Annotated in this window: 49 protein-coding genes and 1 pseudogene (1 of these 50 cut by a window edge); 35 read left to right on the forward strand and 15 right to left on the reverse strand. The window is 61.4% G+C overall.

Going from position 1 to position 57,671, the window contains the following annotated elements; genetic code table 11:
* The 19 genes from BPHYT_RS05765 to BPHYT_RS05855 form a co-directional block, all read left to right on the forward strand.
* A protein-coding gene (locus BPHYT_RS05765; RefSeq protein ID WP_012432212.1) for a phage portal protein crosses the window boundary here: on the forward strand, nucleotides 1-286 show its 3' portion. Its footprint begins 1,184 nt before the window's first position; the window shows 286 of its 1,470 coding nt (coding positions 1,185-1,470); the start codon falls outside the window, past its left edge; the stop codon is at nucleotides 284-286.
* A 94-nt stretch (nucleotides 287-380) separates the two neighbouring features.
* Nucleotides 381-2,444 (forward strand): prohead protease/major capsid protein fusion protein, encoded by a 2,064-nt coding sequence (locus tag BPHYT_RS05770; protein ID WP_012432213.1) that lies wholly within the window; start codon nucleotides 381-383, stop codon nucleotides 2,442-2,444.
* 81 nt (nucleotides 2,445-2,525) lie between these two features.
* On the forward strand, nucleotides 2,526-2,855 hold the full coding sequence (locus BPHYT_RS05775) for a DUF2190 family protein (RefSeq protein ID WP_012432214.1): 330 nt from the start codon (nucleotides 2,526-2,528) through the stop codon (nucleotides 2,853-2,855).
* Complete coding sequence (locus BPHYT_RS05780; protein ID WP_012432215.1) at nucleotides 2,852-3,163, forward strand: hypothetical protein; 312 nt, start codon at nucleotides 2,852-2,854, stop codon at nucleotides 3,161-3,163. Before BPHYT_RS05775 ends, BPHYT_RS05780 begins: the two co-directional genes overlap by 4 nt.
* The gene (locus BPHYT_RS05785; protein ID WP_012432216.1) at nucleotides 3,160-3,591 is read left to right on the forward strand and encodes a hypothetical protein; all 432 of its coding nucleotides are present in this window, start codon (nucleotides 3,160-3,162) and stop codon (nucleotides 3,589-3,591) included. Before BPHYT_RS05780 ends, BPHYT_RS05785 begins: the two co-directional genes overlap by 4 nt.
* Nucleotides 3,592-3,653: 62 nt before the next feature.
* A complete protein-coding gene (locus BPHYT_RS05790; RefSeq protein ID WP_012432217.1) occupies nucleotides 3,654-4,583 on the forward strand; it encodes a hypothetical protein in 930 nt (309 codons plus the stop codon).
* Between the two features lie 79 nt (nucleotides 4,584-4,662).
* Nucleotides 4,663-4,992: a hypothetical protein gene (locus tag BPHYT_RS05795; protein ID WP_012432218.1), complete on the forward strand. Its 330-nt coding sequence runs from the start codon at nucleotides 4,663-4,665 to the stop codon at nucleotides 4,990-4,992.
* Nucleotides 4,993-5,063: 71 nt separating this feature from the next.
* Nucleotides 5,064-5,381 carry a DUF1799 domain-containing protein gene (locus BPHYT_RS05800; protein WP_012432219.1) on the forward strand — a complete coding sequence of 106 codons (318 nt, stop codon included), beginning with the start codon at nucleotides 5,064-5,066 and terminating at the stop codon, nucleotides 5,379-5,381.
* A gap of 33 nt (nucleotides 5,382-5,414) precedes the next feature.
* Complete coding sequence (locus tag BPHYT_RS05805) at nucleotides 5,415-10,538, forward strand: phage tail length tape measure family protein (RefSeq protein WP_012432220.1); 5,124 nt, start codon at nucleotides 5,415-5,417, stop codon at nucleotides 10,536-10,538.
* Nucleotides 10,535-12,013, forward strand: a complete 1,479-nt coding sequence (locus BPHYT_RS05810; RefSeq protein ID WP_012432221.1) for a hypothetical protein — start codon at nucleotides 10,535-10,537, stop codon at nucleotides 12,011-12,013. Before BPHYT_RS05805 ends, BPHYT_RS05810 begins: the two co-directional genes overlap by 4 nt.
* Nucleotides 12,014-12,048: 35 nt before the next feature.
* Nucleotides 12,049-12,927: a hypothetical protein gene (locus BPHYT_RS05815; protein ID WP_041758800.1), complete on the forward strand. Its 879-nt coding sequence runs from the start codon at nucleotides 12,049-12,051 to the stop codon at nucleotides 12,925-12,927.
* Nucleotides 12,924-14,822 (forward strand): glycosyl hydrolase family 28-related protein, encoded by a 1,899-nt coding sequence (locus tag BPHYT_RS05820; protein WP_012432223.1) that lies wholly within the window; start codon nucleotides 12,924-12,926, stop codon nucleotides 14,820-14,822. The genes BPHYT_RS05815 and BPHYT_RS05820 overlap by 4 nt, the downstream gene beginning before the upstream one ends.
* A gap of 32 nt (nucleotides 14,823-14,854) precedes the next feature.
* Nucleotides 14,855-15,076 carry a hypothetical protein gene (locus tag BPHYT_RS05825; RefSeq protein ID WP_041758318.1) on the forward strand — a complete coding sequence of 74 codons (222 nt, stop codon included), beginning with the start codon at nucleotides 14,855-14,857 and terminating at the stop codon, nucleotides 15,074-15,076.
* A gap of 99 nt (nucleotides 15,077-15,175) precedes the next feature.
* Entirely contained in the window at nucleotides 15,176-15,736 is a 561-nt protein-coding gene (locus BPHYT_RS05830; protein ID WP_148225069.1) for a lysozyme, read from the forward strand.
* On the forward strand, nucleotides 15,733-16,137 hold the full coding sequence (locus BPHYT_RS05835; RefSeq protein ID WP_012432226.1) for a hypothetical protein: 405 nt from the start codon (nucleotides 15,733-15,735) through the stop codon (nucleotides 16,135-16,137). Before BPHYT_RS05830 ends, BPHYT_RS05835 begins: the two co-directional genes overlap by 4 nt.
* 53 nt (nucleotides 16,138-16,190) lie before the next feature.
* On the forward strand, nucleotides 16,191-16,532 hold the full coding sequence (locus BPHYT_RS05840) for a phage holin family protein (protein ID WP_012432227.1): 342 nt from the start codon (nucleotides 16,191-16,193) through the stop codon (nucleotides 16,530-16,532).
* A complete protein-coding gene (locus BPHYT_RS05845; protein WP_012432228.1) occupies nucleotides 16,529-16,951 on the forward strand; it encodes a hypothetical protein in 423 nt (140 codons plus the stop codon). Before BPHYT_RS05840 ends, BPHYT_RS05845 begins: the two co-directional genes overlap by 4 nt.
* A 55-nt stretch (nucleotides 16,952-17,006) precedes the next feature.
* The gene (locus tag BPHYT_RS05850; RefSeq protein WP_148225070.1) at nucleotides 17,007-17,222 is read left to right on the forward strand and encodes a hypothetical protein; all 216 of its coding nucleotides are present in this window, start codon (nucleotides 17,007-17,009) and stop codon (nucleotides 17,220-17,222) included.
* 511 nt (nucleotides 17,223-17,733) lie between these two features.
* Nucleotides 17,734-18,468, forward strand: coding sequence for a DNA adenine methylase (locus BPHYT_RS05855; protein WP_041758322.1), 735 nt, complete (start codon nucleotides 17,734-17,736; stop codon nucleotides 18,466-18,468).
* Here BPHYT_RS05855 and istB read toward each other — a convergent pair.
* Together istB and istA are read right to left on the reverse strand one after the other, a co-directional pair.
* Entirely contained in the window at nucleotides 18,393-19,181 is a 789-nt protein-coding gene (istB, locus tag BPHYT_RS05860; protein ID WP_012428257.1) for an IS21-like element helper ATPase IstB, read from the reverse strand. The two genes, BPHYT_RS05855 and istB, sit on opposite strands and share 76 nt — an antisense overlap.
* 2 nt (nucleotides 19,182-19,183) lie before the next feature.
* Nucleotides 19,184-20,710, reverse strand: coding sequence for an IS21 family transposase (gene istA / locus BPHYT_RS05865; RefSeq protein WP_012428256.1), 1,527 nt, complete (start codon nucleotides 20,708-20,710; stop codon nucleotides 19,184-19,186).
* A gap of 219 nt (nucleotides 20,711-20,929) precedes the next feature.
* Between istA and BPHYT_RS05870 the strand changes: the two are divergent.
* The 3 genes and pseudogenes from BPHYT_RS05870 to BPHYT_RS38100 form a co-directional block, all read left to right on the forward strand.
* Nucleotides 20,930-21,148 (forward strand): annotated as a pseudogene (locus BPHYT_RS05870) (DNA adenine methylase); the annotation flags it as partial.
* A gap of 263 nt (nucleotides 21,149-21,411) precedes the next feature.
* Nucleotides 21,412-22,458, forward strand: a complete 1,047-nt coding sequence (locus tag BPHYT_RS05875) for an acyltransferase family protein (protein ID WP_167315744.1) — start codon at nucleotides 21,412-21,414, stop codon at nucleotides 22,456-22,458.
* A gap of 1,111 nt (nucleotides 22,459-23,569) precedes the next feature.
* Nucleotides 23,570-23,857, forward strand: coding sequence for a hypothetical protein (locus BPHYT_RS38100; RefSeq protein ID WP_012432232.1), 288 nt, complete (start codon nucleotides 23,570-23,572; stop codon nucleotides 23,855-23,857).
* 262 nt (nucleotides 23,858-24,119) lie between these two features.
* On the opposite strand, the gene BPHYT_RS38105 is transcribed toward BPHYT_RS38100, so the two are convergent.
* Both BPHYT_RS38105 and BPHYT_RS05890 read right to left on the reverse strand, forming a co-directional pair.
* On the reverse strand, nucleotides 24,120-24,593 hold the full coding sequence (locus BPHYT_RS38105) for a hypothetical protein (protein ID WP_012432233.1): 474 nt from the start codon (nucleotides 24,591-24,593) through the stop codon (nucleotides 24,120-24,122).
* Nucleotides 24,594-24,760: 167 nt separating this feature from the next.
* Complete coding sequence (locus BPHYT_RS05890) at nucleotides 24,761-25,120, reverse strand: hypothetical protein (protein WP_012432234.1); 360 nt, start codon at nucleotides 25,118-25,120, stop codon at nucleotides 24,761-24,763.
* 953 nt (nucleotides 25,121-26,073) lie between these two features.
* Here BPHYT_RS05890 and BPHYT_RS05895 point away from each other — a divergent pair.
* Nucleotides 26,074-26,907, forward strand: a complete 834-nt coding sequence (locus tag BPHYT_RS05895; protein ID WP_041758327.1) for a hypothetical protein — start codon at nucleotides 26,074-26,076, stop codon at nucleotides 26,905-26,907.
* Between the two features lie 887 nt (nucleotides 26,908-27,794).
* On the opposite strand, the gene BPHYT_RS05900 is transcribed toward BPHYT_RS05895, so the two are convergent.
* The 3 genes from BPHYT_RS05900 to BPHYT_RS05915 all read right to left on the reverse strand — a co-directional run bounded on the left by BPHYT_RS05900 (nucleotide 27,795) and on the right by BPHYT_RS05915 (nucleotide 30,045).
* Nucleotides 27,795-28,181, reverse strand: a complete 387-nt coding sequence (locus tag BPHYT_RS05900; protein WP_012432236.1) for a hypothetical protein — start codon at nucleotides 28,179-28,181, stop codon at nucleotides 27,795-27,797.
* A gap of 803 nt (nucleotides 28,182-28,984) precedes the next feature.
* Complete coding sequence (locus BPHYT_RS05910) at nucleotides 28,985-29,407, reverse strand: hypothetical protein (RefSeq protein ID WP_012432238.1); 423 nt, start codon at nucleotides 29,405-29,407, stop codon at nucleotides 28,985-28,987.
* Nucleotides 29,408-29,853: 446 nt separating this feature from the next.
* Nucleotides 29,854-30,045 carry a rubredoxin gene (locus tag BPHYT_RS05915; protein ID WP_007175738.1) on the reverse strand — a complete coding sequence of 64 codons (192 nt, stop codon included), beginning with the start codon at nucleotides 30,043-30,045 and terminating at the stop codon, nucleotides 29,854-29,856.
* A gap of 325 nt (nucleotides 30,046-30,370) precedes the next feature.
* Between BPHYT_RS05915 and BPHYT_RS05920 the strand changes: the two genes are divergently transcribed.
* The 5 genes from BPHYT_RS05920 (at nucleotide 30,371) to BPHYT_RS05940 (ending at nucleotide 38,378) form a co-directional block, all read left to right on the forward strand.
* Nucleotides 30,371-30,772 (forward strand): DUF4399 domain-containing protein, encoded by a 402-nt coding sequence (locus BPHYT_RS05920; RefSeq protein WP_012432239.1) that lies wholly within the window; start codon nucleotides 30,371-30,373, stop codon nucleotides 30,770-30,772.
* A gap of 180 nt (nucleotides 30,773-30,952) precedes the next feature.
* Nucleotides 30,953-32,899, forward strand: a complete 1,947-nt coding sequence (locus BPHYT_RS05925) for an ATP-binding cassette domain-containing protein (protein WP_012432240.1) — start codon at nucleotides 30,953-30,955, stop codon at nucleotides 32,897-32,899.
* A 356-nt stretch (nucleotides 32,900-33,255) separates the two neighbouring features.
* A complete protein-coding gene (locus BPHYT_RS05930; RefSeq protein WP_012432241.1) occupies nucleotides 33,256-35,241 on the forward strand; it encodes a DNA topoisomerase IV subunit B in 1,986 nt (661 codons plus the stop codon).
* Between the two features lie 80 nt (nucleotides 35,242-35,321).
* Complete coding sequence (parC, locus tag BPHYT_RS05935) at nucleotides 35,322-37,646, forward strand: DNA topoisomerase IV subunit A (RefSeq protein ID WP_012432242.1); 2,325 nt, start codon at nucleotides 35,322-35,324, stop codon at nucleotides 37,644-37,646.
* Nucleotides 37,647-37,919: 273 nt separating this feature from the next.
* Complete coding sequence (locus BPHYT_RS05940; RefSeq protein ID WP_012432243.1) at nucleotides 37,920-38,378, forward strand: CopD family protein; 459 nt, start codon at nucleotides 37,920-37,922, stop codon at nucleotides 38,376-38,378.
* 103 nt (nucleotides 38,379-38,481) lie between these two features.
* On the opposite strand, the gene BPHYT_RS05945 is transcribed toward BPHYT_RS05940, so the two are convergent.
* The 6 genes from BPHYT_RS05945 to BPHYT_RS05970 form a co-directional block, all read right to left on the reverse strand.
* On the reverse strand, nucleotides 38,482-39,690 hold the full coding sequence (locus BPHYT_RS05945) for a chromate transporter (RefSeq protein WP_012432244.1): 1,209 nt from the start codon (nucleotides 39,688-39,690) through the stop codon (nucleotides 38,482-38,484).
* Between the two features lie 165 nt (nucleotides 39,691-39,855).
* Nucleotides 39,856-42,210: a bifunctional diguanylate cyclase/phosphodiesterase gene (locus tag BPHYT_RS05950; protein WP_012432245.1), complete on the reverse strand. Its 2,355-nt coding sequence runs from the start codon at nucleotides 42,208-42,210 to the stop codon at nucleotides 39,856-39,858.
* 493 nt (nucleotides 42,211-42,703) lie between these two features.
* The gene (locus tag BPHYT_RS05955) at nucleotides 42,704-43,594 is read right to left on the reverse strand and encodes a PhzF family phenazine biosynthesis protein (RefSeq protein ID WP_012432247.1); all 891 of its coding nucleotides are present in this window, start codon (nucleotides 43,592-43,594) and stop codon (nucleotides 42,704-42,706) included.
* A gap of 182 nt (nucleotides 43,595-43,776) precedes the next feature.
* Nucleotides 43,777-44,241, reverse strand: coding sequence for a RidA family protein (locus tag BPHYT_RS05960; RefSeq protein ID WP_012432248.1), 465 nt, complete (start codon nucleotides 44,239-44,241; stop codon nucleotides 43,777-43,779).
* A gap of 96 nt (nucleotides 44,242-44,337) precedes the next feature.
* Entirely contained in the window at nucleotides 44,338-45,534 is a 1,197-nt protein-coding gene (locus tag BPHYT_RS05965; RefSeq protein WP_012432249.1) for an aminotransferase-like domain-containing protein, read from the reverse strand.
* A 72-nt stretch (nucleotides 45,535-45,606) separates the two neighbouring features.
* A complete protein-coding gene (locus tag BPHYT_RS05970; RefSeq protein WP_012432250.1) occupies nucleotides 45,607-46,308 on the reverse strand; it encodes a VOC family protein in 702 nt (233 codons plus the stop codon).
* A 277-nt stretch (nucleotides 46,309-46,585) separates the two neighbouring features.
* Between BPHYT_RS05970 and BPHYT_RS05975 the strand changes: the two genes are divergently transcribed.
* Nucleotides 46,586-48,046, forward strand: coding sequence for an aminotransferase-like domain-containing protein (locus BPHYT_RS05975; protein ID WP_012432251.1), 1,461 nt, complete (start codon nucleotides 46,586-46,588; stop codon nucleotides 48,044-48,046).
* A gap of 171 nt (nucleotides 48,047-48,217) precedes the next feature.
* Complete coding sequence (gene htpG, locus BPHYT_RS05980; protein ID WP_012432252.1) at nucleotides 48,218-50,116, forward strand: molecular chaperone HtpG; 1,899 nt, start codon at nucleotides 48,218-48,220, stop codon at nucleotides 50,114-50,116.
* 150 nt (nucleotides 50,117-50,266) lie between these two features.
* Here the strand turns inward: htpG and BPHYT_RS05985 are convergent, their stop codons facing one another.
* Nucleotides 50,267-50,536 carry a hypothetical protein gene (locus BPHYT_RS05985; RefSeq protein WP_012432253.1) on the reverse strand — a complete coding sequence of 90 codons (270 nt, stop codon included), beginning with the start codon at nucleotides 50,534-50,536 and terminating at the stop codon, nucleotides 50,267-50,269.
* Nucleotides 50,537-50,809: 273 nt separating this feature from the next.
* Between BPHYT_RS05985 and BPHYT_RS05990 the strand changes: the two genes are divergently transcribed.
* Together BPHYT_RS05990 and BPHYT_RS05995 are read left to right on the forward strand one after the other, a co-directional pair.
* Nucleotides 50,810-52,618, forward strand: a complete 1,809-nt coding sequence (locus BPHYT_RS05990) for a tetratricopeptide repeat protein (RefSeq protein ID WP_012432254.1) — start codon at nucleotides 50,810-50,812, stop codon at nucleotides 52,616-52,618.
* A gap of 57 nt (nucleotides 52,619-52,675) precedes the next feature.
* Nucleotides 52,676-54,490, forward strand: coding sequence for a tetratricopeptide repeat protein (locus BPHYT_RS05995; protein WP_012432255.1), 1,815 nt, complete (start codon nucleotides 52,676-52,678; stop codon nucleotides 54,488-54,490).
* Nucleotides 54,491-54,551: 61 nt separating this feature from the next.
* Here BPHYT_RS05995 and BPHYT_RS06000 read toward each other — a convergent pair whose 3' ends face one another.
* The gene (locus BPHYT_RS06000; RefSeq protein WP_012432256.1) at nucleotides 54,552-55,058 is read right to left on the reverse strand and encodes an OmpA family protein; all 507 of its coding nucleotides are present in this window, start codon (nucleotides 55,056-55,058) and stop codon (nucleotides 54,552-54,554) included.
* Nucleotides 55,059-55,296: 238 nt separating this feature from the next.
* On the opposite strand from BPHYT_RS06000, the gene BPHYT_RS06005 reads away from it, so the two are divergent.
* The 3 genes from BPHYT_RS06005 to BPHYT_RS06015 are packed head-to-tail and all read left to right on the forward strand — an operon-like array spanning nucleotide 55,297 to nucleotide 57,382.
* On the forward strand, nucleotides 55,297-55,980 hold the full coding sequence (locus BPHYT_RS06005; protein WP_012432257.1) for a chorismate--pyruvate lyase family protein: 684 nt from the start codon (nucleotides 55,297-55,299) through the stop codon (nucleotides 55,978-55,980).
* Entirely contained in the window at nucleotides 55,980-56,453 is a 474-nt protein-coding gene (locus tag BPHYT_RS06010; protein WP_012432258.1) for a DNA-deoxyinosine glycosylase, read from the forward strand. The genes BPHYT_RS06005 and BPHYT_RS06010 overlap by 1 nt, the downstream gene beginning before the upstream one ends.
* Nucleotides 56,450-57,382 carry a class I SAM-dependent methyltransferase gene (locus BPHYT_RS06015; RefSeq protein WP_012432259.1) on the forward strand — a complete coding sequence of 311 codons (933 nt, stop codon included), beginning with the start codon at nucleotides 56,450-56,452 and terminating at the stop codon, nucleotides 57,380-57,382. The genes BPHYT_RS06010 and BPHYT_RS06015 overlap by 4 nt, the downstream gene beginning before the upstream one ends.
* The last annotated feature ends 289 nt before the right edge of the window (nucleotides 57,383-57,671 follow it).

Raw genomic sequence — 57,671 nt, forward strand, 5'->3', positions numbered from 1 at the left:
CAGGACGAAACAGCCGTTGGCCGACGTGTCCTGGTCGCCGCAGCGCATCGAATTTATCGATCCGTTGCGCGAAGCGAACGGCATCATCGCGCTGATCGACGCCCGTCTGAAGAGCCGGCATCAGAGCATTCGCGATCTCGGCGAAGACCCGGACGAAGTCGATGCCGAAATCAATGCGGATCCGCTGGCAATCGAGGTGCCCATTTCGGGCCGCTCGCTCGACGCGAAATCGGCGCACGACGTTCTCGACCGGCTGGAGCAGATCCTCTCGGCGGTGCCACAGTAGTTGCCGCATTAGTTGCCCCAGTAGTCGTCGCAAAGCAACTTTGAAAACTCTGAAACGCCCGCTCTCATGCGGGCGTTTCCCATTGGAGTGAACCATGCCCGAACCCGTTAATGGTCGTCGCGGCGGTGCCGGTGCACCGTCGGCGATGCCGCTTCAAACGCGCCTGCAGCCGGTTGGAACTGTCGATGCGCAAAACCGCACGGTGGATGTCACGTGGACAGCCGGCGCACAGGTGCAGCGTTACGACTGGATGCGCGATCGCACCTATATGGAAGAGCTGAGCACGGATCCGGGGGCTGTCCGGATGGATCGTCTGCAGTCCGGTAATGCGCCGGTCCTGAACGATCACGATCGCTGGGGCGGCCTCGATTCGGTGCTCGGCGTCGTATCCAGCGCGTCGCTCGATAGCGCGAGCAGTACCGGCCAGGCGCAGCTGCGCTTCTCATCGCGTGATGCCGTGCAGCCGTATTTTCAGGACGTGCAGGACGGCATTCTCCGCAACATTTCTTTCGGCTACCGGACGTACCGGTACGACATGATCGCGCCCGGCCAGGAAGGCAACGATCAGTGGATTTATCGCGCGACCGACTGGGAGCCGTACGAGATCTCGCTGGTGTCGATCCCGGCCGATCCGAACGCCACGGTGCGCAATGCAGGCGGCTCGCCTGACCAACGCTTTTTCCCCTGCGAATTCGTCGAGCGAAGCGCAGGGGCTTCTTCAGTCGGGGCGCGCGCCTCGCAACATAACCAAGGAGCTGTGATGCCCGGTGAAAACGAACCTCAAACCCCTGCCAATCCGTCCGGTCCGGATACCTCGGAGGCGGCACGAAACGCTGCAGCTGCGGCCCAAAGCGAAGCCGCCCGCAACGAAGGTGCAGCGGCGGAACGCCAGCGTATGATGGATCTGCGTACGGCGGTTCGCGCGAGCGTGCTCGACAATCAGGACGAACTGCTGAACGGTTTCATCGAACGCGGGGTGACGGTCGACGCTGCACGCGCGGAAATCCTGCGTCTGCAGGCCGAGCGCTCGAACGCGAATCCGCAGCGGGGCGCGTCGAACATCGTGACCGTGACCGACGAAACCGATGTTCGCCGTGCCGCGATGACGGATGCGGTCATGCATCGCGTGAATCCGCGTCAGGAACTCAATGACGCAGCCCGCCAGTATCGCGGCATGACGCTGCGCGAGATGTGCCGTGAAGGGCTCGAGGCGGTCGGCGTCGATACGCGCGGCATGGAACTGCGCCAGCTGGCGGGTATGGCGCTCGGTCTGACCCGTGCCGGCTACAACACGACCTCCGACCTGCCGATCGTGTTCGGCAACGTGATCAACCGCACGTTGCGCGATGCCTACAGCGCTGCGCCGCGTTCGTTCACGAGCTGGGCGCGTCAGGGCACGCTGACCGATTTCCGCCCGGCGACGCGCGTGATGGTCGACGGTGCGCTGAAGCTGGAAAAGGTCAACGAATCCGGCGAGTACAAGTACGGCAAGCTGGTCGACGGTGGCGAAGTGATCCAGCTCGGCTCGTACGGAAAAATCATCAACTTCACGCGCCAGATGATCATCAATGACGATCTCTCGGCGCTGCAGCGCGTCCCGACGTACTTCGGCCGCTCCGCTGCAAACCTGGAATCGGACGTGGTGTATGGCGCCCTGACGGGCAACGCCGCGATGTCGGACGGCAAGTCCCTGTTCCACGCGCAGCACGGCAACCTCGGCGCTGGCGGCGCAATCTCGATCGATACGCTTTCGGCAGGGCGTACCGCGATGCGCACGCAGAAATCGCCGGGTGACGGCACGCCGCTGAACGGTGCGCCCAAATTCCTGCTGGTGCCGGCCGCGCTGGAGACCACGGCTGGCCAGATGACCAGCAACCAGTATGTGCCGAATCAGGCGAACCAGCAGAACCCGTTCTACAGCACGCTCACGCCGGTCGTCGAGCCGCGCCTCGATGCCATCAGCACAACCTCCTGGTATCTCGCGGCGGACCCGGCAGCAATCGACACGATCGAGTACTGCTACCTCGAAGGTGAGCAGGGGCTCTATACCGAGCAGGATCTCGACTTCGACGTCGACGGCCTGAAGGTCAAGGCACGGCTCGACTTCGCGGCGAAGGCAATCGACTGGCGCGGTCTATTCAAGAATCCGGGCCAGTAAGGCGTCGTGTGTGCCGGCATGACGCCGGCACAGTCTGCATTCTTCCACTTTGCACCCGTTCACTTCAGAGGGAACTGATCCATGAACAACTTTATCCAGAAGGGCCGCACGATCACCGCGACGCTGGCCGCCGCGGTCACTTCGGGCCAGCTCGTGCTGCTGGGCAATGGCAAGCTGCCGGCAGTCGCTTCCGGTACATACGCTGCCAACGCCGAGGGCGAATACAACACCGGTGGTGTCTATGCGTTGCCCAGCGCGACGAACGGCACGGCGGTGGTGGGCGATAAGGCGTACTGGGACTCGACTAACAATGTCGTGACGATCACCGCACAAAACAACGATCCGATCGGCCACTTCGCTGCGCCGAAGGCGGCGGCCGACTCGACGGCCAATGTGCGGCTCTGGCTGTGAGCGACTTCGATCTGGGCGCGGTGTTCGATGCGGCCGTCGATGCCGGCATGCTGACCGAGGTAATGGTCATCAGCGGCGCTGACGTGTCGCAGCCGTTCTGGGCTGATTTCCTGCAGCCGGGCTCCGACATTCTGGAGAACATGGCCCAGGCAGTCGACTACGGGATCGAATACCGCACGACAGACGTTCCGTCCCTGCCCAAACTGGCGGTGATCGAGATCGCGGGCCGTCGTTACGAGGTGACGCGAGCTGGGCGCTCGAAGGATGAGGCAGGCATGTTCAGCTTTGCACCTCTCAAACGCCTATGACGACACTTCGCGAGCAGTACGTCGGCGCGTTACTCGATCTGATGGCGGCCGACCCCGGCATGCAGCAGCTCAACGTGCAGGTCGGTCGTTCCATCGTCGACGCTCTCGATGCGCAGCACACGCTCGCGCTGATCCTGCATCTGGGTGCCGATGCACCGCCTGACCGGTCTGCTGTCGGATTTGCGACACGACAGACCGAAATCCTCTGTACGGTCATCACGCGCGACACGACGCCGGATCAGGCGGCCGACAGCGTGCTCGAGCTGGCCCATCCGATCATCATGGATTTCGATGCACCGGCGCTGATCGGCAGCGACGAGGGGCAGACGGACCCGCCTATCTTCGCCAACGTCGACGGCGAGTCCTGTCTTCGGACAGTCCATTACCTCTACACGTATCGAACGCGGTCGAACAGCCTGACTGGATAGGTCGGGCGAGCCGGACAGCGTGTCGCCTTCTCACATTCCACATTCACACAGGAATCAGGCTCATGACCAAGCGTACCCGAAAGACAGTGGTTCTCGCCGTGCTGCAGGCGGCGATCGGCATTCCCGGTGTTCCGACCGGCGCCGACGATGCAATGCTCGTCAGCGACGTCAGCTCGACGCCGATTGCTGCGCAATACGCGCAGCGTAACAACGTGAAGGGCTATCTCGGCAACGACCAGCAGCTTGTGTCGGAAAAGCACGCCGAATTGTCGTTCAGCGTCGAAATCGCAGGCGGCGGCACGGCTGGCGAGGCACCTGCATGGGAGCCTCTGTTGCTTGCCTGCTCGTTTGCATCGACCGTGGTTGCCGACACCAGCGTCACCTATCACCCGGTCAGCGACGATCCCTTGCCGGCGACGATTTACTACTACCTCGACGGTCTGCTGCACAAGCTCACGAATGCATTCGGCACGGTGTCGCTCGACCTCACGTCGAACGCGGTGCCGAAGTTCAAGTTCAAATTCACCGGCGACTATGTGCCGGTGATCGATCAGGCGCTGCCGACGCCGGACTTCTCGAAGTTCAGGGATCCGCTGGTGGTCAACAACGAGAATACGCCCGCTTTCACGTTGGCCGGCTATTCCGCCGTTCTCAATGCCTTCACGGCCGATCTGGCCAACACGGTCACCTATCGCAGCCTGCCGGGTGCGGCCGGCGCGTTGATTACCGATCGCAAGCCGACCGGCAACGTCGTGTTCGAGCTCGCGCGAGTGAGCGACAAGGATTACTGGAGTTCGATCGCCGGCGCACAGAACCTTCCCCTGTCGCTGCAGCATGGCAGGACGGCAGGCAACATCGTGACCATCGCGGCGCCCGCTGTGCAACTGACGTCGCCGTCCTATACGGACAACAACGGCATCGCCAGTCTCTCGGCGACGCTCACATTCAACACGCTGCTCGGTAACGACGAAATCTCGATCGCACTCACCTGAGCAAAGTAACTTTTTCGATTCACATCGCAGTGACGCGGGTCGCCTTATGGCGGCCCATTTTTATTTCAAGGAGAGTTTCATGCCGATCGTTCTCGCCCGCAGCAATACCTTCAAGTGGAAATTCAAGCTGCGCGAAATCGCTGAAAACGGCGAGGTCGTCGAGTCCGCGATAACGCTGATTGTCCGTCGCGTCGATGAACCGGAGTTTCAGGAGTTGATCAAGGAGTCCCAGGCCGACCTGCTCAGGAAAGTCATCGTCGGATGGCCGAGCGGTGAAGTGCTGGGCAGCGACGGCCCGATCGAATATTCCCCGGAGAATTTCGATGCGTTGATTGCCGATCCACATCGTGTGCGGCAACTATCGCAGGAGTATGTGCGGGCCAACGTGGCGCTGCCGGAAAAAAACTGACGGACGCCGCCCGCTATTGGGCGGGAGCGCGGCGAAACGACTTTGCCGTCGACGCCGACGTCGCTGATGCGATGGCGGCATTCGGCGCACCTGCTGACGTGGTCGAGGTGGCACGGTCGCGTCCCGGTGAGGATGACTTCGAAGTCCTGCCGGAAAACTGGGACGCGGTAGAGGTCTTCACCTCGCTCGGCACGCAGTGGAAGAAATCGGTCGTCTCATCGTTGAGCGGTGGCGGCGTCTTCTATGAAGGGCTCGACTACTCCGCAGTCGAGTCGGTGTTTCGCATGTTTGGCTTCAAGAGAAAGCGACATCGCGAACTGTTCGACGCAGTGCGCGTGATGGAACGCGCGGCGCTCGATGTTCTTTCGGCCCGCGCGTCACGAACGTAATTGCGCCGGCGGGCGCTTCTGGGGAAATGCACTATGGGAGCTTCGGCCGGAGCTATTAATGTCACCCTGACGCTCGATTCGACGCAGTATCTGGCCGAGCTGACCGAAAGCCAGAACCGGACGGTCACGACCGCCGCGCAGATTGGCGCGGCACTGTCGGCGGGTTCGTTTGGCGCGAAGGATCTGGCCGCTGCGATGCAGGCGGCGAGTGCATCCGGCGCAGGACTCGCCAGCAGCACGACGCTGCTGGCTGATGCCGAGGCGCAGGCCGCTGCGCGCATCAGGGACATGGTTGCGCGCTCGCTCGAGGCGCAGCAGGCGATGGTCCAGTTGTCTGCCGCGTCGCAGAGTGCCGCGAGCAGCGCTAACACGATGGGCGCATCGGCAGACCAGGTGCGCGCCAACGTTACAGCGCAAACGCAGTCCATGATCGACGCGCAGCGCGCGACCGTCGCGATGAATGACGAAATGCAGGCGTTGAGGTCGACGCTTGCACAAGGTGGTTCGAGCTTCGCGACCATCGGCGACCAATATGCGCGTCTCGATCGCGCGATGGCGACGGGCAAGCTGTCGATGCAGGAATACGATGCCGCGCTTGCTGCCATCGGCAAGGATGAGGATGCGCGATCGAAGTCGCTCGCGGCGCTGACTGCGAAGTACGATCCGCTCGGCGCGGCCACACGAAGACTTGAGGCCGATCAGGCGCTGCTCGAAGATGCTTTCAAATCGGGCGCAGTTTCTGCGGCGGATTACGAGCGTGCGCTGAACGGCATCAAGGCGGATCAGGCGAGCATTGGTCTTCGCCAACTTGCCCAGCAGGAGGCGCAGCTCGAGGCGTCGTTCCGCTCGGGCGCACTGGCCTCGGCGGATTTCAGGCGGGCAATGGCGGACATTGCGACCAGTCGTCAGGCGCTGACGTCGGTCGCGACCGGTGCGCAGGCAGCCGGCGCCGCCGTCGAAGGCTTCGGTCTGAAGACAGCGGGCGCGCGCAGGGAAGTGATCGTGCTGGCTCATGAAGCTGCGACCGGTAGCTGGAGCAACTTCGGCGGATCGCTGATGGTGCTCGCCGAGCGGATGGACCTGATGGAGGTCGCAACCTCCGGCGCAGGGCTCGCGGTCGCCGCGATCGCGGCGCCGATCCTGCTGGCCGGTGCAGCGATGTACAAGGTGTCCGAACAGAACGCCGCGATGAACGAGGCGCTCGTCCTGACCGGTGATTATGCGGGCGTCACGACGGAGGAACTGCGCGGCATGGCACAGGCCGCGACGGCGGGTGGAGCGACCTTCGACACGGCTGCGGAGGCCGTGACGGCGCTGGCGGCAACCGGACGGCTCACCGGGCAGGAAATCGCCGACCTCGGGCGGACGACGGCCGATGCGGCGACGTACACGTCGATTTCGGTCAAGCAGATGGTGGACGACTTCACCAGGCTCGCGGAAGACCCGGTGAAAGCGTCAGTTGCGCTGAACGACCAGTATCACTATCTGACCGCGTCGACGTACGACCAGATCGCGGCGCTCGAAAAGCAGGGTGATGCGACCGGCGCTGCACAGATTGCCGTCGAGGCGTTCTCGAAGGCGATGGACGAGCGCACGGGCGAGATCGCGAGGAACGAGGGCATCATTCTCGCCGGCTGGCGGGATATCAAAAGCATGATCAACGGCGCGATCGAGGCCGTCGGTTCGTTCGGCGCGACCGCCGGGCCGGCTGAGGTCGTTGCACGCATGCTGGCCAACAAACAGGCGCGGAATCCGCTCGGCACGTGGGATGCCGACGACGAAGCCGATCTGCAGAAGGCGATTGCGGCGCGCGATGCAGCCGTGAAGACCGCCCGCGACAAGGCGTCGCAAAGTGAGCAACAGCAGCAGCTGATCGACGCGAAGCGGTGGTATGCAACGTGGAACGAGCAGTTTGCAACGCCGGCCGAAAAGCGCGTCAAGGCGGTCAATGAGTATCTGGACAAGACGGCTGCGCTGAATCTGAGCCCGGAGCAGCAGCTTGCCGACGAACAGAAGATCAACGACAAGGACAAGGATAAGACCGGCCGCAAAGGCGGCACGGGGCTCGTCGATCGCGCCGAGCTCACTGGCGAAGTGCAGGCCGTGAAAGATGCGCTTGCACAGGAACTGTCGGCGGTGGACGGTGCGCGCAAGGTGCTCGACTCGCAGTACAAGGGCGGTGCGCTGTCGATCACCGACTATTACACGCTGGATCGCAATCTGCTTGCCCAGGCCGCGACCGATCATATCGACGCCGCGACTAAGGAAGCCGCCCTGATCGTGCAGGGCATGAACAACCGGAACCTGAGTGCCGTACAGCGTGCGCAGCTCGCCAATCAGGAACGCAAGGCTCTTGCTGACGGCGGCAAGGCCGTCGAGGACTTCTTCCAGAAGGTCGCGCAGTCGGCCGCGCAGGAAGACGAGGTGTGGGACAAATACGGCAAGTCCCAGCTCGACGCAATGCAGAAGCAGATCGACTCGGCGAACCAGCAGCAGCAGTCGCTGCGGGACCAGATCGACACCTTCGGCATGACGAAGGCCGCGATTGATGACCTGAAGGCATCGCGTGCTGACGACACGGTCGCCGCGCTCGAGCAGGGACGCGCAATTGCGCTGCTGCAGGGCAATCTTGCTGATACGAAGTCGTGGGACGAAGCGATCGCGAAAGCAAAGTCACTTTCGAACGCGTTGCATGGCGTCGCCAGCGACCAGGCAACGCTGGACGATCTTGCGCAGGCAAAGAAACAGCAGGACGACCTGGTTAAGAGCTGGCAGAGCACGATTGATGGCATCGGGACCGACTTTCACAACGGCTTCCTGCAGATGCTCACGGACGGCAAAAACGGCTGGTCGAGCTTCACGAAGTCTCTGAAGAACACCTTTGAGACGACGGTTGTCGATGAGCTGTACAAGTCGTTTGCAAAACCTTTCGTCGTCAGCGTGATTGCGCAGATTGCCGGCATTGCCGGCGGCAGTGGAGTGCAGAACTCGATCCTGCAGAACAACGGAATGGGCGGCGGAAACGGTACGCTGAACAACCTGCTGTCGAATCCGTACGGCACGTACAACAACCTGTCCAACGGCTATAACACCGTGATGGGGTGGATTCAGGGATACGGTGGTGCATCTACCGCGCTCGGTGCGTCGGCGATCGCAGGCGCAAGCACGGGTGCATTGTCGGGCGGCGGTGTCCTGCTGGGCGGGCTGGGTGGGGGGATCGGTGGAGACGTGGCAGCAAGCGCCGGCGGCTATGCGTCTGCGCTCGGCTCCAATGCCTATGGATTCACGGCAGGCGAGGCGGGTAGCGGCCTTGGTAGCACGCTTGGATCGTCCGGAGGGCTGATGTACGGCGGCGCCGGCCTGCTCGGCGGCCTCGCTGGTGGCGCTCTGTTCGGGAACAAGGGGTATTCGAACCTTGGTGGATCCCTTGGCGCGATGGGCGGTCTGGCAATCGGTGCGTCGTCGGCCGTGGCGGGCACTGCAATCGGTGCGTCACTGGGCTCACTGGCCGGGCCGATCGGCGCCGTTGTCGGGATGGTATTGGGCTCGCTGGTCGGCTCTTTCATCGGTGGCGGGGAAACCCGCTATGGCGCCGACTATACGATCGACAGCAACGACAACATCACCAAGGTGCGCGGCCCGTCCGGAGGAGACCCGGCAGCAACGGATGTTCAGGCCTCGATCAAAAACACGTATGACTCGATAAAGTCACTGGCCTCGCAACTGGGCGGATCGATCGACGGGTTGGGGCAGTATTCCGCGACGTACGAAATCAGCCCGAAGAAAGGCAATTCGTTCGTGGCGGCCGGTTTCGGTGATCTGAACACCGACGTCAACCGTCAGGATCTGAATGGCGTCAAGGATTCGACGACAGTGCTGAACGACTTCAGCCTGCAGTTGCAGCGCTCCGTTATCGACTCCCTGCAGAAGGCGAATCTGGACACGCCATATGCCGCTGTACTGCAGGGCGTCGACGCGTCGAAGCTGTCGGCCGATGACATCACCTCGTTGCTGAGCGAGCTTAATTCGTTGAAGTCGCTGTTCGACTCCATCCAGAAAATGGGCGACGACTTCACCAATCTCAAGAACGCCTCGGTCGATGCGCAAACGGCGGTGCTGAGTCTGGCTGGTGGTGTGGACTCGTTTAACACGAGCGCGACGTACTTCTATCAGCATTTCACGTCGGCAGCCCAGCAGGCCAATGACGCGTCGAAGTCCGTGACGGATCAGCTGGCCGCGCTCGGCTATAGCGGTATTCACACGCGGGATCAGTTCCGGAATCTTGTCGAGTCTCTCGACCTGTCGACGGCGGCGGGACAGCAGGCCTATGTCTCGCTGCTTGCGCTGGCGCCCGCGTTCGACAATGTCGTCAGTTCATACGAGTCCGCGGTGGCCTCCGCGTACAGCACCCAGTCGCAGGCGTTGCAATCGTTCAGGGATCAGGTCGACCAGTTTCGCCAGTCACTCACAACGGGCGACCTTTCGACCGCGTCACCGGAGCAGCAATACGCAGAGACCCGCCAGCGCTTCGAGGATCTGTACGGCAAGGCGATCGGCGGGGACGCCACCGCACAAGCCGGCCTCACCTCGGCAGCGCAGGATTTCCTCAATGCGTCGAAGGCGTACAACGCGAGTTCGGGCCAGTATCAATCCGACCTTGCGGAAGTCATGCAGTCGATGGACTACGCCAGCTCGTCGGCCGACGCCCAGCTCGATCAGTTGAAGGAGATGGTGAAGGGCATCGTCGATGTGAACACGTCGGTGCAAACCGTGGCCGAAGCGATCGCAAGTCTGCAGGCATGGACGTCGGTCAACGGCTCGCATGCGTCGGGTCTGTACCGTGTGCCGTTCGACGGCTATATCGCTGAACTGCATGCGGGGGAACGGGTACTCACCGCCAATGAAGCACGGTCGCTCGATGCGCGATTGCCCACAATGCAAACGGTCGATTTCACGCGATACCGGTCGAGCGCCAACGATCCGCTGCTGCAGGAGTTGAAGGCATTGCGGGAGCAGAACGCGAAGCAGGCGGAGGCGATCGCAAAGTTACTTGCCGCGCAGCTCCAGCAGGCCGACGCGATTGCGCGTGACGGATCGGAAAAGATGGATCAGCAGACGGCGGTGCTGCAACAGCAAAGGAGGCCAGGCCAGCAATGATCATCGCAATGGAGGCGGATGCGTATCACCTGCCGACCGGTCAGGTGCATACGTGGTATTTCTCGGAGGCCGGCTTCATGACGCGGCCCGACGATGTGCCGCCGAACGTCTATTTCGAGCCTGTTATCAAGACGGCGCCCACGCTCGACCGGTTGCTGTTCGATGGGGCGGCAACGTTCGGTGCGACCAGAGTGACCGTCGGCAATGTGCTGCTGGTTAATCAGGATGGTCATCTTGATGATCTGGCTACCGACTACGCTTTCTCTGGACGGCGTTTTGTCGTCCGGATGGGCGAACTGGATGTGCCGTACGCGCAGTGGGCAGTGGTGATGACGGGCACGCTCTCGGACGTTTCGGTAGAGGACGCCGGGCTGTCGGTCGTGATCGAGGACAGGCTCGCGGATCTGACGATCGCCAATCGTCCCAAGTACCTTGGCAATAACGTGCTGCCAGCCGGGATCGAGGGCACGAAGGACGATCTGAAGGATCAGTTCAAGCCGCGTGTCTATGGCTTGGTGCTGAACGTCTCCCCAAAGTGTGTGAACACGTCGAAGCTGATCTATCAGGTCAGCGACGCAGCGTGCGCCGTGACGGCTGTGTATGACAACGGCGTTGCGCTCACGCGTGGCGCAGACTATGCGAGCACGGACGACATGCAGGCAACGGCGCCAGCGCCAGGGCAATTCCGTTGCACTGCTGGCTTATTCCGGCTCGGCAGTGCGTCCGCTGGCACGGTCACCTGCGACGCGCAGGGCGCGCGCACCAGTGCTGCAGATCTGCTCGTCGCCATTGCGCGTGACGCGGGTGTGCCCGACGCGGACATTGTGATGACGGATGTCGCCGCGCTTGATGCATTGAACAGCGCGGTGACCGGTACGTGGGCTGATGCGGATGCGACGCCGCAATCGCTAATGGACACGATCGCGGGCTCGATCGGCGCGTGGTACGGATTCGACCGTTTAAGCCGTCTGCGTATGGGGCGGCTCGACGCACCAGTGGGCGCGCCCGTCGTCACATGGGGCCAGGAAACGCAGATGGCGCTGACCGTCCGCGCTGCAGGCGTGCCGGCGTGGAGCGTCGCTGTGAATTATGCGCACAACTACACCACGCAGACCGATGTCGCTGCGGCATCCGCGCGGACGGTTGCGTGGCTCGCGCAGGAATACCGAACGTCGACGAGCGAAGACCCGGCAATCAAGGTGCCGTGGCCACACGCTGACGAACTGAGCTTCGATACAGGGCTCGCGAATGAACCGGACGCCGTTGCGGAATCGCAGCGGCGTCTTGCTTTGTACGGCGTGCGGCGTCTCACGCTCGATGTCGACGTGCCCGTGACTGAGCTTGGTGAAGTGGACCTGGGGGACGTCGTGGCGCTCGACACGCCGCGCTTCGGGCTGAGCGGTCGGCTCTTTCGCGTGATCGGCATCAATACCGGTTTCACACATGGGCGCGCGGCGCTCGTGCTGTGGGGCTGATGAACGGTAACAAGGCACAAGCAAGGGACAAGCGCATGGCAAAACTCATGCTGGGGTTTCCGAACCAGACGGACGGCGGGGTGCTTTCGGGGGGCGCATGGCAGGTGCCGCTCACGAACCTGCAGGACCCGCGTCTGTCACGTGTGGCGCGCAGCACGACAGCGGCAATGGCTGATACGCAATTCGACGTGGATCTCAAGGTCTCGCGCAAGGTGTCGATGTTCGCGATGGTCCGCCACAACCTGACGCTCAACGGACGCTATCGGATCCGCGTGTCGCGCGATCCGGATTTCAACACGTCTGTGTTTGACTCGACGCTCAGCTCGCCGCTTTATGGCTCTGTGTGGCGGCAGGCATGGCCACGACTCTACAGCCCGTCGATGCTCGACTGGGAAGATCCGAACTGGTGGGACGGGCGGCTGCCGGAGGACCAGCGCAAGAGCTATCCCGCGCTGATTCTATGCGTGATCAGGACACCTGTCTTCGGCCGCTACGTCCGGTTCGAATTCTCTGACGAAGGCAATCCGGACGGATATCTCGAATTCGGCCGTGTATTCGTGTCGCAGGCGTGGTCGCCGACGAATAACGCGAGCTACAACCCGCAGCTCGGCTGGGAGTTCGATACCACGATGGACAGGGCAGTGGACGGGACGCCGTATTTCGAGCCGCGCAACGGCCGGCGCGTGCAGAAGTTCTCACTCGACTGGCTCTCCGACGACGAAGCGTACGGCCGGGTGTTCGAAACGCAGCGGGCGGCAGGCATCGACCAGGAACTGCTGTTTGTGTGGGACAGCGACGACGCGATCAATCTGCTGCGGCACTCCTTTCTTGCCCGAATGCGACAGATCAATCCGCTACAGCTTTCGTTCCTCAACAACCATACCAACGCCTTCGAGCTCGAGGAAATTCGATGAGCAAAGTAACTTTCCCCCTGACCGGACACCAGTATTCCGACGACGGCAGTACCGATCGTGACATGCTTGACGGCGGTCATACAGAGTACCTGTTGCCGATGCTGCAGGAAACGGTTGATACGGCCCGGTCGGCGATCGATGCACGGGCTTCTGCGTTGGCGTCAGCAAGCCAGGCCAGTGATCATGCGCAGGCTACGGCTCATGACGCGGTGATCGTGGCGCAAGACCGTCAGGCCGCTGAGGCGGCAGCTGCAGCGGCGCATGCTGATGCGGCGACTGTCAATATTCCGCTGCTGACCGGCAACGCGGGTCGCATGCTGGGTGTGGCCGAGGACGGGGCGTCCATGGCATGGGTCGACATGAGTCCGTACACCCAGGATGCGGATTTGGCCAGCCCTGACAAGGGCGTCAGGATGGTCGCGCACGCTGTGGACGATCGGGACCTGGCTGACCCGGAGAAGGGCGTATCGATGGTTGCCCATGCTGCCGACGATCGCCTGATTGCCGCACCGGGCGGTGCATCATTGGTCGGCTTCAAAGGTGCATTGGCCGGCTCCGTTGCGCGAACGGTGGCAGACGACCTTAATGACGGTTATGCCAACCCGAAGCGCTTTGGCGCCAAAGGTAACGGCAGCGCCGACGACACGGCAGCGATTCAAGCGGCGATTGATGTACTGGCCGCAGCCGGTGGCGGGGTGATCCGTTTTCCGAACGGCAATTATTTTTGCAACGTCGTGCTCAAGGACGGCGTGCATCTGGTCAGCGGTGCGGAGCACTTCGGTTATCTGGCTCAGGTAGATGGTCCGATTGCCGGCGTCACCCTGTCGCAGGCGGCGCCTGGTTTCGTGGTCGACACGCCGGCCACCCTGAAGCGGGGCGTGCTGAGCGTAAAGGGCATCAACTTTCAGGGATTGGGTGCAGCCTATGCCGGCGGAGGCGTGCGCTTCCAGGGAACCAGGTGGGGAGCGATAAAGTGCTGCTCCGCCAATGGTTTCGCCGATCAGGCATTTCTTCACAGGAACGGCTGGGGCGTGGTCTTCGAAGATCTGCTGGCCACCAACTGTCTCCTCGGTGCGGCTCGCACCAGTGTCGTTGGGGTTCTGGAAACGCACGGCACGGACGACTTTATTAACAGAGTCGAGATGGCCGGGCAGTCGGCCGCCTCCGTGACCGACGCAAATCTTTTTCGAGCGGCGATTGCTGTCTATGGGGCTAATAGTTTCTTGAGCAATGCGGTTGGGGAGCAAGCGGATCGTGGGATTTACATCGGTCCTCAGTCCGGAGCTGGCCATCGTATGGCGTTGTGTCGCGGTGATAGTAACGGTGGCGTGGGATTCTGGATTGACGGTAATGTGATCGGCTCGGTTTGTACGGCCTATAACAATAGCTTGGCAGGTTCTGGCCTTTACTCTGGCTTCTATGCCAGCGCGACATCGAGCGGCTGCAAATTCTCTTCCTGTAGATCGGATGGTCACGACGCGACGATCCCGCAAAAGTATGGCTATGAGGACTACGTCAGTAATTCGAACGCCAACGTCCGCAACAGCTACATTGACTGCGGCGGCTTCTACAACGCCTCGGGACTGTTTCTAACCCAAGGATTTCTCGGCTCAGGTGTGGTCAATCCGCCTCAGGCCATCCGTCCAGCCGATGGCACGACGATTGTGGACGTGACAGGTACGAGCCTCGTGGTATTTGCAGGCTATGCCACGGCGACGACGGTGACCAATTTTACGGGGGGCGCGGAAGGGGACACGATCCGCGTGCTCGGTGATGCACAGGTCACGATCGCCAATGGCTCGGGCATTAATACGCCCACCAATGCGGCCGTGGCGCTTGCGGATAAGACGATGTACACCTTCACGCAATACAACGGTGTCTGGTACATGGGATAGGGGCAGTCATGCGATCAATCGAAGCGGTAATCATGAAAGCCATTCCGCAGGACAAGTGTCTGCACGTCATTTTGGGGATGCTGATTTTTGCGATCGGACACTTCGTCACCTGGCAGGTCGGTATTGCCTGCGTGGTGGTGGGCGGAATTCTCAAGGAACTGATAGATCATTTCACCGGCGGGGACGTATCCGCCTGGGATGCCGTTGCAACGCTGACGGGCGGATTGATCGGGCTTGTCTGTTTCGCCAGATAGTCAGACGACAAAGTAAATTTTTTTCAACCACCTTCGGGTGGTTTTTTTATGGCCGTTCCGATCCCGTATCGGCGCGGCCTTTTGCATTGGGGGTAGCGCTTGAACGAGAACCTTAAATATTCCAACCAGGGCATGTCGCTCACGGAGAACGCAGAGACGCTTGTGCTGTTCGCGTATCCGGATCCAGCGTCGCCACTCGCCAAAGCCCTGCAGGCGCGGGGCCTATGGCAGCGGGTGCTCGCTGGCGGTGCGATTCCGCCTGACCTCGGCTCGCTGAACGGTGCGCCGTGGACAGGCGGCTGGGGCCATACCGGCCCGGACGTCAGGCCCGGCATGACGATCACGCGCGACATGGCCGTCGACTGGTTGCGCGCGGACGTGCGCGGTGCCGAAGCCGTGGTCAAACGCGACGTCAAGGTTGCTTTGAACCAGGAGGAATACGACGCACTCGTCGACCTCGTATTCAACATCGGCAGCGGCAATTTCGACACCTCGACGCTTTTGCGCAAGCTCAACGCCAGCGACACGGACGGCGCAATCGCCGAATTCGCACGCTGGAATCAGGCGGGCGGCAAGGTGCTGGTGGGGCTAGTCAAGCGGCGCGAAGCAGAGCGCGTGCTGTTCCAGCTCGGCGCAAATCACGCGAGGGCCGCCGCATGAAAAACGATGCCCTTGCGAGATTCATCTATGCGTACCTCGCGGTCTACATCGCTGTGTCCGCATTTACCGCGCCGTGCCCGGCGACGTCGGTGATGCTCACGCGCGATGGCTTCTGGGGTTACGCAGTGACGGCGGGGACTGCTGTGCTTGCCCTTGTCGTGGCCGCCGACGTCGCGATCAATGACTGGTTGCCGGAACGATACATATTCTACTGGGCTCAGGCCCGCCGGCACTGGTTGTACGCGGTAGCGGCGGCCTGTTATGTCACGCCCCTGTTCGCGGCAAGTGCGTACTTCGTCAACGCGGCGCAGGTCTTTTTTTATGTGGGCATGGCGCTGTTCGGGCTGGTGCTCGGTTATCGCGAAACGCAGGCAAAACGGGGGATAACGTGCGCCGATTGATTCTATGGGGTTGGGGAGCGTGCGCGCTGCTATGGGCGGCAGCAGCGTACGCGATGGTACGGCAGACCGAGACGGTACTCGCTGATGGCCTGGCGGGCATTCAGGGCGCGTCGCTTGTGCTGGCGATCCTGCTGGCACTTATCGGCGGGACGGCGAGTACGTTCCAGCGGTTCGCCTCGAGCGACCCACCGGCTCGCTCCGCGCTGGTCGAGATCGGCAGTGTCATCACCGCGTCGATCGTGGCCGGCCTGTCCGCTTTCTTTTTTTGCGAGTGGCGCGGGTGGCCAGCGCCGCTCACGGCACTGGTGATCACACTGGCGAGCTGGGGCGGAAAGCGCGTGCTGGATCAGGCGCTCGATGCCGGTCTTCGCCGCATTCAGGGAGAAAAACCATGACGGACATTGTTGGCCGCATTGCGCTTGTCGTTGTCGGGCTGATCAGCGTGGTGCTGGCGATCGCATGCACGGTGGAGTTTTTCGAATTGCGCAGCGCACGCTCGGACTTCGCGACGGCACAGCAGAAGGCGCAGGCGGACGATCAGTCGATCGGCACGCTGCGCTCCCAGCTCGCGACGTCGCAGTCGGATCTGGTTGCAGCGGCGTCGGGTGTGCAGGCCTGCTCGGCTTCGGTCACGCAGGCGGCCTCCGAAGCATTCGCTGTTCGGGCGGCAGCAGCAGCTGCGCAAGCGGAGGCGGCGACGCAGGCGAAGTCATACCAGCATCAGATCGACGCACTTTCCCAACGGATTCAGGATCCATCCAACCAGTCGGAGACATGCGATGCGGCATTCGATCGTTTGCGCGGCGCTCTGTAGCGCGCTTCTAGTTGTGCCCGGTTGCGGCACATCGCCGCCAGCACCGATTTCGCCGGTGGTCCATACCGAAACCGTACAGGCAAAAATCGAAGTGCCCGTGCCGTGCATCGACTCGGTGCCGGATGCGCCTGGTTTCCTGTCCGATGCCGAGTTGCTCGCACCGCCCAACAGTTCGGCTGTCGACAGGGTATGGCGCGATCATCTGCAGCGCAAGCAATGGGAGGGACAGCTCGAGGCGCTGCTGGTCGCGTGCGTTGGCGCGAAGAAATAAAAAAAGAAGCCTGCCGGCGGACCACCGGCAGGCTAAAGGCATTTGAGGGATGGAATTCGCCACCAACATTCCCTCAAACGGTCCGAGAGCGCAGTGAGTGTAGGGGCGTGGCAGAACGTTCAGCAGGGCAAGTGCGGGACGAGACAAACGAATGGCGGAAGAGGCCAATAAAAAAAATGGCCCGTCCTGATGGACGAGCCAAAGCATCCGGGGATCAAACCGACTGCAGCGGCGATTCTAGGAGAGCTGTCGTACGCGTAACAACATGAATTACCGCGATTTAAAGATTGCTAACGTAAATCGTGGTTCAGAAATATTTTCTATGCACGGCGCATAAAAAGTTGCTTTGACCGTGCTACGCGGCACGGGAAAAGACAGGGCGACCGGGATGATGTTCGCGCATTTCCCCCGGCCACCTTTCCACTGCTCAAGCCAGTGAATTAGCCAAGGCCCTGACACCTACCGGTAGGCGGGCCGAATTCTAACTGAAAAAGAAAAGGCAATTCCAAATATGGCAAACCCTATCGTTCCATGGACCGGCGGCAAGCGTCGGCTGGCCGATCATCTCATCCCGCGTTTTCCGAAGCACGAATGCTATGTCGAGGTGTTCGCGGGCGGAGCGGCACTGTACTTTCTCCGGCCGCCGGCAACTGTCGAAGTCGTCAACGATATCAACGGGGACCTGATCAACCTGTATCGGGTCGTGCAGCACCACCTCGAGGAGTTCGTGCGCCAGTTCAAATGGGCGCTGACTAGCCGGCAGGTTTTCAAATGGCTGCAGGACACGATCCCGGAAACCCTCACCGATATCCAGCGAGCGGCCCGCTTTTATTACCTGCAGCACAACTGTTTTGGCGCGAAGGTTGAGGGTCAGTCATTCGGGACGGCCACCACAACACCACCCGGTCTGAACCTGCTGCGGCTCGAAGAGACGCTGTCGGCAGCGCACCTTCGGCTTTCCAATACGTTCCTCGAACATCTCGACTGGAAGACGTGCATCGACCGGTACGATCGGCCGCATACGCTGTTCTATCTGGATCCACCGTATTGGCAGACGGAAGGCTACGGTGTGCCGTTTCCCTATGATGTTGCCTTTCGCCGTAAAGGAGCCGGGTGTTTTCGGCGTAATGGCGCCAGTGAAAGGCGCCTGATTCGGGGCTCGAACGGGGATCAAGAATCCTTGTTTTTACCTCCTTTCGCAAGTGCTGATTTGTTGCTCTCGGGCATCGGACGAGGAACGCGGTAGCTCTCGCCATCGAGCACGACGCGGTACGCGGCATGTCGCAGGCGATCAAGCGTTGCGGCGCCGAGCATCTTGTTGGTCGCGAACGCGTCCCCCCATTCCGTAAAATCAAGATTGCTGGTCAGGACGGTCGATGTACGTTCGTACCGTTCGGCGATCAGATCGTGGAAGTCTTCATCTTCGGGCGTGCGCATGGGTTTCAGTCCAAAGTCGTCAATGATGAGCAGCGGCACCTTGGCAAGCGCCTGGAAGCGCCGTTCGTAGGAGCCCACGGCCTGCGCGTTGCGTAGCGCGCCGAGAAGCCGGGTCTGGGTCATGAACAGGACATCGTGACCTTGCCGGGCGGCGGCATGGCCCAGTGCCTGCGCCAGATGCGACTTGCCCGTTCCGCATGGACCGGCGATCAGCACGCTGACCTTCTCATCGATAAAGCGGCAGGTCGCCAGATCATGGACGACAGCACGATTGAGATTGGGCAGGCGGTCGAAGTCGAAACCTTCCAGTGTCTTCTGGCCACGGAAGTTCGCGCGGCGCATGCGGGCGTCGAGCTTTCGATGATCGCGCCGTGCGATCTCGTCCTGGATGAGCAACGTCAGGAAGTCGGTATAGGCGAGCTTACGGTCGATGGCTTCACGGTTGCGCGCTTCGAGCGTGTCCAGGATGCCGGACAGTCGCAATTGCTTGAGGGAAGACGTGAGTTCGGGAATTGGATTCATGTTCAATGGATCAGGAGGGTCTGGGTATCGCGGCAGAAGCGCCCGCCGTGGGTGTAGGTGGTCGCGCTCGATTCAGCGGGTTCGGTCGACAGCCAGCTCTGGTCGAGGCCTTTCTGCAGGATCAGCTTGACGGCTTTGTAGCTTGGCGTGCCGAAATGATTCGCGCGACGGCAGGCCGCCTCCAGGCGAGACGCGCCGAACTGCTGGGCGAAGCGCAGCACGCCCTGTACGGCGCGCAGCTTGATGAGAACCTGATCGCCGAAGAGTGCGTGAACAAGCGCGTGGCAGGAAGGCCCAATACGCTGCGCTTCTCTGAGGCACCATTGGGTGTCGTGCAGTTGCCAGGCCTGTGCGGCTGGCGGCATGTGATCGGCCACCGTGCTACGCGTTCCCGGCGCAGTCTGCCGGACATGCGATGCCGACAGTTCGTGCTCGTAGTAGAGCTGCACCATGGTGGCGGTTGCCTTGAGCCACAGATCCTTACCGGCAAGCCGGAACGGCACGGAATAGTAGGCGCGCTGGAATTGCACATGGGCGTCGCGATGGACCTTCACGCGCGCCCAGGTTGCCAGCTCGGGCTGCACATCGGGAAGCGGCAGCAACAGCGCCTGTTCGACATCTTCGAAACGCTTGAGCGGCACCTCGCGCGTCGTGCCATGCGTGCGGGTACTGGCCTCCTGCATCACCCAGGCTTGCGCTTGCCGGTTGGCGTCGTCAAGATCACGGAATTCGCGAAGAGGAAGGAAGCTCGACTTCACGTATTTGACGCCCGATTCGACAATTCCTTTTTTAGCCGGGTCCCTCGGCGGACAAGGATCGACCTTGAACGAATACCCTTCGGCGCATTGCGCGTAGGCCCGCTGGACTTCGGGTTCGTAGATACAGGCCTTGACGATGGCACACTTGGGATTGTCGATGATGACGCGTGCGACCACGCCGTTGAACCACTCGAAGGCATGGCGATGACACAGTAACCATGTGTCGACACTCTGGTCGCGGACAAATTCAACGTACTGATGCCGTGACCAGCACAGCGTCATCACGAAGAACCACGTCTTGTGGATCTCGCCGGTATGCGCGTCGGTGATGGTCGGACCTGCGCCGAAATCAACCTGTGCGGCGTCGGCAGGTTTGAACTCCAGCCGCATTGGTACGTCCGGCGTGAGCTCCGCCTTCAACTGCTGAAGCAGCCTGTATACGGATGAGTAGCTTCCTTCGTAGCCGTGGTTGCGCACCAGCGCGCCGTGAATCGTCGTGCCGGGCACGCCCGCGTCGTGCCACTGTGCAATCTGCTCGCGCCATGGTTCGGCTGACGAGATACAGCTCGCTGGCAGGAATTCCTTGCGACTAAACGCTGTAGCGAGCTGCGTGTCATCCGGCAGAGCGTTGCCCGGAGAAAGCCACCCGCGTTCGGTTGCGATCTCACGCACGGCTGCCAGCTTCTTACGGCCCATGATCTTCGACCGGTCGATATCCCGGTCGGAGTCACCCTGGCGCATTCGCACCAGAACCTGTCGATATTGGTACATCTCGAACTTCCTCTTCAAGCCACCCTCCGGAGCAAATGCGTGCCGGCAGAGTAGCGGTTGGCGAAGTTCGAGCGCCCGACTCAGACGCCAGTGGCGCCTTTACGGCGAAAATCTACTGGCGCCTATACGCCGGAAGACTTGTGGCGCCTAAACGCCGAAAAGTCCCTGGCGCCTTTATGCCGAAAGCGGTTTGGCTCCTTAGCGGCGAAAGTTCACACCTATGAGGAGTACGTCGCCATGGCGGCCCGGCTGCGTGCTCTGAAAGGCAAAGCGATCGTCAGCTTGAACGATCATCCCGCGATTCGCCGCGCTTTTGAGGGCTTCCATATTGAGACGGTGGACACCAAGTACACCGTCGGCGGCGGTAGGGAAGCGGTCCGGACTGAGGTAATCATTTTCAGTTGGGACGATGCGGCGGAGCCAGCTGGATTATTTTGACTGACGACCCAGCGGTAAGGGCGCCCGTTAAACGCCCCAAGCACGCGATGAGGATTCCGCTCGTTGACCCCTCGTGTGCTGAATTTTGCGTTTGACGCCGCCGCCCGCCACACCTAGTCGCGCGGGTTGGTTTCGGTCAAAACGATGTCTTTTTAAGCCTTGTTTTACTAAGGTTTACCGCTGGGAAAGATTATGCGATGTCATGCCTGTGGTCCTCTCCGTTGGTCATGGAGGGCACAGGCCCAATGCGCGACGGCGGGAACATGAAAAAAATCGAACAGATTCAGTATCTGCGGGCTTTCGCAGCTCTCCTCGTGGTCGCTTATCATGCGCCGGCCACCGTCGCAAGATTCAGCGATGCGCTTCCACAACTGAGAGTTGGAGCTTTCGGCGTCGACATATTCTTTGTTATTAGTGGGTTCATCATGGGGTTGCTTGGTGAAACCGGCAAGGGAGGGAGACTCGATTTCATTCTCAAGCGAATCGTCAGAATTGTTCCAATGTATTGGATTGTCACGCTTCTGACGGTCTGCTTGGTGCTCATCGCGCCGCATCAGATGCGGTCAACGGTTGTCGACGTCCCGAGCATGGTCAAGAGCCTTTTGTTTATCCCCCATTTCTCGCTAGGTCATCCCGGCAGCGTTTGGCCGATCGTTGTCCCTGGCTGGACCTTGAGTTATGAAATGTTTTTTTATGCGGTTTTCGCTGTAGTTATACCCGCTGCTCGACTAACGCGAGCGACGTTCGTGTCGATGGTTTTTGCTGCTCTGGCGATCAGCGGGTTTGTCTTTCATCCAGCAAACCCGGTTGCACTGACGTTCACGAGTACGCTGCTACTTGAGTTTGTCATGGGTGTCTGGATCGCTGTTGCCTGTCGGCAGAACGTGCTGCCGTCTCGCATGCTTGCCTGGATATTACTCGTCGTTGCCGTCCTGATGCTTTACACCAAAGGCGCTGAGAGTCGAGGTATCGACAAGGGCGTTCCAGCTGCTGCAATCGTGCTCGGATCGCTCGTTGTACTTCGTCATTTTAGAAGCCGCCTGCTTGGACTGATCGGTGACGCATCCTACTCGATCTATTTGATGCAATTTTTCTCGTTCGGAATGACGAGGGCGCTTTGGGAGACACTGGGAATCACATCGTCTGCGCCGTTGAGTGCGGCGTCTTATGTTGTTTTTTCTATTACGGGATCAGTAGTTACGGGTGTTGCAACATACTGGTTTGTGGAGCGCCCGATGAGCGCATATCTGGGTGGGCTAGTTCGTCAGCGGTCGGCAATTGGACCGGCATCGGTTGCCGCCCAGAGTTGACCAATGATCGAACTCGGAGCACTTAGCAGTTTGGTGGAAAATGTGAGTTGAGGCAAAGCAACTTTGGACGTCCCAGTTCGACTGACTTCAGACGCTCGGTTGGACACTACTCTGCGGCCCTTTTCAAGGGCGCAACGCTCATTCGCGCTCGCGTTCTAGCACCATTCCAATTCTTGCTGCTCATCGCGGGCGCCGGGCGTCTCTCCGACGCCCGGTTCTGCTCAGTTCTGTCGACGACATAGCGAGCCGGTGACGCAGCGAAACCTAGTCATTCGCCTCCTTTGACGACCGGATAGTTCTGTTCTTCCAAGCCGTTTGGCCATTGGTTCGGGCCAGCAGTCGGTGCCGTCGCGGGCTGAGCTGAAAATTAACCTCCAAGCGCTACTCGACCAATCAAGCCCTGAGCGCGTGTTCGGTCACGAAGACGCAAGTAATAAGGTTGATCGAGACGAGCGGATGCTAATGTGCCGTCTGCTGCATTTCATCATGTATTGGTGCACATATTGAAACGCAATCTGGATGTGCGGTATCGAACATTACGATTTGCTTGAGGCTAGTATCATTTCGACCGATTGTAGTGTTCGGACTCCGTCTACGGACGGACATTTTTGAAGGAAATTTCTACGCGATGAGGAGGCGAGATGATCTACCCATTGCTCCGAACTCTAAGGATATCGCTACCGCTTTTCTTGGCGTGGCATCCAATAGTCTACGCGCAATCACCATCCACTTCGTGCATCACCAGAACACATGCCGTCCTTGATCAGCAGCACGTCCGTTACACATTTACGAACAATTGCGGCGTGTGTGTACGAATGGTGCTTGTAGCCATGAAAGACAACGCTCCCTTATTGCCAGGGGGCATGCTAACTCAACCAACTCCGCCCGGCGGGACCTTCAATTTCACGCAGAGCAACAATGGGCAAGTGGGAACGTATGAGACTGTCGTGAGTGCGGTACAAGGCTGTTGACGAGTTGCTGCGCTTTTACCGCGAATCAAGGGCTCCCGTAACCAGAAGTAGCGTTGCGCTCCTTAGTTACCACTTTCACGCAGTAGCCTACGCAAAAGACGTAATTCTCACCATTCCCCCAAGCTAACCAGGAGAAGAACATGAAAGCATTGCGCCTCACGGCACTGGCAGCTCTAACTACCTTGCTTCTGGTCGACAGCGCATTCGCAAAGACAGGTCAGATATTGGTTGGAAACGGTGGCAATAGGCCGGCATGGTCGGGAATGGAATATCCATGCGGCACCGTTGTTCAAGACGTGGCGGCTGGATTCTGCACTAAGTACACAACGAATGGGAAGCAGGTGGGGGAATATTATCTAACTCCAAAGTCCAATGTCGCTGGCGGACAGTGTGGTTGGACCGTATACGAAATTGAGTGCGTGAATTGAAGGGGTCTCAGCGACGCTTGTGCGTGCGCTAGATCTAATCGGAGCCGGTCATTGAGGTCCGTCTCATACGGTACCGTTCGAGGGCGAGGAAGCGGCCGTTCAGGTCTCCCATTTGCCGAATCAGCGACGTCTAGTGCCGCTTAAATTGAGTCAACAAATTGACACGCGGAGTCCCGGCATTTAAGACAGAGCCCTTTTGCTGGGCGAGCGCACGGAGAGTTCACGGCTTTCAACGCGTCGCTTAGGGCCGGCGCGTTCCGGGCTATTTACAGGTTTGGTAACATGCCGCGGTCTGTTTTTGCACGCCTAGTTGGCACGTACCCTGAGCTTGTAGCGGATAGCCAGTGCAGACGTTGCCGTTACTTCGCCCCACACTGTCGCAGGCTTTCATGCATGCTCGTTGTTGCTGCTGCTTTTGTTCGTCTTGCCCAACCTTCTCTCGTTCGGCTTTGTTGTAATCGGCACCCGCCCCAGCGGCTTGCGCGAGAAGCAGCGAGCCAGCGCTTGCAGCGGACGCAGTAATCACGCCCGGAGTCTGGGAAAAAGCGATGGATGGCTCACTCGAAGCGACCGAGAAACATAGAAACAACGCTTTTGCAGATTTCATGGAGGTCCCCTCAAGTTGCCAGCAGACCATTAGTGATTTTGGCACGGAAATCGGCGCAACATCTTTGAGCGTAGATAGCTGGACAATGCCAGCGCCGCGCCAAGAGGTAGGCATGATCATTATGATCATGCCACGCGCAACCGGATACCGGGGTATGTGAGCGCGACATTCATCGAACTTCGCCACTGTCCGCCCGAACGTTTGCTTCGCGCAGGCACTAAAATAGACACCTCTGCGGCTGTGGACGAGTTGGCGTGCAGACGGTTTTTGTCTAAACCGATGGCAAACATGCGCCTCTATTTATTTTCCTTTGGCGTCCTTAACTTTGAGGGGCCAGCCTCGCTTCGTGGGGGCGCTTTTATACCGACGAGAACATCGACAATTTCTATGTACTGCGCCTTTGGCCCCAATTTAAAATCCATTGCGGCATCGTAGATTTCTTCGAGTGTGTCAGCTTCCATCATCGTGACTTGATCGTACCTCGCATCCATACCGGTACACAAAATGTGAGACAGATGAGGGGAATATTTGGTTAAAGTCTTCACGTGCGGAGTTGTTATCTTCAGAATCCCTTCTTTTCCCAGTGCGAAATACTCCTTGGACAACTTCATGAAAAGGAAACCAACGTACTTATTCTTGTTTGCCAGAGGGTGCATCTGAGTCTCCTTGGTTGAAAGAAAGTGCGAACGCTGACACCTACCGTATTTTGATGCCCGTCGATCTCAATCTCGACCGCAGACACTGCGTGGTGGAGAATCGCAACGCAGCGGCTCGGTGTTGGCAGCAGTCGACATGTGCAATACGTCGGGCTTTCCATTTTCAATGTCGTCCAGCTTTTCTAACTCCTCGGCGATACTTCGCCGCTGGTCATAAGCTTCCGGATTTTCTCCCGATCGCTCGTCCGCACCTATTTTTCAGTGGGCCTACAGCTCTATCGAAGCATAAGCGTAGTCATGATTGCATGGTAGGCGAGCGACCATGCATATGCTGCGCGAAAGGGTGCGATCTGTTCGGTAGCGCACTTTCTAGCGCGTCGAGGTCGGGATGCCGTATTCGCTGATTTTTGAGCTGCTCGGAAGTTGAGGGTTGTTGGCAGAAGCGATTGAGGTGTTCGACCTATCGATGGATATTGGGACTGCACCCGAACGTTCCATGATTAACGGCCGCTTGCTGGGTTTCCGCGACACATTGACGTCTACAGGTCGTACAAGCCGAGTGGCCGTTAGGCCGAACCCGGAAGTTCGACTGGCGCCCGTCTGCTACCAGCCCGAACTCAACACGAACTTCCCTTGTCGACCCTGACCAGCCAATCAGATGAGCGCCGCAGAGTCGTCATCCAACGAACCTCCACATCCAATACACATGTGCCCCCTCAGTGCGTAGAATATTGCATTGGTAAAAAATTCGCTCACTGACCTGGTCTATAAACCGTGTGGCGCGCAGCAAAAAGGGGCCGCTGGCTTTATGGCTGAATTTAGTAATTTGATCTTCTCAGCATGCATGCCGCGGAGTTAGGCTACAAGCCCCTTGCAGCGCTTTTTAGACCACAAGCGCGAGATATGGCCTGCAGGCTGGCGCCGTCTACATTGCGTTAGGAAATTGAAATAAAATGGAAGAATTCGAAATAATTAAAAATCAAATTATTGCGGGTACTGGACCGGACAATCATGGTGAAAACTATTCAAAAGATTTCTTCGAGGATTTGCTAGAGCAAATTCCTAACCGCATGCCCCTTAGTACGAGGCATGACATGGGAGCAGAAACTAGCGGTTTTTTAGAAAACTTCCGAATTGTTCCGCATGGCACCGAATGGGTGGTTATCGCCGATGTACACATAAGAAAAGGAAGCGCAAATCCAGACCTAAAGGGATTTAGCTTTTCCGTCATAAAAAACATGACAGGCAACCTAGAACAGCCCCTGTTTAACATATTCCTTCCTTATCCGCATTATAACGATCAAGCATTTATCGGCGAGCTACTTAGTGGCGAACCTGATTTAATGATTGGCAGGTGGATTAAAAAGGGGTTTACGGATTTAGAGATAGGACTAATTGCGAGTGCAGTCTGCTTGATTTTATCTCCTGAGTGGGACATTCAATACAAATCCCATGTGAGACCCGCATTGGAGAAAATTTTATCTTATATCCCAAAGCTTAAAAGAAAAGGCATTCCAGTAGATCTGGTCCAGCAAATTGAATTCAAAGGCAGCACCATACAGATTTATTTTGTAATTGACAGATCTAGCGAAGCCGTTGAAAAAGAGTCGACAAGCATTGAGTATTTTAAAACTGGATATTCCAGTGCAATAAACTTTATAAGATCTGATGAAAAGTGCCGCACCATAGGAGCCCACCGAGTTAAAGTTTTTTACGATAGTAAAGAAAAAGAATATAAGATTTTTCACATTCAGTACAACGATGGCAGTGATGCGCATATTGCCTAACAAGCCCTTCAAGCGCCCCCACCAAAGGGGCTGCTTAAGCCCAATGTTTGGGTTTTCAGGGCGATATTCAATGAAAACAACCGAACTTGAGAACGTTATAGTTGCAATTCAACGTCGCGGAGATCCTGCGGTTCAAAGTGCCTAACCCATCATTCAAGGCGGACGACTTCGCCGCCGCTTAATTTCATTCGTTGAATGACTGCTTCTCGTTTTTTCCGTTGTCCGCTTCTGGCCGTTCATCGACTTATGGAAATTGCATTCACCGCGAATCTCACGAAGGCGCGATTGACAGCACGCGAACCCGAAGCAGACCTACGCGATCCTCACTGGAACACGTAGAGCAGACATTCGCCACGGATTGATCGGTCAGACCTCCGGCGTTCCACGAGACGCGGGTATCGGTTTCGTCGGGGCGGACGAACCAGATATTGTCAACGGTGCGGTTGGAGGCGGTAGTACAAGTGCGGCCGTTTTTGCGATTGTGGTCATGGAATTGAGCGCCTTGTACGTATCCCAAAGCTCATCGCGCACGTGTTGCGGCGCATTCCGTGGCAGAGATTTTATCCGCCCCATGATCTCCTCCGCAGCAATTCGGTTCTGTTCTAGCTTCCTCTCGAAAACTATCCGTGATTTGCCACGATGAACAAGGATGGCTAATACGATACCCAAACCCGAACAGATTGGTCCGACTATTGGCAGCGAAATCGGTGCTGCAAAGGTCAAGCTGTACGCGACAGCCATGCCTACGAAGCCACCAACAACTCCCATTAACGTCGATGTCGACTGTGCTGACGCCTTCGCCGATGCGCGAATCAACTCACTCAGTGTACGGGAGCCCTCTTTGGTCGTAGCGACGAGCGTTTTGAACCCAGCCAGGAGGCGCGCGTTCATTTTATGTCCTCTTCCAACCAATCAGCCTCGAATCGCCGTTGGGCACGGAGCTGAAGATCGAGTGCGACGCGCGCCTCGCGAGACGCAGCCTTCAGATCCAGAAGATACCGAAACGTAGCGGCAATTGCGAAGGCGAGAATTACAAGTAGAGAGGGAATAAATGGCCACGCTGCTGCGTTGAACTTCGATTCCGAACGAACAAAATACAGAAATACTGAGCCGAACGCGCCGCAGGTCAAGGCGGTCAGAATGTAGAGTGCCGCATTAATCTTGCTCGTAAGGTTTGCGAGCAAGACCTCATATCGAAAAGTTAGCCCTTCTGAAACGGCTAGCAGTGATGGGGTATCGAGATCGTCGATCTCATTGATGGTTTCGTCGATCATTGGAGCGGTCGAAGATGGATGATTGCTAATCTAGGTCACCGGTTCGGCACGGTGCATGCCTCCTATTATCAATCAACCTGCTGCAAAGCGGGCATTTATGAAGTTCCGCTTCTAGCCGATGTTGCCGGATGAGGGCGCGAGACGCGGCTGCAGCCTAATTAGATGATGCCCTAAGGGAAATCTTGTTTGCTACAGATTTGCTACAGCAATGGGCAGAAACCTATATCTGACAGGCGTTGCACCTGTCATTCCATCCCCTGAACTACAGGGAGATGGATATTTGCGATGGGACGACTGAGTATTCGCTGCTATCAACTTCAGTCTGACCCGTGGGCGTTTCCGGCCTTTCTGCTTCTTCCTAAAAGAAGCGCCGCGACAGCCCGTGGACCCAGTTTACAGCAGTCTCTGCCGTGCCCGAGTATGCGAGCGAGCGCAGAGTATAACAAAAAGCGATTAAAACCAGAGATGCCGCAAAGGCCCGGACGCCGATGAGGGAGGTCGAAATCGACAGCGATCGGGCCGCCGTTGACGGTACCGCCATCGACGTCGGCCCACTCACGATAAAAGTGCCGCGAGGCCCCACCGAGTCCGCTCTACACGTCGCCATCAAATCGATGCAGACGACAATCCGCAGCGCCCGCACGATGTATCCGAAACTAACGAAGCAGCAAATCTGACGACGCTGCGCGTCGTCAGATTTGGACAAGACGGAAAGAAAGCCAGCAGCACGTCACGGATCGCTGATCCGCGTACTCAAGTCACTTCCAGATCCTGACCACGCACCGATCACGAACCCATCCCCCTCAAAAGCGACCCCGATACGAGATCGCGACAGTATGCCCCCGCGTATCGCGACTGAGACTGATAGCCCAGTGAGTCAGCAATGCCCCCGACAACGCACCCGCTATATCCGCGGCCAGGTCCTTATAGGAAAAGCCGCTGCTACGGCAGGTGCCATCGATGCCTTCCTTGATCAAGCCAGGTATCGTGCCGATGAGTGTGCCGTAAATGACCGGGTGCTCGGTGTCGCGCGTCAGGTAAGCACCGAGCGCGCCGAAAGGTGCGGAGACCGCGAAATGTTTCAGCTTGTCGCTTTGAAACCAGCCATCCGATGTTTGGAAGCGGTAGCCGCCGCGCCCGCCATCGCAGTCCACCCCGGCGTGCGCCGCAGTACTTGCCGCAAGCAGCATCGCGAGCGCGATGCCGTGTCTCCGTGTCGTTGTCATGTGTTACTCCCCGTTTGTTTTTCGACTTGATTTTTTATGGGGACGCGCGCCGTGCCGAAACCCGTACTGCGTCGTCACCTAGTCGTGTGTTTTACGGGGACGATGCGCAGCGCAATGTGCGCCGCGCCGCGCAGAGCGGGGTGATGGCGGAATAGGCACAGGCTTCGGGATGTTGCCTGGCGCGACCGGACAAATGTTGGCCGCTGGACGGGTTGTCGATCCGGCATCCTTGACTGGCAGAACAGTCATGGCGCGTTGGGGGAAGTCGATCGACTGGTGCTCAAACAAGGGGGGGGGCTATTTCTTCAGATAGCCCCGACAAAGCCGCCCCGACAAATCCGCCCCAAAAAGCAAACGGCCCAGCAGTCAACGCCTGCTGGGCCGCATAAAACTGCCGATACGCGCAACGAACTAACGCAGCGCACCAGCGATCCGCCGAATCCGCCTCAGAACTCCACCACCGCGAACTCGGCCTTGCCCACGTCGCACAGCGGGCAGCGCCAGTCTTCGGGAATTGCGGCGAAGCGCGTGCCCGGTGCGATGCCTTCCTCGGGCAGGCCTTCTTCCTCGTTGTAGATCCAGCCGCAAATCAGGCAGACCCAGCTCTTATATTCAGTCACTTCAATTACTTCGCTCACGACGCACTCTTCTCTAGTTCGATGCAAAATCCGCTCAGTCTGCCCCTTTTTTGGGCACGGCGGCGACCCGCAATATTACCGGAATTTGTCAATTCCACAGAAAACTGCCGATGCGGCGACACCGTAAAGCGCCGGTGACAAACTCCGTACCCACTTGCCGGACCGCGTCACACGCAGCGTGTATGCTCTGATCCGCAGCTGATCTTTGGACCGGCGCGCCGGGGCGCCGGGCATCGACTGCGACGATCGGCCTCAGGCCCAATGAGGCGCCGTCGTCGCGGGCATGGCCCGCGCAGACTCTCGTTTCCCAAAAAGGAGAAAAACGATGTTCAAAAACAAATGGTTGGTCGGTGCGGCATTGGCCGGAATGCTCGCCGTATCCAGCGCGGCCCAGGCCGCAAGCGTGTCGTTCGTGCAGCCGGCGGACGGCGCCACCGTCAGCAATCCAGTCCACGTGGTGTTCGGCGTCGACGGCATGAAGATCGCGCCGGCCGGCACGATGACCGAAGGCACGGGCCATCATCATCTGCTGGTGGACGGCAAGCCGGTGCCCAAGGGCGAGGTCATTCCCGCGAACGACAAGTCGCTGCACTTCGGGAAGGGCCAGACCGAAACCGATCTGACGCTGCCGCCCGGCGACCACACGCTGACGCTGCAATTCGGCGACGGCGCGCACCGTTCGTACGGTCCGGAAATGAGCAAAACCATCGCCGTGCACGTGAAGTAACCCGCCGCACGAGACAGCCGGGCGCGTGCCAACGCGCTCTGGCTTGCTCACCATGCGCGGCGGGCCTGCTCGCGGCCCGCAAGCCGGCCATTCGATCTATCTCTTCCGGCATACAGGCACCCGCCCGTGCGCCCGGTACAATGGGCAGTTCCGACTCATCGCTGTCTTCTCCAAATCTCCATGTCGCTTTACACCATTACCGGGGCCCAACTGGCGTTCGGTCACGTCGCGTTGCTCGATCACGCGGATTTCTCTCTCGAAGCGGGCGAACGCGTCGGCCTGATCGGCCGCAACGGCGCGGGCAAGTCGTCGCTGCTGAAGATCGTTGCCGATCTGAGCAAGCCTGACGACGGCCTCGTCACGCGTCAGCAGGGCCTGACTTCGGTCTACGTGCCGCAGGAGCCGGAGTTCGACACGGACGACACGGTGTTCGAGGCGGTCGCTGCCGGCCTCACGCACGCCCGCGCGCTGCTGGACGAATACGACGCGGTCGCCAACCAGCTCGCCGACGAGCCGGAGGGCGCGGAGCACGACGCGCTGATGTCGCGCATGAACACGCTGCAATCGTCGCTGGACCATTCGGACGCCTGGAACTGGAGCACGCGCGTGGCTACCACGCTGCAACAGATCGGCCTGAACGGCGAGGCGCGCGTGGGCTCGCTGTCGGGTGGCATGCAAAAGCGCGTCGCGCTGGCGCGCGCGCTGGTCGTACAGCCCGACGTCCTGCTGCTCGACGAGCCGACCAATCACCTCGATTTCGACGGCATCCGCTGGCTCGAAGACCTGCTGGTCTCGCTGCGCGCGGGCCTGCTCTTCATTACCCACGATCGCGCGTTTCTCGATCGCGTCGCCACGCGCATCGTCGAACTGGATCGCGGGCGTCTGCTTTCGTATCCGGGCAATTTCAGCGCTTATCAGACGCGCAAGGCGCAGCAGCTCGAAATCGAGCAAGTGGAAGCCGCCAAGTTCGACAAACTGCTCGCGCAGGAAGAAGTGTGGATCCGCAAAGGCGTCGAGGCTCGCCGCACGCGCAGCGTCGGCCGGATCGCGCGGCTCGTGGAGATGCGCAACGAGCGCGCGGAACGCCGCAACGTGCTGGGCAACGTCAAGCTCGACGTCGGCCAAGGTGAAAAGTCCGGCAAGATCGTCGCCGAACTGACCGACGTGACCAAGCGCTACGGCGCGCGCACGGTGGTCGACAACTTCACGGCCACGGTCATGCGCGGCGACAAGATCGGCTTTGTCGGTCCGAACGGCGCGGGCAAGACCACGCTGCTCAAGATGATCCTCGGCGAATTGGCGCCGGACGAAGGCACGGTGCGCATCGGCACGAATCTGCAGGTCGCGTATTTCGACCAGATGCGCGCGCAGCTCGATCTGGAAAAGAGCCTGGCCGACACCATCAGCCCCGGCAGCGAATGGGTCGAAGTCAATGGCCAGAAGAAGCACGTCATGAGCTACCTCGGCGACTTCCTGTTCGCGCCGGAACGCGCGCGTTCGCCGGTCAAGTCGCTCTCCGGCGGCGAGCGTAACCGCCTGCTGCTGGCGCGTCTGTTCGCACGTCCGGCCAATGTGCTGGTGCTCGACGAGCCGACCAACGACCTCGACATCCCCACGCTCGAACTGCTCGAAGAACTGCTCACGGAATACGACGGCACGGTGCTGCTGGTCAGCCACGATCGCGCGTTCCTCGACAACGTCGCGACCTCGGTGATCGCGTCCGAAGGCGGCGGCAAGTGGCGCGAGTATGTCGGCGGCTTTACCGATTGGCAGATCCAGCGCGACCGTTCGCAGCAAATGGCGCTGGACGCGCAGAAGGAAGCCGGCAAGGACGCGGGCAAAGATGCGGGCAAAGACGCAGCGGCCAAAGACAGTGCGGCGGGCCGCAATACGCAACGCGCCGCTAAGCTGTCGTTCAAGGAGCAGCGTGAACTGGAGGCGCTGCCGGAAAAGATCGCCGCGCTCGAAGCCGAGCAGAAGACGATTGGCGCGCAACTCGAAGACGGCTCGGTGTTCGCCAAAGATGCGCAGGAAGGCACGCGTTTGACGGAGCGCTATGCCGCGATCGACGAAGAACTGCTGCTCGCACTGGAACGCTGGGACGAACTGGAAAACCGGCGCAAATGAGGCGTGCGCGTGGCGCCGGAACCGGCTGCGCCACCGCCGTCCCTTATCCGGACGGCCAATCCTTCGCGTCGTGAATTGCCGCCCGGGTCGAAATCAGTAAAATACCCCGCGAACAGGCTTCCCCGGCGTTCGCATCAGCGTCGATGTTGCCCCGCGCGGCGCGATTGATGGGCAGGCTTCGAGCCGCCGTCGAGCGCGCTGACGGGAAGCCATGCGACAAAACAGCTTGCCCGCACTGCGGGCACCCCACCTAACCCCGTTGTTTCGTTTCGCTTTTTTTGAAAACTCAACGCATTGTCCACAGACCTGTGAACAGGACCTGTGGACAACGATGAACCGACGCATCCGAGTCAACCATGTCTACGAAAAAGCCAAACGCCGCGTATAGCGAAGCGTCGATCAAGGTGTTGAAGGGCCTGGAGCCGGTCAAGCAACGGCCCGGGATGTACACCCGCACCGAGAATCCGCTGCACATCATTCAGGAAGTCATCGACAACGCGTCGGACGAAGCCCTCGGCGGCTACGGCCGGCAAATCACCGTGACCCTGCACGCGGACCATTCGGTCTCCGTCGAAGACGACGGCCGCGGCATTCCGTTCGGCCTGCATCCGGAAGAAGGCGTGCCGGTCGTGGAAATCGTGTTCACGCGCCTGCACGCGGGCGGCAAGTTCGATAAAGCCGCCGGCGGCGCGTACACGTTCTCGGGCGGCTTGCACGGCGTCGGCGTGTCCGTCACCAACGCGCTGTCCACGCGCCTCGACGTCACCGTGTGGCGCGACGGCAAGATCGCCGAACTGAGTTTCGCCAATGGCGACGTCGCCAAGGAACTCGAAGTGCGGCCCGCCGCGAAGGGCGACAAGAAATCCGGCACGCGCGTCACCGCGTGGGCCAATCCGAAATACTTCGATTCGCCGAACCTGCCGCTAGGCGAACTGCAACGTCTGCTGCGCTCGAAAGCGGTGTTGCTGCCGGGCGTCGAAGTCACGCTGATCAACGAGAAAACCGGCGAACAGCAAACCTGGAAATACGAAGACGGTCTGCGCGGTTATCTGCTCGAAGGCATGAACGGCAGCGATCTGCTGATTCCGCTGTTCGAGGGCGAGCGCTACGCCGAAAACTCGCGCGCGAGCGAAGAGACCTTTGCCGAAGGCGAGGGCGCGGCGTGGGTCGTCGCGTGGAGCGAGGAAGGCACGCTCATGCGCGAGTCGTATGTGAACCTGATTCCGACGCCCGCGGGCGGCACGCATGAGTCCGGCTTGCGCGACGGTCTATATCAAGCTGTGAAGAGCTTCGTCGAGTTGCATAACCTGCAGCCGAAGGGCGTCAAACTTTTGGCGGAAGACGTGTTCGCGCGCGTCTCGTTCGTGCTGTCGGCGAAGGTGCTCGATCCGCAATTCCAAGGGCAGATCAAGGAACGGTTGAATAGCCGCGACGCGGTCAAACTGGTGTCGTCGTTCGCGCGGCCGGCGCTGGAATTGTGGCTGAATCAGCACGTCGAGCTCGGCAAAAAACTCGCCGACCTCGTCATCAAGCAGGCGCAGGCGCGCACGCGTGCCGGGCAAAAGGTCGAGAAGCGCAAGAGCTCGGGCGTCGCGGTGTTGCCGGGCAAGCTGACCGATTGCGAATCGACGGAAATCGGCCGCAACGAATTGTTCCTCGTCGAGGGCGATTCGGCGGGCGGCTCCGCGAAGATGGGCCGCGACAAGGAATATCAGGCCATCCTGCCGCTGCGCGGCAAGGTGCTGAACACGTGGGAAACCGAGCGTGACCGCCTGTTCGCCAACAATGAGGTGCACGACATCTCGGTGGCGATCGGCGTCGATCCGCACAGCCCGGACGACAAGGTCGATCTCTCGAACCTGCGCTACGGCAAGATCTGCATTCTGTCGGACGCGGACGTCGACGGCTCGCACATTCAGGTTCTGCTGCTCACGCTGTTCTTCAAGCATTTCCCGCAATTGATCGAACGCGGACACGTGTGCGTGGCGCGTCCGCCGCTGTTCCGGGTCGACGCGCCCGCGCGCGGCAAGAAGCCGGCGCAGAAGCTCTACGCACTGGACGAAGGCGAACTCGAAGCGATTCTCGACAAGCTGCGCAAGGACGGCGTGCGCGACACGCAGTGGTCGATCAGCCGCTTCAAAGGCCTCGGCGAAATGAGCGCGGAACAGTTGTGGGACACCACGATGAACCCCGACACGCGGCGCTTGAGTCCGGTGGCGCTCGGCGCACTCGACTACGACGCCACGGTCGCGCGCATGACGATGCTCATGGGCAAGGGCGAAGCGGCGTCGCGCCGCAGCTGGCTGGAAGAAAAGGGCAACGAAGTGGAAGCGGATATCTGAGCGAGCGCTTTTGTGGGCACGGTTGCCTGCGCTCTGACTTCGCACGAAAACTTCACGCCAAACACGGATACGGAATCTAGATGGACGACGATAACACTCTCGACCTTTTCACCGAGCCGCCGCCCCCCGAAGGCGACTTTCTCACGCTCGGCAATTACGCGGAACGCGCGTATCTCGACTATGCGGTGAGCGTGGTCAAGGGCCGCGCGCTGCCGGATGTGTGCGACGGCCAGAAGCCGGTGCAGCGCCGCATCCTGTTCGCGATGAACGACATGGGTCTGTCCGACAACGCGAAGCCGGTCAAGTCGGCGCGCGTGGTGGGCGACGTGCTCGGTAAGTATCACCCGCACGGCGACCAGTCCGCGTATGACGCGCTGGTGCGTCTCGCGCAAGACTTCTCGATGCGCTATCCGCTGATCGACGGTCAGGGCAACTTCGGTTCGCGCGACGGCGACGGCGCGGCGGCCATGCGCTACACGGAAGCGCGCCTCACGCCGATCGCGAAGCTGCTGCTCGATGAAATCAACCAGGGCACGGTCGATTTCATGCCCAACTACGACGGCTCTTCCGAGGAGCCGAGGCTGTTGCCCGCGCGCCTGCCGTTCGTGTTGCTGAACGGCGCATCGGGTATTGCGGTCGGATTGGCCACTGAAATTCCGTCGCACAATCTGCGCGAAGTCGCGGCCGCGACGGTCGCGATGATTCGCAATCCGAAGATCGAACACGCGGAGTTGATGCAGCACATCGCCGGGCCGGATTTTCCGGGCGGCGCGCAGATCATTTCGAGCGACGCCGAGATTTCCGCCGCGTACGAAAGCGGCCGGGGCAGTTTGAAGGTGCGGGCGCGCTGGAAGATCGAGGAACTCGCGCGTGGTCAGTGGCAACTGGTGATCACCGAATTGCCGCCGAACACGGCCGCGCAGAAGGTGCTCGAAGAAATCGAAGAGCAGACCAATCCGAAGATCAAGCTCGGCAAGAAGGCGCTCACGCCCGAACAACTGCAAACCAAGCAGACCATGCTGGCGTTGCTCGATGCCGTGCGCGACGAATCGGGCCGCGACGCGCCCGTGCGACTCGTGTTCGAGCCGAAGTCGAGCCGTATCGATCAAACCGATTTCGTCAACACGCTGCTCGCGTATACGAGCCTCGAATCGAATGCGTCGCTCAATATGGTCATGGTTGGCGGCGACGGCCGGCCGCGTCAGAAGGGCTTGAGCGAAATTCTGCACGAGTGGATCGCGTTCCGCTTCGCCACGGTGACGCGCCGCACGCGCCATCGTCTGAGCAAGGTCGACGACCGGATTCACATCCTCGAAGGCCGGATGATCGTCTTTTTAAATATCGACGAGGTCATCCGCATCATTCGCGAATCGGACGAACCGAAGGTCGCGTTGATGGCCGCGTTCGGCTTGTCCGACCGTCAGGCCGAAGACATTCTTGAAATCCGGCTGCGTCAGTTAGCGCGGCTCGAGAAGATCAAAATCGAGAAGGAACTGGCCGAACTCAGAGACGAGAAGGCCAAGCTGGAAGAACTGCTCGGCAGCGAATCGGCGATGAAGCGTCTGCTCATCAAGGAAATCGAAGGCGACGCCAAGCAGTACGGCGACGAACGCCGCACACTGATCCAGCAGGAAAAGCGCGCGACGTTCGAAGCGCGTGTGGTCGACGAACCGGTAACGGTCGTCGTGTCGCAAAAGGGTTGGGTGCGCGCGCTGAAGGGCCACGGGCTCGACGTGGCCGGTTTCACGTTCAAGGCCGGCGATGGGCTCTATGCGGCGTTCCAGTGCCGCACGCCGGACACGCTGGTCGCGTGGGGCAGCAACGGCCGTGTCTATTCGGTCGCAGTGGCGATGCTGCCGGGCGGCCGCGGTGACGGCGTGCCGGTCACGTCGCTGATCGAACTGGAGTCGGGCAGCCATCTGCTGCATTACTACGCGGCGTCCGCGGAGCAGGCCTTGCTGCTTGCTTCGAGCAACGGCTTTGGGTTCGTTGCGAAGGTCGGCGACATGGTGAGCCGCGTGAAGGCCGGCAAGTCGTTCATGACGATCGATGCCGGCGCCGCGCCGCTCAAGCCGATGCCGATGCTGCCGGACGCGACGCACATTGCGTGTCTTTCCTCCGGCGGACGTTTGCTGGTGTTCGGAATCGACGAGATGAAGACGCTCTCGGGCGGCGGCCGCGGTGTCACGCTGATGGCGCTCGACGACAAGGAAACTCTCGTACAGGCGCTCTCCATCAACAACGCGGGTGTCGTGTTGATCGGCACGCGCCGCGGCGGCCGTGTCGATGAAGAGAAGGTGAGTGGCGCGGCGCTCGCGCCGCATATCGGCAAGCGCGCGCGCAAGGGCCGCGCGCCTGAGAGCAAGATGAAGCTCGAAGGCATGCGTCCGGTGCTGGCCGCTTAACGAAGCTTGACGTTGGAGCGTGGCAAGCGTCTGCTAGCATATGAGACGCTTGTTTTGCACGGTTCGTGCGCGGTTCGTGCGTAGTGAGAGTACAAAACCGGGGAGCAGCATGGCCATTACGATGGACACGCTGCGATAACAACTACAAAAACGGCGCGAAAGCCACGGGTGTCATGGAACTGCGTGCATAGCGCGTGGTCGAATGCGCTCAATAGCCGCTTGCTCATAGCACTCGTTATAAGCGGCGTGGCGTCGTCGGGAGAGGAAAACAACATGAACAAGGCTATCGAACTCGCGCTCTTTCTCCATTTGCTCGCGGTTGCTGTGTGGGTAGGTGGGATGGTGTTCGCGCATTTCTGTCTGCGCCCGGCCATTGCCGATCTCTCGCCGCAATTACGCTTGCCGTTGTGGGAATCGGTGTTCGGCCGTTTCTTCAACTGGGTCGCGGCCTCGGTGCTGGTGATTCTCCTCACCGGCGGCTTCCTGCTGATGCAATTCGGCGGCGGTCATGCCACCTGGCCGCTGCATGCCATGGCCGGCCTCGGCATCGTGATGATGCTGATCTTCGGGCATATCCGCTTTGCCGTATTCCCGCGCATCCGCCGCGCGGTGCAGGCGCAAAAATGGCCGGATGGCGCGCGCGCCGTCGGCACGATCCGACGTCTGGTGCTGATCAATATCGTGCTCGGCGTGGTGACGATCGGCGTCGCGGTGCTGTCGCGCGGTTTCTGAGATTTTGCAATTGCCCGTTTGAAAACCGATGGCCGCGTGGTGACACCGCCGCGCGGCGCACGCATTGAAGGCTCGTGATCATTGAGCGAAGCCTCGCTGTCGTCTAGATCAGCGCGCCATAAGCGAGCCACAGTCCGCACACCACGGCTACCGTCCCGTACACCACGTACACCGGCACCTTCAGCTTGGCGAAGCACATGGCGGAGAACAGCGCGGTCAACAGATAGATCGGTTTGAACGGCACATGGGCTGCAATGCGCAGCACGGCCACCGCAAGAAACGCGGTGGTGACGGCGCGCAGGATCCGCATGCCGTGCTCGAAGCGCGGATTGGCCTTCAACTGATGCAGATGCCGCTGCGCCAGCACGACGAGGCATCCGGACGGCACGAACAGCGCGAGCGTGGCAATCAGCGCGCCCACCCAGCCATCCACCAGATAGCCGAAGAACGGCACCACGTTCAACAGCGGTCCGGGCGATAGCGGCGACAGCGAAAACGCCAGCGTGAAGTCGTTATCGGAGACGCCGATCGCCGGCGTAACGAATAGCGTCTTGAGCACCGGCAACGCCGAGAAGCCGCCGCCGAACAACGTCATGCCGGCGCCCGCAAGCCGCGGCCACAACAGCGCCAGCTCATAGCGATGCGGCAACGGCATCGCGAACAACGCGAGAAAGATGGACAGAGCGCTCAGCATCTGCCAGTCGCCGCGCGCGAACGAGACGATGACGCGCGAATCGCGCACCGGGCTCACGAACCAGCCGGTGCCGAAGGCCGCTCCAAGCATGACGACATAAGCGGCCGGGCTGCGCGCATAGAACAGCGCGATGCAACCCAGCGCCGCCGCCATCCATTCGAGTTTGCCGCGCACCAGCGCACGCGTCTGTTTATACCAGGTGATCGCGATCAGGGTGGCCAGCACGACGCTGAAGTGATTGAGCAAGGTTGGCGAGGCGGCGGAACGCACGAACGGCGTGCGGTAGAAGATCGCGAACAGCGTCATCAGCATGAAGAAGGGCAGGACGCTGGCAATGCCCGCGACCCAGGCGCCGGCGCGTCCGCGCAGCGCATGCCCGAGTTGCACGGCGACGTTGCAGCCAACCGGGCCGGGCACCATCCAGGCGAGCGCGATCAGATCGGAGAAAGCGACGCGCGAGAGACGTCCTTCACGCTCGACATAATGGTTTTCAAGTTGCGCCATGAGCGCGAGGCCGCCCCATGACAACGCGGACAGGCCGAATACGACCCGGAACAGCGTCCATAGCGGTTCCCGCTCGCCTCGTCTGGCAGCATTCTGGCTCGTGATCATCTGCATGGCGCCAAACGCGCCCGGTACACGGGCGCTAGTCCTTTGAGATCATCGTTTAGTGGTCTGCGCGGCGGCCGGCGGCATCGCGCTGTGATGCGGTACAGCGAGAATGTAGCCGGTTTTGCGGCGCTACGGGAGATGACCTGTAACGACCCGCAACGGGCGCCGCGCTCAGGGGTTGGTGCTGGATACGCTGCTGGTGCTGTCCGCTTCGTGCGCGATGCGGCGGCCCGTCATGCCGCACACGCCGAAGCGTTCCAGCAGCGCCGGAATCGCCTCCACCGGCACGGGACGCGAGAATAGAAAGCCCTGCGCCTCGATATGGCCGAGCGCGGCGAGCCATGCAATCTGCTCTTCGGTCTCCGTGCCTTCGACCACCACCGTGAGCCCGAGCGAGCGCGCCAGATTGACGATCGCGGTGACCATCACGCAGACGCTGCGGTCGCCCGGAATTGCCTGGATGAACGAACGGTCCACCTTCAACGTGTCCACCGAGAAGCGGTTCAGATAGGACAGCGACGAATAGCCGGTACCGAAATCGTCAAGCGCGATGCGCACGCCGAGGCGCTTCAACGCGAAGATCTTTTCCGAGACCAGTTCGGGATATTCCATCATCGCCGTTTCGGTGATTTCGAGTTCGAGGCGGCGCGCGGAGATGCCGCTTTCCTCGATGGCGTGCGAGATCGTTTCGTACAGGTCGCCACGCCAGAATTGCACCGCCGAGATGTTCACCGCGAGCGACAGCGTGTCGTAGCCCTGTTGCTGCCACAGCGCGAGTTGACGGCAGGCGGTCTCGATCACGAAGTCGCCGATCGGCACGATCAAGCCGGTCGATTCCGCAACCGGAATGAACTCGTTCGCCGGAATCAAACCGTGCTGCGGATGATTCCAGCGTACCAATGCCTCGAAGCCGGTAATGCAGCGGCGCGTCAGATCGATCTTCGGCTGATAGGTGAGGAACAGTTGGCCTTCGGCGAGCGCCACGCGCAACTGCTGTTCCCACTTCATCAAATGATCCGCGCGATGCGACAGCTGCGGCGAGTAGAACTGGTAGCAGTTCTTGCCCGCGTCTTTCGCGCTGTACATGGCGAGGTCGGCTTTTTTCAGCAGGTCGATCTCGCTTTCGTTGGCGACCGAGTAGAGCGCGATGCCGATGCTCGCATGCAGCACGAACGAACTGCCGCGCACTTCGAACGGCTTGGCGAACGCTTCGGCCGCGGCTTCGGCGAGCGCGACGGCGCGCTTCTCGACATCGTCGCCCTTGATCACGACGACGAACTCGTCGCCGCCGATGCGGCTCAGCGCGCCGCCTTCGCCGACCGCGGCGGCGAGCCGCGAGGCCGTCATTTGCAGCACGATGTCGCCGGCATTGTGGCCGAGCGTGTCGTTGACGGTCTTGAAGTTGTCGAGGTCGATAAAGAGAATCGCGAGGCGGCCGAGGTTGTTCTGCTGCGCCACGTCGTGCCGCAAGGTCTGCAGCGTCGCGTAGCGATTACGCAGACCGGTGAGCAGATCGTATTCGACCAGGTGCGTCATCTCGCGCTCGCGGCCGAGCAGCTTGCCGATCAGGCCGGTCGCCACGGCGAAGAAACTCAGCATGGCGAGCGAGATGAAACCCGCCATCATCAGATAGACGTTGCGCGTGTGGTTGTAGTCGGCGAATTCTTCGGCTTGCGAGAGACCCACGAGCACGCCGAGCGGATAGCCGTCGATATGCCGGTACGACACGATGCGCGTGACGTTGTCGATCGAATCGATATAGGTGCCCGACACGTGCTCCGAAGTCGGATACGAACCGCTTGCCGAGAACACGCCGTTGGCGGTCTCGGTGCTGCCGGTGCGCCGCGCGAGCACGGTGCCGTTGTCCGAGATCACCGCGATCACGCCTTCGCGGCCGATCGCCGCGTTGTTGTAGAAGTCGGTGGTGAAGTAGCTGGGATCTTCGGAGACCACCACGACGCCCGCGAACGAGCCGTCCGGATGATTCAGACGCCGCGTCATCTGCAAGGTCCAGTGGCCGGACACGCGGCCGAGCACGGGCTTGCTGATATATAGCTGGTCGTCGTTCTCGTGTTCGTGGACCTTGAAGTGTTCGCGGTCGGACAGATCGATACGCTTGGGGTTGAGTTCGGCCGTGTTGGCGACCAACGTGCCGTGTTCGTCGATCAACGACACTTGCACCAATGTCTCGCTTTGCACGACGCCTTTTTCCACCGTGCTCGCAAGATCGAAATGATTCGGCGTTTTCTCGAACTCGAATTTGACGAAGCGGGTAATCTGATCGACCTGGTGAATCGCCTTGACGGTGTGCTGCTCCAGCGCCGCGGAAAGAATTGCAGCAGAGGCCATGGCCTCGCGATAGGTCGCTTCTTTCTCGACTGACAGACGCGCGAAGATCACTGTCCAAAGCAGGATCAGGACCAATACGCCCAGCGCGGGAATGACGAGCAACGCGCGTCGGCGCGACACTGCGGGGTCGCGCCGGGGTTTGGCATCGCGCTGGTCGGAGAAGCGGGATTGACTCATCGGGCGGCCCGTGCCTGGGTGCCGGCCGGTTGCAAACGAGCGAGCGTCGACTGCGCTGATTTCATGAGTGGCTGCATGGTGACCAAGGTGCCGGAACTGCTGCGCAGAAGAAATAAGCGTGGCGCCGTGCCTGACCATCCGCAGGTCATCGGGTACGTCTTGATATTACTTAATGCCACTGGATTAAGGAAGAGGCCGGGCATCGGGTATACGAGGGCGCGGCAAGATGCCCGTTGCGATGAATTTGGCATCCTGTGCAGCCGCTTTTGAGGCCGCCGCATCGCGGTCATAGTCGGGTATTTCATCGGGAATCGGCGGCGAGGCGCGCCAGCATTCAGGTGTGCCAGGCCTTTAACAGGCCTCTTCCGATGCAAGGCGCATTCAATAGTGCAAACGATGCGGCGTTTTGTGGTCAAGCGCGGCCACGCAGGGCGAACCCTATGCCGCTCCCGATCGCGAGCCCGACGCATGAGCGAGGCAAGGGGCGTGCCGGTCAGGGCAAGCGAAACGTGCCGTCGACAATCGTCACCGACGGGCCGCCAATCCATGTCTTGCCGCGTGCGTCGTCGTAGTGCACGGAGACGCGGCCGGCTCGGCCCAGCGCGGTGCCTTGACGGGCTGAATAGTGCGTGCCCGGGCGCAATTGCTGGGCGCTCAGAAGGCCTGCAAGCGCGGCATTGGCGCTGCCCGTGACCGGATCTTCACCGACGCCGAAAATGCCGCCGGCCATCAGGCAGCGCACCTCGAAGGTGGCCGGGCCACCGGCCTCGTGCGGACCGTAAACAGCGAGGCCGTGCGTGCCCACCGAATGCACGAGGTCGGCGAGCGCGGCGGCGTCGGGTGCTAAGGCGAGGCATTCACGCGCCGAATTGACGCGCACCACGAGCCACGGCGCACCATTGTCGACCGCGCAGGGCGTCGCGCTGAAATCGATGGCGTCGCTACGTAAAGCCGTAGAGAGTGCCGCGTAGCGATCCTCGGCAAGCGGCGTGACGCGGGCGGGCGGCGCGGCGAAGGCCCATGCGCCGTCTGCTCCCGGCAGCGCCTCGAGTTCGACGAGTCCCACGCCGCATTGCTGCACGAGCTTGCCGGCCTGCTTCGGCTGATAACCGCTTTCGAGCAACGCGTGCGCGGTGCCGAGCGTTGGATGACCCGCGAACGGCATTTCGCCATGCGTGCTGAAGATGCGCACGCGATAGTCGGCGGCCGGGTCGGTCGGCTTCAACAGGAACGTCGTTTCGGACAGGTTGGTCCAGTGAGCGATGGCCTGCATCTGTGTCGCATCGAGTGCGTCGGCATCGAACACGACGGCAAGCGGATTGCCTTTGAACGGCACCGCCGTGAATACGTCGACTTGTTTGAAACGGACAGTGTGGGCGGGCATCGGGCGCGGTCCAGCGAATCAAACGGATGGATAGGGTTGGCGGATTCTATCCGTTGACGACATAACGATCTACCTTTGCACAAATGCAAAACGCGCCGCGGGTGGCTGACACCTCGCGACGCGTTCCTGTCTCGCTGCGCCGGACGAACCGGCGGCTTCGACTGCGTTACTGCTCTATTGCGTTACTCGACTTCGGCGATCATCTCGATCTCGACGCACGCGCCGAGCGGAATCTGCGCAACGCCGAATGCCGAACGCGCATGCTTGCCGCGTTCGCCGAACACGTCGGCGACCAGTTCGGACGCGCCGTTGGTGACCAGATGCTGCTCGGTGAACTCGAGCGTCGAGTTGACGAGACTCATCAGCTTGACGATGCGCGTGACGCGGTTCAGATCGCCCACATGCGCGTGCAGCGTGGCGAGCAGGTCGATGGCGATCGAGCGTGCGGCGGCTTTGCCTTCCTCGGTGGTGAGGGTGGCGCCGAGCTTGCCGGTCCACACCTTGCCGTCCTTCTTGGCAATGTGTCCGGAGAGATACACCGTGTTGCCGCTTTGCGCGCTCATCACATACGCGGCAGCCGGCGCGCCGGCGGTCGGCAGTTCGATGCCCAGTTCCTTGAGCTTGTCGTACACATTCGTTTGAGCCATGGTGTGTCCTTGATCAGTAGTGGAATTCGGTGGATGCGGTCAGGCGAAATCATGTAGACCGCGCGCATGAAACATACAACCAGCGCGCGGCAGATCTCAGATCTTCGCGCGGATCAGCGCGCCGAGACGCGACACGCCTTCGTCGATCCTGGCCGGCGGCACCGTCACGAACGACAGCCGCAGCGTGTTGTGTTGCGCTTCGTTCGCGAAGAACGGACCGCCCGGCACGAACGCGACGTTCTGCGCAACCGCTTCTTCCAGCAGCTTCATGCTGTCGATCTGCGCGGGCAGATTCACCCACACGAACATGCCGCCTTCCGGGCGATTCCAGCTTACGCCTTCGGGCATGTAGCGTTCGAGCGAAGCCAGCATGGCCGCGCATTGATCGCGATACAGTTCGCGAATAGTCGGCACGTGCGTGTCGAGGAAGCCGTCCTTGATCACTTCGTACACGATGCGCTGCGTGAAGCTCGGCGTGTGCAGATCGGTCGCTTGCTTGGCCTGCACGAGTTTGAAAATCAACTCTTCGGGCGCGATGATGTAGCCGACCCGCAGGCCCGGCGCCAGCACCTTCGAGAACGAACCGAGATGGACGATGTGGTCCGGCGCCATCGAGAGCATGGTGGGCAGCGGCTCGCCGGCGTAGTCGAGCGCGCCGTACGGGTCGTCTTCGATCACCGGGAACGGCGCGGTCTTCGCGAACGCGGCGAGCGCGCGGCGGCGTTCGATCGGCAAGCGGCGGCCCGTCGGATTCTGGAAATTCGGCTGCGCGTACAAGAGGCGGGCGCCGGCCGTCAGCTCGGGCGTGAGGCCTTCGGGGACGAGGCCGTGTTCGTCGGTCGGCACTTGCACGTAACGCGGCTCGTACATGGAGAACGATTGCAGCGCGCCGAGGTAGGTCGGCGTTTCGACCAGCACCGGGCTGTCCGGGCACACCAGCACCTTGCCGAGCAGGTCGAGCGCCTGTTGCGAGCCGGTGGTGATCAGCACCTGAGTCGGACGGATCTGCGCGCCGTTCACCGAATAGCGCTTCGCGATCCATTCACGCAGCGGCAGGAAACCTTCGGTTGCGCTGTATTGCAGAGCCGCGGCGGGTTCGTCGCGCAGAATGCGGTCCGACGCGGCGCGCATGCGTTCGGCCGGGAACGTGGCCGGCGAGGGCAGGCCGCCCGCGAACGAAATGACTTCGGGCCGCTCCGTGACCTTCAGAATCTCGCGAATTGCCGAGCTCGTGAGCTTGCGTGCGCGTTCGGACAATTGCCACGTGGGGGCTTTCAGGTCGCTTTGGTCCATGGTCTCCTCTGCTGGTACTGGAACCGGTCAAAACTTCGATTATCGCGCGAGTCGGCGACCCGCGCGCGCTGCTTATTTAAGGGTCCGTAGACCGTTGGGTGTTTCGAACTCGGCGACGAGCGCCGGCGCGCCTTCCGTGTGCTGCAACTCGATCAGATGCGCCGCGCCAAGCCAGCGCAAGTGCGCCGCGACCGTGTCGGCTTGCGGGTGCTCGCCTTTCAAGGCTTTCAGCGAAATCTCCGTTTCCGGCAAGGATGTGGACGGATGCTTCGTCGTGTCCCACTGGATCAGCGAGGGCAGCACGCCGTCGCCGACGCCTTGCCAGGCGGGGAACGCGCCGTCGTCCGGCACGGTCAGGCGCCATGTGAAATCGCCGCGCGTCATCGGCACGACTGGGGGAATGCGCTGCGGATATTGCGCTTGCCACGTCGGCAGGTGTTTCGGCCGCTCGACCCGGGCGACCCAGTGCGACAGATACGGCCCGTTTTCGAGCCGCGCGTGCGTTGCCGGGTCGTCGAGCGCGAACAGGCGGGGGCGCGGCGCGCTGCCGTCGGTGGGCGCATTGTCCAGAGCGGCGGCTTGCGGATCGATCGCGAGCACTTCCAGATACACGCCGCCCCACAGGTTCAGCAGGCGGTTATGCGTGCGCATCAGCGGATGCGCGCCGCCGCCGGCCGGCGCGACGCCGAGCGTATCGGCGACGTACTGCGTACCCTCGTCGAGGGTGCGGGCGGAAATCACGAGATGATCGAGGCGTAGCGGATGAGCAGTCATGACGGAGCGGGGAACGGTTTTTGTGCGGGTTTTCTGCGATGAACCCGGGCGGGGCTGGGTGTCGCGGCAACGCTGCTGGGGCCGTAAGCATAACCGTTTGCCGGATCGGCGGGCCATGCGGATGGTGTTCGGCAGGGTTTTGCCGGAGAGCGTGTGGGGCGTGGTGAGAGTCGCCGTGCCGCCATACCATCCTCTACTTCTCTCGAATGTAGCGACGCCGACCGGCACAGTAACGGTACAATCAATTCGATACTGTTCGGTACAGTTGGAGCCCGCCATGTCCGTCCCGCTTACCCAGATTCCCACTCCGCACGACACCACGTCGCTGACGCTGGTCGAGCAGCTCGTCCAGTGGGCGCGCCGCCGCATCGAGGAGCGCGTGTTCCGCCCCGGCATGCGCATGCCGTCGATCCGCAAGCTGGCGCTCGACAAGGGCGTGTCGCGCTTCACGGTGGTCGAGGCGTACGAACGGCTGGTGGCGCAGGGTTTTCTGGAGTCGCGGCGCGGCTCCGGGTTCTATGTGCGCGAACGGCTGGGCGGCGCGGCCAGTGCTAGCGCCGAGATTCATCCGCTCACCGCGGCGGCGCCGGCGCCCGCCACGATCGACGTGGTTTGGCTGCTCCGCAACATGCTGCACACCGGCGCGCGCCCCGAGCGCAGTCCCGGGCTGGGTTATCTGCCGGCGCGCTGGCTCGACGGCGACCTGATCACCAACGCGCTGCGCACGCTCGGCCGGCAAAGCGGCGCGCAGATGCTCGGCATCGGCACACCGCAGGGTTTTTTGCCGCTGCGCCAGCAATTGCAGACGCGGCTCGAGGAACTGGAGATCGGTGCGTCGCCGGATCAGATCGTGATGGTGTCCGGCATTACGCAGGCCATCGACCTGATCTCGCGCATCTACGTCAAGCCGGGCGATGCGGTGATCGTCGGCGATCCGGCGTGGTTTCAGATGTTCGGGCGTTTCGCGTCGCAGGGCGCGCGGCTAGTGGGCATGCCGTACACGCCGGACGGCCCCGATCTCGACGCGCTCGAGTCGCTCGTACAGACGTGGCGCCCGAAAATGCTGGTCATCAATTCGGTGCTGCAGAACCCGACCGGCACGTCGCTCACGGCGGCGCAGGCGTTCCGCATTCTGCGCCTCGCCGAAGCGTACGATTTCATCGTCGTCGAGGATGATATTTACGGCGATCTGTGTCCGCCGAGCTATCCGGGCACGCGCCTCGCGAGTCTCGACCAGCTGAAACGCGTGATCTATCTCGGCAGTTTTTCGAAGACGCTCGCGCCGAATCTGCGCGTGGGTTTCATTGCCTGCGCGCCCGAAGTGGCGACGGCGGTCAGCGACCAGAAAATGCTGGTCGGCATGACGAGCCCGGAACTGAACGAGCGTGTGCTGTACAAGATTCTGACCGAAGGCCACTACAGGCGGCATGTCGAACGGCTGCGCGTGCGGCTCGACGGCGTGCGCGAGAAGTCCGTGCGAATGCTGGAGAAGACCGGCCTGAAGCTGTTCCTGACGCCTATGGCCGGCATGTTTTTGTGGGCCGACACGGGCGTCGACGCCGACGCGCTGGCGGCCGCCGGCCACGAAGCCGGCTTTCTGCTGACGCCCGGCAGCCTGTTTTCCCCGCAGCAGTCGTCGACCACCTGGATGCGCTTCAATATTTCCAATTGCGGCGATCCGGAACTGGCCACCTTTTTGTGCCGGTATCTCGACAGCGTGGCGCGCCGCGCCTCTTGAAACCGCGCCGGCGTGCCCCCAATTAGGCGGACGATCCGGCGGCTTGCGCATCCGGCGGCCGACGCTTCGGCCCAGCGCCGGCACACCGGCACGCCGACGTCGCCGGCGAGCCGCAACGCGCTGCGCCGCGCCCGACTTGAACCCCATTCGCAACAGAGAGGAAGTCCGACCATGGCACAAGAAACCATGAGCTTTCAGGCAGAAGTGAAACAGCTTCTGCACCTGATGATTCATTCGCTGTACAGCAACAAGGAAATTTTCCTGCGCGAGCTGATTTCGAACGCCTCCGACGCGGCCGACAAGCTGCGCTTCGAAGCGATCGAAAACAGTGCGCTGTACGAAAACGATCCGAACCTGCGGATTCGCGTGTCGTACGACAAGGCCGCGCGCACCATCACGCTCGACGACAACGGCATCGGCATGAGCCGCGACGAAGCGATCGCCAACCTCGGCACGATCGCGCGCTCGGGCACCAAGGAATTCTTCGGCAAGCTCTCCGGCGACCAGCAGAAAGATGCGGCGCTGATCGGCCAGTTCGGCGTGGGCTTTTATTCGGGCTTCATCGTCGCGGACAAGATCACGGTCGAGACGCGCCGCGCCGGCTTGCCGGCTTCGGAAGGCGTGCGCTGGGAAAGCGCGGGCGAAGGCGATTTCGCCGTCGAGCAGATCGAGCGCGCCGCGCGCGGCACGACCATCACGCTGCATCTGCGTGCTGATGAAGATGAGCTGCTGTCGTCGCACCGTCTGAAGTCGATTATCCAGAAGTACTCCGATCACGTCGCGCTGCCCATCTTGATGCAGAAGGAAGAGTGGGACGCGGAAAAGAGCGAGATGGTCACGAAGGACGAGGACGAGACCGTCAATCAGGCCAGCGCGCTGTGGACGCGCTCGAAGAACGAGATCACCGACGAGCAGTACAAGCAGTTCTATCAGCACCTCTCGCACGACCATCAGGATCCGCTCACGTGGACGCATAACCGTGTGGAAGGCCGCAGCGAGTACACGCAGTTGCTGTACGTGCCGACCCACGCGCCGTTCGACATGTTCAATCGCGATTATCGCGGCGGCCTGAAGCTGTATGTGAAGCGAGTGTTCATCATGGACGACGCCGAGCAACTGCTGCCTGCGTATCTGCGCTTCGTGAAGGGCGTGGTCGATTCGGCGGATTTGCCGCTGAACGTGTCGCGCGAAATTCTGCAGGAAAGCCGCGATGTCAAGGCGATCCGCGAAGGCGTGACCAAGCGTTCGCTGTCCATGCTCGAAGAGCTGGCCAACTCGGATAACGAAGCCGACAAGGAAAAGTACGCCGGTTTCTGGAAGGAATTCGGCCAGGTGCTGAAGGAAGGCATCGGCGAAGACTTTGCCAACCGCGAGCGGATCGCGAAGCTCGTGCGTTTTGCGTCGACGCATACGGAGACAGCCGAGCAGACCGTGTCGCTGGCCGACTACGTCGCGCGCATGAAGCCCGAGCAGACCAAGATCTACTACGTGACCGCCGACACCTGGCAGGCGGCGACCCACAGCCCGCACCTCGAAGTGTTCCGCAAGAAGGGCGTGGAAGTGCTGCTGCTGACCGATCGCGTGGATGAGTGGATCCTGTCGTTCCTGAACGAATTCGAAGGCAAGCCGCTGCAAAGCGTGGCGCGCGGCGATCTCGATCTGGGCGCGTTGAACGACGAAGAAAAACAGGCGCAAGAGAAGGTCGGCGAAGAGTTCAAGCCGCTCGTCGAGAAAATGAAGGAAGCGCTGAAGGACAAGGCCAAGGACGTGCGTCTCACGTTCCGCCTGACCGATTCGCCGTCCTGCCTCGTTGCCGACGACGGCGAAATGAGCGGCTATCTGCAGCGCATGCTCAAGGCCGCGGGCCAGACGGCGCCGGCGTTCCATCCGATTCTCGAAGTGAATCCGGAGCACGCGCTGGTGAAGGGCCTGCACGCGGACAGCGCGAACTTCGACGACTGGTGCCACCTGCTGTTCGATCAGGCATTGCTCGCCGAAGGTGGCGCGCTGGACGATCCGGCGAGCTTCGTGAAGCGCACCAATGCGCTGCTGCTTGCGCGCGCGAACTGAGCGCGGGTCGAGCTTGACGCCACGGCGTCGTTTTGACGCTCGAGGTTGAAAATGCGCTGCTTCGGCAGCGCATTTTTTTTGCCTTTTAGCGCGCCGCGGCGTGACTCAGCGAAGCGCGGCCGCTCCACTTTGCCGCTTCCGGCCGAGCGCTTAACGCGCCGGCGCCGGTCCCTCCAGATGACGCACTTGCGAGAGCACGCTACCGGCCAATTCCTTGGCCTCGTGACATGAAGTGTGATCGGCCAGCACTTTGGCGGCGAGACTGCCGATCGCCTTGCTGGTCTGTTTCGACGTGTGATGTTGCGCCAGCGCCGAGCCCGCCAGTTCTTTCTCCAGTTGCGCGACGCCCGCGCGCCGTAAAACGACCGCAGCCAGATGAGCGATGCTGTCGGATGTTTCCTTCGATTTTCCAGTGTTCAAAGCTTGCTCCGTGTTGTAGTTGATTGACCTGGTCGACTAATGGGCGTTGCTCGTAGTCGATTGAAATTAATTATGGTTAACTAACTAAATAGAATCAATGGTATTAAATTGAGATTGGTTTATGAGATGTAAAAGCGCGGTTTTGTCTTATGCTCGCGCGATTTTTATTCGGAGGCCTGAAGCATTATTTCCAATCTCTAAGCATTGAAAGCACTGGGTCCTATTTTTGTGATTACGCCTTCGCGCATGACAACAACAACGCTCTGAATTCCCATGTCCGATTCCGCTCTGGCAGTACCTTCCGATTCCGTTCATCTCCTGTGGTCCATCTTGCGCGAGCAAGGTTTCGATGCCGCCGCGCGTCGCGCAGTCGAATTCGCCGTGGCAGGCGGGACGCCGCAGCTACACGCCGACCTGTGCACGAGCGCGGGGCGTTTCGAAGAGGCGTATCACAGCGCGTCGCAAGCACAAGCGTGCGCGAACGGAGCGCGCCATGCGCGGGTCGCGCTGTTCGCCGACGCGCTTGGCTACGCCAGCGCCGCGCAGCGCAACAGCGAGCGGGCGGTGGCCACGCAGCCGGTCGAGACGACGATCGACTGGGTCGCGTGGCTGATCGGCACGTGCGGCGCGCACTCCGCGGCCGCGCGAATCCTGCGTGCTTACGAGCGTCGGGCGCCGCGGGACGCGCGCGCGCCGTGGTGGTTGTCGATCGCGTTGGCGGCGCTGCCTGAGGCGAGTGCGCGGGACGAGCGTCGCGCGGCGCTGTCGCGGGCGTATGCGCTCGACCCCGCGATCGATCCGGCGTTGCCGTTGCAACTCGTGCTGGCATTCCGGGAGGTGCGCGATTGGCCGACGGTCGAGCGTATCTGCCGCGAAGGTCTTGCGCGCAATCCCGCGGATGCGGAGATGGCGTGGCAACTCAGCCACGCGCAATGGCAGTGCAACGACGCAGCCGCGGCGGAGGCCACCATGCGCGCCGTGGACGCCGTCGCGCCCGGCAATGCGGACGTGCTGGCGGCGGTCGGCATGTATCTGAACGAGCAGGCGCGCTATGCGAACAGCGAGGCGGCGCTGCGAGCGGCGCTCGCGATCGATCCGTCAGCGGTGCAGGCAGCGGTCGATCTGGCGGACCTGGAACTGCGGCGCGGCGATTGGTCGAGCGGGTGGCCGCGTTTTGAGGCGCGTCTCGCGCGCGAAGACCGCGAACAGAACAACGTCGTCAGCGTAATGACACGTTTGTGTCCGCGCTGGCGTGGCGAAACGCTCGCCGGCAAGACCCTGGTCGTGCACAGTGAGCAGGGCAGCGGCGACGACATTCAGATGGTGCGTTTCGTCCCGCAGCTCGCGGCGCGTATGCATGACGAAGGCGGACGGCTGGTGCTTGCCGTGCGTCGCGCGTTGCAGCCGCTGTTTGCGCGTTTCTACGTCAATTGCGTGTCGATCGAAGAAGGCCCGCTCGGCTCGCCAGACTACGCGTTGCCGCTCATGAGCCTGCCGCTCGTGCTCGGTCTCGATCCGGAGCAGGTTCACGGAGCGCCTTACTTGCAGGCCGATACAACGAAGGCGGCGGCTTGGCGCGAACGGATCAGCGCGCACGCACCGGGCGCGACGTGGCATGTCGGCCTCGTCTGGTCGGGCAGCCCGACGCATCGGCGCGACGCCAAGCGGTCGATTCCGCTTGCAGCGCTGGCGCCGCTGCTGACGCTTCCAGATGTCGTCTTCCATCCGCTCACGCCCGGACGCCACGCCGATGTGACGGCGCTCGCCGCGCAGGGATATCGCCTGTGCGATCTGACTGGCGATTACAAGGACGGCTTCGACGACGTAGCGGCGCATCTCACCGCGCTGAACGCGCTGGTGACGATCGACAGCGCGCCGTTGCATCTTGGCGGCGCGTTAGGGCATCGCGTGCTGGCCATGCTCGATCACGTCTCCCACTGGTCGTGGGGCAACGAAGAGGCGCAGCCCTGGTACGACTCGGTCGAGCTGTTCCGGCAGCCGCAGCCTGCGCAATGGGCGCCGGTGGTCGAGCGGGTGGCCGCGCGTCTGAAGACGATGCTCGCGCCGCACCAGACGGCCTGAGCGGCGCACACTGCGCCGCGCCAGGTTCAGAGCAACTCACGCAACTCATCGACTTTGATGCACGAACACGAATTCCCATTCCCCACGAGCGTCTCCAACGATCTCGGCGCGATGACCGCACATGCCGACGCCTGCTTCGCCGCGGGGCGTCATCACGAAGCAATTGCCGACTACCAGCGCGTTCTTGCCGAACAGCCGCACAACGTACACGCGCTGCATCGGCTCGGCCTCGCCTTGTTTTGCGTCGATCGGCCCGACCGCTCGCGCGAGCATTTCGATCAGGCATTGAACGTCGCGCCTGAGCGCGCGGATATCTGGGAGCATCGCGGTTTGATCGCCGCGCTGGACGGCGAGCTGATCGCGGCCGAAGCGTTCTACTATCGCGCGGTGGGCCTCGGTGGCGGGACCGTGAGCCTGCATCGAAATCTGGGCGATTGCCTGACGCTGTCGGAGCGTCTCGTCGAAGCACGCGGCCACTACCTCAAGGCGCTTGAACTCGAACCGACGTTGCATCACGCCGTTCGCTCGCTCGCACGAATCGGTACCGAGCTCGAACGTTATCAGGACGCAGCGGACTACTGGCTGCGTGCATGGGCGCTCGACCCGACGCATCTGCCGGACGCGCTCGACCTGATTACCGCGTTGTCGAGAGCACAGCGCGGCGAGAGGATCGACAGCGTGCTTGCCGAACTGCGCGTTCGCTTTGCATCAGACGCATCCGCGTTTCAACAGGTGGCCTTTGCATTTAACAACGCGGAGCGTTTCAGCGATGCAATCAGCGTCGCCATCGAAGCGCTCGGCGTCGATCCGCGAAACGGCTGGCTGCATCACAACGCGTCGTTTGCGTTCAACATGCTGGGCGACTTCCCGGCCATGCACGCGCATGCCGCCGAAGCCGCGCGGCTGATGCCCGATCATCCGCTGATGCAGTTCAACCTCGCCGCCGCACAACTGCGTGCCGGCGACTACGAAAACGGCTGGAAGCAATATCGGTGGCATGAAGCCCTGCCGGAAAATCACGACCTGGTTCGCCCGGCTTATCCAGAATGGCAAGGAGAGCGCGTAACGGGCCGCCGCTTTCTGCTCGTCGGCGAGCAGGGGCTGGGCGATCAACTGCAGTTCTTGTGTATGGCCGACTGGTTGAATAAGCGCGGCGCACAGGTCGACGTCTGGGTCGAGGCTCCGCTTGGCGAAGTGGCGCGAAGCGCCGCCGGCGTACGTGCCGCATGGACGACCGCGCCGCCCGGACCGTACGACTACTGGTGCCGCATGCTCAGCATGCCGGAGCCGATGAAGCTGGACCTGCCGATGTTGCCGCTCGCGACGTCGTATCTGCGAGCGGAACCCGCGCAGGTGCAACGTTGGCGGAGCCGGCTCGACGCAATCTGTGCGGCCGATACACGCGAAGCGCCCGCAAAACGCGTCGGCATTGTCTGGGCCGGTAATCCGGCGTACGAGCTCGATCGGTATCGGTCGATTCCGTTGCGCCATTGGCTACCGGTTTTGCAACAGACCGGTGTGCACTGGTTCGCGCTGCAAAAGGGCGAGACGCAGAACGAGGCAGCGTCGTGTGCGGATTTGAGCATGCACAGCCTCGGGCCGGAGATCGGTACGTTTGCCGACACGCTGGCGATCGTGCAGTCGCTCGATCTGGTCATTACGGTGGACACGGCGGTTGCGCATCTGGCCGGCGCATGCGGCACGCCGGTCTGGGTGCTGGTGCCGACGTTCACCGACTGGCGCTGGCTGACGGAGCGCGACGATAGTCCGTGGTATCCGTCCGCGCGACTGTTCAGGCAGCGTGAGTTGGGACGTTGGGATACGGTACTCGACGAGGTCGCACAAGCATTGCACGATTTTGTCGCTGGCTGAAAACCGGGCGCCTCACACGCGCCCAGTTTTTCGGTTGAAGGCGGCCGTGAATGGCCGTCGGTTACTTCTTGCCCATCAACGTATCCATCGTCTCGCCGCGCACGACGATCTCGGTGCGACGGTTCAGCGCGCGGCCTTCGGGTGTATCGTTGCTTGCCACCGGATTGTTGTACGCATTGCCCTTGGTGCGAATACGGTCCATGGCGATGCCGCGCGCCACGAGCGCGTAACCCGCCGCGCTCGCGCGCGCCTCGGACAAATGCTGGTTGTATTCGAGCGTGCCGACATTGTCGGTGTAGCCCTCGACGACAATCGGTTTCTTGCTGCGCTTGAGCAGCACGGCCGAACGATCGATGACCGCCGCCGCGTCGCTGCGCACCTCGGATTTGTTGAAATCGAACAGGGCGGTTTCGGGCAGCTTGACCGCGACACCGCCGGCGACCGGCGCCACCTCGATACCGACAGCCTTGTTCAGCGATGTCTCCGTGTCGCGGTTCAGTTGCGCTGCGCAACCTGTCACCAGCAGGATAGAGATCGCGCATGCGGTTGTGCTCAGAATGTTCCTCATCTTCGTGTCTTTTCCTTGATTGTTCGTTCATGTGGCGCGCCGTCGATCGCGGCGGCCGGCTTTGCAAAGCACGGAGGTTTTATCGCGCGACGCGAGCCGCGGAGAATCGGAACTATCTGAAATCGACACGCCAGTGGAAGTGCTTCACGACCCGTGTCGTAATCGACGGAATCTGCTGAAGGGCGAGACCTGCGCGCTGGCGAATGGTCCGACAGCCGCGCCGTTATAATCCGACACCATGTCCATCCGTTTCGATGCCGCCGACGCCCACTGGCGCGTCGCGCCCTTACCCGGCTTCACCGCCGCCCAGAAAGACTGGCTGACTCGCGGCGGTTCACTGACCGCGCATTTGCGTGCGCTCGGCGCCGTCGCGGTACGCGTCACGCACGAAGGCGTCGCGCTGCCGTGGGCCGACGAGAGCGCCGCGCTCGGCCTCGTGCCGCGTGCGCCGGTCTGGGTTCGGGAGGTCGCGCTATCGGTCGACGGCGTACCGTTCGTGGCGGCGCATAGCGTCGCGCCGCTCGCCGCAAGCGCCGGTGTGTGGCAGGCCATACGGCGTCTGCGCACGCGGCCACTGGCCGAGTTGCTGTATAGCGATAGCAGTGTGGCGCGGTCGTCGCTGGTGAGCCGCAGGTTGACCGCGCGGCATCCGCTCTATCGTCTGGCTGCGAATGAAATCGAGGGGTTGCCGCCGCACGCGCTGGTCGCGCGCCGCTCGGTGTTCGAGCGCCACGGCGCGCCGCTGATGGTCACCGAATGCATGTTGCCGGCGTTATGGACACATCTGGCGAGCTTGTCAGGCGCGAGCCGATCGGACGATTGGGTCGCCCATCCGCGGGTGCGCGAACACGGCCGTGCGCTCGAACACACCGCATCGCGCGCGCATCCCGCGACGCGTGCGTCCGACGAACGGAGCCGGTGATGCTGCGCGGTTTTCCTCCAGTTGCCGCTGCGGATACGCATACGCTGATTCTCGGCAGCTTTCCCGGCGAGGCGTCGCTCGCCGCGACGCAGTACTATGCGCATCCGCGCAACCAGTTCTGGCGCCTGCTCGGCGCCGTGCTCGACGAACCGCTCGCCGAACTCGCGTACGACGAGCGCTTGCGCCGCGTGCTCGCGCATGGCATCGGCGTATGGGACGTGCTCGCCGCCTGCACGCGCGAAGGCAGTCTCGACGCCGCGATCCGCAATGCCAGCCCGAACGATTTCGCTTCGTTGCGCGCGCACGCGCCGAAGCTCGCGAAAGTCTGCTTCAACGGCAAGACGGCGGGCCGCTTTGCGCCGGTGATCGGCGCGGCGGGCTACGCCACCCTCGTATTGCCTTCGTCGAGTCCGGCGAATGCTATGCTCTCGTTCGACCAAAAACTGCGTCTTTGGCGCGACATCCTTACATGACGAAATTGATCAAGCGCGCTTCCGCTGAAGTGCGTGCCTTCCGCAACCGCGACGCCGAAGCCGCCGGTGGGAAACAAAAGCCGCATAAATCGCAGAACGCCACGCGCAACAAAACGCGCGTTTCGCACGACGACGATCTGCACGACGCGCCGCAAATCGAAGCGCCGCGCAAGCCGCGTTTCGCGCCGGTGACTTTCTCGGAAGAGGGCGGCGTGCGCTTCCTGCATTTCGGCACGGAGTGGGTGCAAGGCGCGATGCGTCTGCGCAAGCCGGATCACATCGAACTCGAATACGCGCAGCAGATGATGGCCTGGCTGCTGTTTATCGAAACGCCCAGGCGCATCGTCCAGCTCGGTCTGGGCGCCGCGGCGCTGACCAAGTTCGCGCACCGCTTCCTGACGCGCGCGAAGGTCGAGGCGGTGGAAGTGAATCCGGCGGTCGTGGTGGCCGCGCGCACGATGTTCGAGTTGCCGCACGACGATGCCCGTCTGACGGTGCACGAAACCGACGCGTGGGACTTCGTCAACGACCGCGCCAACCACGGCACGATCGGCGCGTTGCAGATCGACGTCTACGACGCAACGGCGCGGGGTCCGGTGCTCGACAGCGTCGGCTTCTATCGCGCGGTGCGCGCGTGCCTGACCGACGCGGGCGTGGTGACGGTGAATCTGTTCGGTGATCACCCGAGCTTCGTGCGCAACATGAAGCGTCTGAACGAAGCCTTCGACGGCCGCGTGGTCGCGCTGCCGGAAGTGCACGACGGCAACCGCATCGCGATCGCGTTCTCGGGTCCGGCGCTCGAGGTGCCGTTCACGGCGCTGCAAGCACGCGCCAGGCTGATCGAGGCGGAACTCGGTCTGCCCGCGCGTAAATGGATCAAGGGTCTGCAGGAATCGACCGGGCAGCACGGCGACTCGTTCTCGATCTGATTGCAACGACCCATGCGGTCGGGCCGCGCAAGCCGGCCCGATCCAAAGCAGTGCATGGACTGAATGTCCTCGCCGACGCGCCACGCGCCGTTGCGCCCACGCGACGTTCGCCGCTTTCATCCATCGCGCATTGAACAGCCGGTCTTCTTCCTCGCAAAGCGGGCCGGTCTGCGGGCCGGTCTGTCAGACCCAGGCGGCACGCCCCGATGCGCCTCGCCGCAGCGCTTGAACGCCTCCTGCTGAAACACCTTCGCGCCGACGCTGAAAGCACGTTCGTGCTGGGGTCGTC

It is taken from the genome of Paraburkholderia phytofirmans PsJN (assembly GCF_000020125.1).
Lineage (GTDB): Bacteria > Pseudomonadota > Gammaproteobacteria > Burkholderiales > Burkholderiaceae > Paraburkholderia > Paraburkholderia phytofirmans.

Excerpts from the sequence above, each read along its gene's own strand:
- BPHYT_RS05875 (WP_167315744.1), top strand. The coding sequence starts at position 21,412 with ATGAAAAAAATCGAACAGATTCAGTATCTGCGGGCTTTCGCAGCTCTC.
- BPHYT_RS05855 (WP_041758322.1), top strand. The coding sequence starts at position 17,734 with ATGGCAAACCCTATCGTTCCATGGACCGGCGGCAAGCGTCGGCTGGCC.
- BPHYT_RS05810 (WP_012432221.1), top strand. The coding sequence starts at position 10,535 with ATGATCATCGCAATGGAGGCGGATGCGTATCACCTGCCGACCGGTCAG.
- BPHYT_RS05945 (WP_012432244.1), bottom strand. The coding sequence starts at position 39,690 with ATGCAGATGATCACGAGCCAGAATGCTGCCAGACGAGGCGAGCGGGAA.
- BPHYT_RS05975 (WP_012432251.1), top strand. The coding sequence starts at position 46,586 with ATGTCCGTCCCGCTTACCCAGATTCCCACTCCGCACGACACCACGTCG.
- BPHYT_RS06010 (WP_012432258.1), top strand. The coding sequence starts at position 55,980 with ATGCTGCGCGGTTTTCCTCCAGTTGCCGCTGCGGATACGCATACGCTG.
- BPHYT_RS05965 (WP_012432249.1), bottom strand. The coding sequence starts at position 45,534 with ATGGACCAAAGCGACCTGAAAGCCCCCACGTGGCAATTGTCCGAACGC.
- BPHYT_RS05845 (WP_012432228.1), top strand. The coding sequence starts at position 16,529 with ATGACGGACATTGTTGGCCGCATTGCGCTTGTCGTTGTCGGGCTGATC.
- BPHYT_RS06000 (WP_012432256.1), bottom strand. The coding sequence starts at position 55,058 with ATGAGGAACATTCTGAGCACAACCGCATGCGCGATCTCTATCCTGCTG.
- BPHYT_RS05925 (WP_012432240.1), top strand. The coding sequence starts at position 30,953 with ATGTCGCTTTACACCATTACCGGGGCCCAACTGGCGTTCGGTCACGTC.
- BPHYT_RS05805 (WP_012432220.1), top strand. The coding sequence starts at position 5,415 with ATGGGAGCTTCGGCCGGAGCTATTAATGTCACCCTGACGCTCGATTCG.
- BPHYT_RS05950 (WP_012432245.1), bottom strand. The coding sequence starts at position 42,210 with ATGAGTCAATCCCGCTTCTCCGACCAGCGCGATGCCAAACCCCGGCGC.
- BPHYT_RS05940 (WP_012432243.1), top strand. The coding sequence starts at position 37,920 with ATGAACAAGGCTATCGAACTCGCGCTCTTTCTCCATTTGCTCGCGGTT.
- parC (WP_012432242.1), top strand. The coding sequence starts at position 35,322 with ATGGACGACGATAACACTCTCGACCTTTTCACCGAGCCGCCGCCCCCC.
- BPHYT_RS05790 (WP_012432217.1), top strand. The coding sequence starts at position 3,654 with ATGACCAAGCGTACCCGAAAGACAGTGGTTCTCGCCGTGCTGCAGGCG.
- BPHYT_RS05815 (WP_041758800.1), top strand. The coding sequence starts at position 12,049 with ATGGCAAAACTCATGCTGGGGTTTCCGAACCAGACGGACGGCGGGGTG.
- BPHYT_RS05800 (WP_012432219.1), top strand. The coding sequence starts at position 5,064 with ATGGCGGCATTCGGCGCACCTGCTGACGTGGTCGAGGTGGCACGGTCG.
- BPHYT_RS05970 (WP_012432250.1), bottom strand. The coding sequence starts at position 46,308 with ATGACTGCTCATCCGCTACGCCTCGATCATCTCGTGATTTCCGCCCGC.
- BPHYT_RS05775 (WP_012432214.1), top strand. The coding sequence starts at position 2,526 with ATGAACAACTTTATCCAGAAGGGCCGCACGATCACCGCGACGCTGGCC.
- BPHYT_RS38105 (WP_012432233.1), bottom strand. The coding sequence starts at position 24,593 with ATGATCATAATGATCATGCCTACCTCTTGGCGCGGCGCTGGCATTGTC.
- BPHYT_RS05930 (WP_012432241.1), top strand. The coding sequence starts at position 33,256 with ATGTCTACGAAAAAGCCAAACGCCGCGTATAGCGAAGCGTCGATCAAG.
- istA (WP_012428256.1), bottom strand. The coding sequence starts at position 20,710 with ATGTACCAATATCGACAGGTTCTGGTGCGAATGCGCCAGGGTGACTCC.
- BPHYT_RS05995 (WP_012432255.1), top strand. The coding sequence starts at position 52,676 with ATGCACGAACACGAATTCCCATTCCCCACGAGCGTCTCCAACGATCTC.
- BPHYT_RS05895 (WP_041758327.1), top strand. The coding sequence starts at position 26,074 with ATGGAAGAATTCGAAATAATTAAAAATCAAATTATTGCGGGTACTGGA.
- BPHYT_RS06015 (WP_012432259.1), top strand. The coding sequence starts at position 56,450 with ATGACGAAATTGATCAAGCGCGCTTCCGCTGAAGTGCGTGCCTTCCGC.
- BPHYT_RS05960 (WP_012432248.1), bottom strand. The coding sequence starts at position 44,241 with ATGGCTCAAACGAATGTGTACGACAAGCTCAAGGAACTGGGCATCGAA.
- BPHYT_RS05820 (WP_012432223.1), top strand. The coding sequence starts at position 12,924 with ATGAGCAAAGTAACTTTCCCCCTGACCGGACACCAGTATTCCGACGAC.
- BPHYT_RS05890 (WP_012432234.1), bottom strand. The coding sequence starts at position 25,120 with ATGCACCCTCTGGCAAACAAGAATAAGTACGTTGGTTTCCTTTTCATG.
- BPHYT_RS05835 (WP_012432226.1), top strand. The coding sequence starts at position 15,733 with ATGAAAAACGATGCCCTTGCGAGATTCATCTATGCGTACCTCGCGGTC.
- BPHYT_RS38100 (WP_012432232.1), top strand. The coding sequence starts at position 23,570 with ATGAAAGCATTGCGCCTCACGGCACTGGCAGCTCTAACTACCTTGCTT.
- BPHYT_RS05840 (WP_012432227.1), top strand. The coding sequence starts at position 16,191 with ATGGTACGGCAGACCGAGACGGTACTCGCTGATGGCCTGGCGGGCATT.
- BPHYT_RS05955 (WP_012432247.1), bottom strand. The coding sequence starts at position 43,594 with ATGCCCGCCCACACTGTCCGTTTCAAACAAGTCGACGTATTCACGGCG.
- istB (WP_012428257.1), bottom strand. The coding sequence starts at position 19,181 with ATGAATCCAATTCCCGAACTCACGTCTTCCCTCAAGCAATTGCGACTG.
- BPHYT_RS05795 (WP_012432218.1), top strand. The coding sequence starts at position 4,663 with ATGCCGATCGTTCTCGCCCGCAGCAATACCTTCAAGTGGAAATTCAAG.
- BPHYT_RS05770 (WP_012432213.1), top strand. The coding sequence starts at position 381 with ATGCCCGAACCCGTTAATGGTCGTCGCGGCGGTGCCGGTGCACCGTCG.
- htpG (WP_012432252.1), top strand. The coding sequence starts at position 48,218 with ATGGCACAAGAAACCATGAGCTTTCAGGCAGAAGTGAAACAGCTTCTG.
- BPHYT_RS05900 (WP_012432236.1), bottom strand. The coding sequence starts at position 28,181 with ATGATCGACGAAACCATCAATGAGATCGACGATCTCGATACCCCATCA.
- BPHYT_RS05920 (WP_012432239.1), top strand. The coding sequence starts at position 30,371 with ATGTTCAAAAACAAATGGTTGGTCGGTGCGGCATTGGCCGGAATGCTC.
- BPHYT_RS06005 (WP_012432257.1), top strand. The coding sequence starts at position 55,297 with ATGTCCATCCGTTTCGATGCCGCCGACGCCCACTGGCGCGTCGCGCCC.
- BPHYT_RS05825 (WP_041758318.1), top strand. The coding sequence starts at position 14,855 with ATGAAAGCCATTCCGCAGGACAAGTGTCTGCACGTCATTTTGGGGATG.
- BPHYT_RS05785 (WP_012432216.1), top strand. The coding sequence starts at position 3,160 with ATGACGACACTTCGCGAGCAGTACGTCGGCGCGTTACTCGATCTGATG.
- BPHYT_RS05910 (WP_012432238.1), bottom strand. The coding sequence starts at position 29,407 with ATGACAACGACACGGAGACACGGCATCGCGCTCGCGATGCTGCTTGCG.
- BPHYT_RS05990 (WP_012432254.1), top strand. The coding sequence starts at position 50,810 with ATGTCCGATTCCGCTCTGGCAGTACCTTCCGATTCCGTTCATCTCCTG.